The organism is Vibrio sp. GJ43-1 (assembly GCF_055808835.1).
On record NZ_CM147885.1, the window covers coordinates 1,671,419 to 1,729,089 of the forward strand.

At 43.7% G+C, this 57,671-nt stretch carries 45 protein-coding genes and 2 pseudogenes (2 of these 47 running past the window's edge); 9 read left to right on the plus strand and 38 right to left on the minus strand.

Annotation, left to right across the window (positions count from 1 at the left end):
* The 10 genes and pseudogenes from AC0L66_RS24905 to AC0L66_RS24950 form a co-directional block, all read right to left on the minus strand.
* A protein-coding gene (locus tag AC0L66_RS24905) for an efflux RND transporter permease subunit (protein ID WP_473569886.1) crosses the window boundary here: on the minus strand, window positions 1-704 show its 5' portion. It extends 2,347 nt beyond the left edge of the window; the window shows 704 of its 3,051 coding nt (coding positions 1-704); it begins with the start codon at window positions 702-704; its stop codon lies off the left edge, out of view.
* Window positions 705-707: 3 nt separating this feature from the next.
* Complete coding sequence (locus AC0L66_RS24910; RefSeq protein ID WP_473569888.1) at window positions 708-1,061, minus strand: hypothetical protein; 354 nt, start codon at window positions 1,059-1,061, stop codon at window positions 708-710.
* Window positions 1,024-1,674: an efflux RND transporter periplasmic adaptor subunit gene (locus AC0L66_RS24915; protein ID WP_473569890.1), complete on the minus strand. Its 651-nt coding sequence runs from the start codon at window positions 1,672-1,674 to the stop codon at window positions 1,024-1,026. The genes AC0L66_RS24910 and AC0L66_RS24915 overlap by 38 nt, the downstream gene beginning before the upstream one ends.
* Before the next feature lie 231 nt (window positions 1,675-1,905).
* Complete coding sequence (locus AC0L66_RS24920) at window positions 1,906-2,058, minus strand: hypothetical protein (protein ID WP_265674912.1); 153 nt, start codon at window positions 2,056-2,058, stop codon at window positions 1,906-1,908.
* 268 nt (window positions 2,059-2,326) lie between these two features.
* A complete protein-coding gene (locus AC0L66_RS24925; RefSeq protein ID WP_265674913.1) occupies window positions 2,327-3,379 on the minus strand; it encodes a TRAP transporter substrate-binding protein in 1,053 nt (350 codons plus the stop codon).
* A 178-nt stretch (window positions 3,380-3,557) separates the two neighbouring features.
* Complete coding sequence (locus tag AC0L66_RS24930; protein WP_265674914.1) at window positions 3,558-4,832, minus strand: TRAP transporter large permease; 1,275 nt, start codon at window positions 4,830-4,832, stop codon at window positions 3,558-3,560.
* Window positions 4,829-5,362, minus strand: a complete 534-nt coding sequence (locus AC0L66_RS24935; RefSeq protein ID WP_473569893.1) for a TRAP transporter small permease — start codon at window positions 5,360-5,362, stop codon at window positions 4,829-4,831. Before AC0L66_RS24935 ends, AC0L66_RS24930 begins: the two co-directional genes overlap by 4 nt.
* Window positions 5,363-5,946: 584 nt before the next feature.
* A pseudogene (locus AC0L66_RS24940) lies at window positions 5,947-7,217 on the minus strand (mechanosensitive ion channel family protein).
* A 162-nt stretch (window positions 7,218-7,379) separates the two neighbouring features.
* Entirely contained in the window at window positions 7,380-9,629 is a 2,250-nt protein-coding gene (locus AC0L66_RS24945; RefSeq protein ID WP_473570888.1) for a multiheme c-type cytochrome, read from the minus strand.
* 261 nt (window positions 9,630-9,890) lie between these two features.
* Entirely contained in the window at window positions 9,891-11,435 is a 1,545-nt protein-coding gene (locus tag AC0L66_RS24950) for an arylsulfatase (RefSeq protein WP_265674917.1), read from the minus strand.
* 241 nt (window positions 11,436-11,676) lie between these two features.
* Here AC0L66_RS24950 and AC0L66_RS24955 point away from each other — a divergent pair, with 241 nt between their 5' ends.
* From AC0L66_RS24955 to AC0L66_RS24965, 3 genes are read left to right on the plus strand one after another with little or no spacing between them, the layout of a single operon-like run.
* Window positions 11,677-12,513 carry an efflux RND transporter periplasmic adaptor subunit gene (locus tag AC0L66_RS24955; RefSeq protein WP_473569894.1) on the plus strand — a complete coding sequence of 279 codons (837 nt, stop codon included), beginning with the start codon at window positions 11,677-11,679 and terminating at the stop codon, window positions 12,511-12,513.
* Window positions 12,479-12,838, plus strand: coding sequence for an efflux RND transporter periplasmic adaptor subunit (locus AC0L66_RS24960; RefSeq protein WP_473570890.1), 360 nt, complete (start codon window positions 12,479-12,481; stop codon window positions 12,836-12,838). Before AC0L66_RS24955 ends, AC0L66_RS24960 begins: the two co-directional genes overlap by 35 nt.
* A gap of 12 nt (window positions 12,839-12,850) precedes the next feature.
* Window positions 12,851-15,976, plus strand: coding sequence for an efflux RND transporter permease subunit (locus tag AC0L66_RS24965; RefSeq protein WP_265674919.1), 3,126 nt, complete (start codon window positions 12,851-12,853; stop codon window positions 15,974-15,976).
* A gap of 68 nt (window positions 15,977-16,044) precedes the next feature.
* Here AC0L66_RS24965 and AC0L66_RS24970 read toward each other — a convergent pair whose 3' ends face one another.
* The 9 genes from AC0L66_RS24970 to AC0L66_RS25010 all read right to left on the minus strand — a co-directional run bounded on the left by AC0L66_RS24970 (window position 16,045) and on the right by AC0L66_RS25010 (window position 24,368).
* Window positions 16,045-16,665, minus strand: coding sequence for a sugar O-acetyltransferase (locus AC0L66_RS24970; RefSeq protein WP_473569896.1), 621 nt, complete (start codon window positions 16,663-16,665; stop codon window positions 16,045-16,047).
* Between the two features lie 155 nt (window positions 16,666-16,820).
* Window positions 16,821-18,476 (minus strand): hypothetical protein, encoded by a 1,656-nt coding sequence (locus AC0L66_RS24975; protein WP_473569897.1) that lies wholly within the window; start codon window positions 18,474-18,476, stop codon window positions 16,821-16,823.
* Window positions 18,421-18,924 (minus strand): hypothetical protein, encoded by a 504-nt coding sequence (locus tag AC0L66_RS24980; protein WP_473569899.1) that lies wholly within the window; start codon window positions 18,922-18,924, stop codon window positions 18,421-18,423. The genes AC0L66_RS24975 and AC0L66_RS24980 overlap by 56 nt, the downstream gene beginning before the upstream one ends.
* Window positions 18,925-19,027: 103 nt before the next feature.
* A complete protein-coding gene (locus tag AC0L66_RS24985) occupies window positions 19,028-19,984 on the minus strand; it encodes a hypothetical protein (protein ID WP_473569901.1) in 957 nt (318 codons plus the stop codon).
* Window positions 19,981-20,169 (minus strand): hypothetical protein, encoded by a 189-nt coding sequence (locus AC0L66_RS24990; protein WP_473569903.1) that lies wholly within the window; start codon window positions 20,167-20,169, stop codon window positions 19,981-19,983. Before AC0L66_RS24990 ends, AC0L66_RS24985 begins: the two co-directional genes overlap by 4 nt.
* Before the next feature lie 104 nt (window positions 20,170-20,273).
* Window positions 20,274-21,923, minus strand: coding sequence for a sulfatase family protein (locus AC0L66_RS24995; protein WP_473569905.1), 1,650 nt, complete (start codon window positions 21,921-21,923; stop codon window positions 20,274-20,276).
* A 58-nt stretch (window positions 21,924-21,981) separates the two neighbouring features.
* Entirely contained in the window at window positions 21,982-22,122 is a 141-nt protein-coding gene (locus AC0L66_RS25000; RefSeq protein WP_473569907.1) for a fibronectin type III-like domain-contianing protein, read from the minus strand.
* A 10-nt stretch (window positions 22,123-22,132) separates the two neighbouring features.
* The gene (locus AC0L66_RS25005) at window positions 22,133-22,273 is read right to left on the minus strand and encodes a fibronectin type III-like domain-contianing protein (RefSeq protein WP_473569909.1); all 141 of its coding nucleotides are present in this window, start codon (window positions 22,271-22,273) and stop codon (window positions 22,133-22,135) included.
* Between the two features lie 163 nt (window positions 22,274-22,436).
* Entirely contained in the window at window positions 22,437-24,368 is a 1,932-nt protein-coding gene (locus tag AC0L66_RS25010; protein ID WP_473569911.1) for a glycoside hydrolase family 3 N-terminal domain-containing protein, read from the minus strand.
* A gap of 380 nt (window positions 24,369-24,748) precedes the next feature.
* Between AC0L66_RS25010 and AC0L66_RS25015 the strand changes: the two genes are divergently transcribed.
* On the plus strand, window positions 24,749-26,182 hold the full coding sequence (locus AC0L66_RS25015) for a hypothetical protein (protein WP_473569913.1): 1,434 nt from the start codon (window positions 24,749-24,751) through the stop codon (window positions 26,180-26,182).
* A 182-nt stretch (window positions 26,183-26,364) separates the two neighbouring features.
* On the opposite strand, the gene AC0L66_RS25020 is transcribed toward AC0L66_RS25015, so the two are convergent.
* From AC0L66_RS25020 to AC0L66_RS25055, 8 genes are all read right to left on the minus strand, one after another.
* Window positions 26,365-27,594, minus strand: coding sequence for a hypothetical protein (locus AC0L66_RS25020; RefSeq protein ID WP_473569915.1), 1,230 nt, complete (start codon window positions 27,592-27,594; stop codon window positions 26,365-26,367).
* A gap of 5 nt (window positions 27,595-27,599) precedes the next feature.
* Window positions 27,600-29,441 carry a VWA domain-containing protein gene (locus AC0L66_RS25025; protein WP_473569917.1) on the minus strand — a complete coding sequence of 614 codons (1,842 nt, stop codon included), beginning with the start codon at window positions 29,439-29,441 and terminating at the stop codon, window positions 27,600-27,602.
* Window positions 29,434-30,177, minus strand: coding sequence for a VWA domain-containing protein (locus tag AC0L66_RS25030; RefSeq protein WP_473569919.1), 744 nt, complete (start codon window positions 30,175-30,177; stop codon window positions 29,434-29,436). The genes AC0L66_RS25025 and AC0L66_RS25030 overlap by 8 nt, the downstream gene beginning before the upstream one ends.
* 219 nt (window positions 30,178-30,396) lie before the next feature.
* A complete protein-coding gene (locus AC0L66_RS25035; protein WP_473569921.1) occupies window positions 30,397-30,792 on the minus strand; it encodes a DUF4381 domain-containing protein in 396 nt (131 codons plus the stop codon).
* A gap of 51 nt (window positions 30,793-30,843) precedes the next feature.
* A complete protein-coding gene (locus AC0L66_RS25040) occupies window positions 30,844-31,773 on the minus strand; it encodes a DUF58 domain-containing protein (protein ID WP_473569923.1) in 930 nt (309 codons plus the stop codon).
* Complete coding sequence (locus tag AC0L66_RS25045) at window positions 31,770-32,738, minus strand: AAA family ATPase (RefSeq protein WP_473569925.1); 969 nt, start codon at window positions 32,736-32,738, stop codon at window positions 31,770-31,772. The genes AC0L66_RS25040 and AC0L66_RS25045 overlap by 4 nt, the downstream gene beginning before the upstream one ends.
* 300 nt (window positions 32,739-33,038) lie before the next feature.
* Window positions 33,039-34,481 (minus strand): CehA/McbA family metallohydrolase domain-containing protein, encoded by a 1,443-nt coding sequence (locus AC0L66_RS25050; protein WP_473569927.1) that lies wholly within the window; start codon window positions 34,479-34,481, stop codon window positions 33,039-33,041.
* A gap of 149 nt (window positions 34,482-34,630) precedes the next feature.
* Window positions 34,631-36,301 (minus strand): sulfatase family protein, encoded by a 1,671-nt coding sequence (locus tag AC0L66_RS25055; protein WP_473569929.1) that lies wholly within the window; start codon window positions 36,299-36,301, stop codon window positions 34,631-34,633.
* Between the two features lie 598 nt (window positions 36,302-36,899).
* Between AC0L66_RS25055 and AC0L66_RS25060 the strand changes: the two genes are divergently transcribed.
* Window positions 36,900-38,288, plus strand: coding sequence for a hypothetical protein (locus tag AC0L66_RS25060; RefSeq protein ID WP_473569930.1), 1,389 nt, complete (start codon window positions 36,900-36,902; stop codon window positions 38,286-38,288).
* A 378-nt stretch (window positions 38,289-38,666) separates the two neighbouring features.
* Here AC0L66_RS25060 and AC0L66_RS25065 read toward each other — a convergent pair whose 3' ends face one another.
* Entirely contained in the window at window positions 38,667-39,674 is a 1,008-nt protein-coding gene (locus tag AC0L66_RS25065; RefSeq protein ID WP_473569932.1) for a hypothetical protein, read from the minus strand.
* Between the two features lie 590 nt (window positions 39,675-40,264).
* On the opposite strand from AC0L66_RS25065, the gene AC0L66_RS25070 reads away from it, so the two are divergent.
* The 4 genes from AC0L66_RS25070 to AC0L66_RS25085 all read left to right on the plus strand — a co-directional run bounded on the left by AC0L66_RS25070 (window position 40,265) and on the right by AC0L66_RS25085 (window position 45,178).
* Window positions 40,265-40,606 carry a hypothetical protein gene (locus tag AC0L66_RS25070; protein WP_473569933.1) on the plus strand — a complete coding sequence of 114 codons (342 nt, stop codon included), beginning with the start codon at window positions 40,265-40,267 and terminating at the stop codon, window positions 40,604-40,606.
* Window positions 40,607-40,616: 10 nt separating this feature from the next.
* Window positions 40,617-42,035 (plus strand): putative glycoside hydrolase, encoded by a 1,419-nt coding sequence (locus AC0L66_RS25075; protein WP_473569935.1) that lies wholly within the window; start codon window positions 40,617-40,619, stop codon window positions 42,033-42,035.
* A gap of 74 nt (window positions 42,036-42,109) precedes the next feature.
* Entirely contained in the window at window positions 42,110-43,546 is a 1,437-nt protein-coding gene (locus AC0L66_RS25080; protein ID WP_473569937.1) for a sulfatase-like hydrolase/transferase, read from the plus strand.
* 177 nt (window positions 43,547-43,723) lie between these two features.
* Window positions 43,724-45,178, plus strand: coding sequence for a sulfatase family protein (locus AC0L66_RS25085; protein WP_473569939.1), 1,455 nt, complete (start codon window positions 43,724-43,726; stop codon window positions 45,176-45,178).
* 75 nt (window positions 45,179-45,253) lie between these two features.
* On the opposite strand, the gene AC0L66_RS25090 is transcribed toward AC0L66_RS25085, so the two are convergent.
* The 10 genes and pseudogenes from AC0L66_RS25090 to AC0L66_RS25135 form a co-directional block, all read right to left on the minus strand.
* Entirely contained in the window at window positions 45,254-46,879 is a 1,626-nt protein-coding gene (locus AC0L66_RS25090) for a sulfatase family protein (RefSeq protein WP_473569941.1), read from the minus strand.
* Window positions 46,880-46,952: 73 nt separating this feature from the next.
* The gene (locus AC0L66_RS25095) at window positions 46,953-48,170 is read right to left on the minus strand and encodes a glycoside hydrolase family 3 C-terminal domain-containing protein (RefSeq protein ID WP_473570891.1); all 1,218 of its coding nucleotides are present in this window, start codon (window positions 48,168-48,170) and stop codon (window positions 46,953-46,955) included.
* A 21-nt stretch (window positions 48,171-48,191) separates the two neighbouring features.
* A pseudogene (locus tag AC0L66_RS25100) lies at window positions 48,192-49,225 on the minus strand (glycoside hydrolase family 3 protein); the annotation flags it as partial.
* Window positions 49,226-49,705, minus strand: coding sequence for a hypothetical protein (locus AC0L66_RS25105; protein ID WP_473569943.1), 480 nt, complete (start codon window positions 49,703-49,705; stop codon window positions 49,226-49,228).
* Entirely contained in the window at window positions 49,705-50,526 is an 822-nt protein-coding gene (locus AC0L66_RS25110) for a carbohydrate ABC transporter permease (RefSeq protein WP_473569944.1), read from the minus strand. The genes AC0L66_RS25105 and AC0L66_RS25110 overlap by 1 nt, the downstream gene beginning before the upstream one ends.
* The gene (locus AC0L66_RS25115) at window positions 50,523-51,404 is read right to left on the minus strand and encodes a carbohydrate ABC transporter permease (protein ID WP_473569946.1); all 882 of its coding nucleotides are present in this window, start codon (window positions 51,402-51,404) and stop codon (window positions 50,523-50,525) included. Before AC0L66_RS25115 ends, AC0L66_RS25110 begins: the two co-directional genes overlap by 4 nt.
* Before the next feature lie 43 nt (window positions 51,405-51,447).
* On the minus strand, window positions 51,448-52,668 hold the full coding sequence (locus AC0L66_RS25120) for an extracellular solute-binding protein (RefSeq protein WP_473569948.1): 1,221 nt from the start codon (window positions 52,666-52,668) through the stop codon (window positions 51,448-51,450).
* Between the two features lie 131 nt (window positions 52,669-52,799).
* On the minus strand, window positions 52,800-53,786 hold the full coding sequence (locus AC0L66_RS25125; protein WP_473569949.1) for a LacI family DNA-binding transcriptional regulator: 987 nt from the start codon (window positions 53,784-53,786) through the stop codon (window positions 52,800-52,802).
* 186 nt (window positions 53,787-53,972) lie between these two features.
* The gene (locus AC0L66_RS25130) at window positions 53,973-57,356 is read right to left on the minus strand and encodes a GH36-type glycosyl hydrolase domain-containing protein (protein ID WP_473569951.1); all 3,384 of its coding nucleotides are present in this window, start codon (window positions 57,354-57,356) and stop codon (window positions 53,973-53,975) included.
* Between the two features lie 43 nt (window positions 57,357-57,399).
* A protein-coding gene (locus AC0L66_RS25135; RefSeq protein ID WP_473569952.1) for an ABC transporter ATP-binding protein crosses the window boundary here: on the minus strand, window positions 57,400-57,671 show its 3' portion. 838 nt of this gene lie beyond the right edge of the window; only the last 272 of its 1,110 coding nucleotides appear in the window; its start codon lies beyond the right edge, outside the window; its stop codon occupies window positions 57,400-57,402.

Consider the following 57,671-nt stretch of genomic DNA (forward strand, 5'->3'; position numbering starts at 1 on the left):
AATTCACCCGTTGTATGAATCCGAATTGACTGCCCATCAACAAGCAGCTCACCACCATTTGATACCATATTTTGATTGTGAACTAGGCGTGAGAGCCATGCAGGCTCTAGCCCTAAGGTGTTCAAATCTTGCTGAGAAATCTCGATGACAACCTGCTCTGAAACCAGCCCAGCCAGACTGACTTTCTTCACACCTTTAATCACTAGTAATTCACGTTGAAGGTATTCAGCGTAACTTTGCAACTCACGGTAGTCGTATTCATCACTTGTGACGTTATACAAAATACCAAAGACATCGCTAAAATCGTCCACGACTCTTGACGGGACTACGCCCGGAGGTAAACGTTGTTGTACGTCACCAACCTTACGGCGCAATTCATCCCATACCTGAGGCTGCTGTTGTGCTTGCACCGTTTCCTTTAACACTACCGTAATTTGTGACAACCCCGCACTGGTAAAAGACTCAACGTCTTTTACATATTCTAATTCCGATATGGCGCGCTCTATAGGAAGTGTCACCTCTTCTTCAACTTGCAAAGCAGATGCACCGGGGTAGCTGGTATTCACTAGCGCTTGCGGAATTGGAAACGCGGGAAATTCTAACTGGCCTAAGCTGCGAAATGAAAATACGCCTCCCACCAACAAAATCAACACGACAAGCCAGCTTATGACTCTATTTTTGAGCGCGTAATTGGTTAAATTCATAAATTACAGGCCCCTTTCGCGAGTGATCGACACAACAGACATGCCGTCATAGAGCTTGTTTAAACCAGCGCTCACAATACGTGAATCTGGTTTCAATTTCGCAGAGATGACCACGCCACGCGAGGTGATTTTTTCGGTGGTCACGTCCACTGCAGAAACCTGACCAGAGTCGTATACCCAAACTTGTGTTTGTCCAGTCATGTCATTATTTAATATAGCGGTCGCGGGCACGACGTAGCGTACCGTGGAGTTTGGTTGGGCAACGATTTTACCTAAGTTAAGATGAAGGGTCGCTCCCATCCCAGGGTAGACCGTATACTCAGCATTGGGCGCTAAGCATAGTGAATGTGACTTCATAGCTTTGAGTACCTTGTGTGGCCAATGTCTTGTGCTGCTTGTATGACGCAGAATAAGCATGCTCAGAGCTGTTAAATGTCACAACTGGCGAATACGTTTTGTCCATCCCAATACGATTAATTCGGCTTAAAATATGCTCAGGTAGTTGAATAGTAATATCGATATTGCGGTCATCTTGAAGTAGAGCTATCGGTTGCTGCGCTTGAACCACCTGGTGGTTTTCGATTTGTGTCGACGCTACTCTTCCAGAAAAAGGCGCGCGAATAATGGTGTCCTTTAGACGATCTTTAGCAAGGGTAAGCGCACCACTTGCGACATTAAGACGTGCTTGAGCACTATCAAAGTCGGATTGTGCGAGCAGTTGTTTCTCTCGCATTGATTTAGCTCGTTCAAATTCTCGATTTGCCAAATCAAAATCTGCCACCTTTAATTCAACGTCTGTTTTAAAATCTCGGTCATCTACGCGAGCGATTACCTGCCCCTTGCTAACTATCTGCGAAGGCTTGATATTAAATTCCACCACCTCGCCAGCCACTCTAAAGGACAATTCAACCTCCTTGGAAGCCAGTACTTGTGCAGGGAAACGACGGATCTCTTGTGAATCAAGTAACACGACTTCCGTTAAACGTACTTAGGTCGAGGCGTCTTCACTGTCGACGAGCTCTCTTCACTCGAACATCCGGCAAGGATTACCGAAAGACTCAATAAAATGAATGAGCGACATAGCGTTGTAACAGACATGGAAATCTCCAAAATTATAAATGGTGACAATTTTGGAGTAATACGCGTTATTAGACGATGAATTAGAGAAATTCAATTCCATCACAGTATTAATTAGACGGTGCTAACCTTCGCCACCGCCAAAAAGGTCGCTCAGTTTTGTCGACGCCAAGTGGTCGTTAACCTTTGAACGGGTACTGAAGGCATGGTGCCAATACACTGGCGACTCCAACTCCGTGCGCACCAATCGAGTTGGTTTTTGACCACTGCCTTTCACTGCCTTCTCCATTTGCGCTGAAAACAGAGATTCATATTTAAGCGAGGAATAAAGGCATCATATTAAGGACTTAATAGTACTAAGTCTTACTAGGTACTAATGGAAAATAAATGAATGCAAGGATTATTTTTGAGGTGGGAGGGTTGGCGCGCCATCACGAATGAATCAACCACAGCCGTTCTATAGTACCGACATTTTAATAACATAAAAACAAGCCTTAACATAAATTAAGGCTTGTTCAATATCATGTCGGGCTAATGCTAATTATTTATTGTAGGTACGTTGAGTTGTTTGCTTTATCGACTTCACTCAGGAATAGATCGAGCAACTCAGCGCCTTTTTCACCGTGAGTTTCACGGACGTACTTCTTCACACCTGGTTGAGTGGCTTGACGCATCGCCTCACGCTGCTCATTCGTTAATGAATTAATCTTCATTTTTTTCTTAAGGCCAGCTAAGCCGCGATCATCAGATGCTTCGATCAAACGCGATAGACCACGGTTTGCACTTAATGCAATCTCTACAGCGTCTGCAACAATTTTTTGTTCATCCGCCGTTAGACCATCATAGAAGTCTTTATTCACCATAAAGGTATATGGGGCAAAAAGGTGATTCGTTAACGTTAAGTATTGTTGTACTTCGTTAAACTTAGCGAATGAGACTGTTGGTACTGGGTTCATCTGACCGTCGATAACACCTGTCTGCAAAGATGAATATACTTCTCCCCATGATAATGGGTACGCTTCCGCCCCCAGTGACTGAATGATTTTTTGGTGCGTCGGTAAAGTCATTGTACGAATGCGCAAACCTTTAAAATCTTCCAGCGTTTCAATTGGGCGCTTTGAGTTAGTCACAGAGAAGAAACCGCCTGTATCAGGGAAGCCTAGTATTTTCACATCTTTCATTTCAGCTTCAATATCACGAGCTAGGGTTTGCCCAAACGGACCGTCGAGCACTTGATAGGTAGACGCGTTATTATCGAACGCAAAAGGCACATCCAGCACACCGATCCTTGGGTAGTAGCCCGCTAACGGTCCTACTGGTGATAACGTACCTTGTAACTGTCCATCACGAACCATTTGAATATGTTCTTTAGCATTACCCAATTGGTTGCTCGGGAAAACTTGAACCTTAATCTCCCCGTTTGTTGCCGTTTCGACGATATTTTTAAATACGCCAGTAAACGCGTGAGCTGGGTTTTCCATAATGTCAGCTTTGTTGTCATGGCCGATACGCAATACTTTCTCTGCCATGGCAAAAGGGGCAGTAACAAAACTTGCAGCAAGAGCAGCAGCGACGAGCGTTTTGGTTAGTGTTTTCATAATGACTCCATTTCTATGAACTGGTTTTGTGTAGGGGGTGTGTTGTATTAACTCTAATTTCTTTTTTATCGACGTTTGCCTACCATTGCTGTTTGGGCGTCAGCGTCTATGTTTGTTGTTCATATAGCGGAGGGGTAACAAGCTCGCAACTCCCCCGCTAGATAAATAATCCAAGGCGTTAGTAACCAAGTAATCTTGGAATAAATAAGACAATGTCAGGGAAGAACGCTATGGCAAATAACAGGACCAATTGACCAATTAAGAACGGCATTAGTTCCTTAGAGATACCTTCAATTTTTGCGCCTGTCACGGATGAGAGTACGAATAAACAAGCGCCTATTGGCGGTGTCATCAGCGAGATATTCAAAGCCAAGATGAATACGATACCAGCATGTAAAGGGTCCATGCCGATTTCTGCCGTTAGCGGCACCAAAATAGGGGCTAAAATCACCAGCATGACATTGATATCCATAATCATGCCAACCGTCAAAAGCAATGCAATGATCAGCGCCAAGATGACATTTGGGTTATCTGATAGCGCGATGAACATATCTGCGATCATTTGAGGGATTTGGTTAAAGCTCAACCACCAGCCAAGAATCGACGCCGAGCCAATTATCAGGTAGATAACCGCTGATATTTGCGACGTACGTACAATCATTTGAAATAAGGCATTAATGGTCAGGTTTCTATAAATAAACGTACCAATAACGAGTGCATATGCCACCGCGATAGACGCCGCTTCCGTTGGGGTAACAATGCCAAACACAATGCCACCCAGAATGATAAGTGGCATCAACAAGGCTAAAGCAGAATTTTTAAAGTGGTCGAGTACTTCTTTAAGCGTGGCTCGCTCGCTCATTTTTGGTAAATTTTTTCGCTTACCCATGGATGCAATGATTGCCATACACACCAAGCAGACTAATATTCCCGGTAGGATCCCTGTAGCAAATAGGCCACCTATCGACACTCCCATGAGTGAACCGTAGACCACCATTAAGCCAGATGGTGGAATGGTAGGCCCAATAATGGAACCTGCTGCGGTAACAGCACAGGCGTAGTCTTTGGTATAGCCTTGCTTGACCATCGCGGGCACCAATGTGCGCCCAAAGGCTGCAGCATCTGCTGTGGCGGAGCCCGTAATACCTGAAAAGAAAACCGATGCAACCATATTTGAATGTGCTAACCCGCCCCGAAAGTGCCCGACTAAAGCCTCAGCTAAATACACTAAACGATTTGTGATGCCTGTATGATTCATTATTTCACCCGCGAGGATGAAAAATGGCATCGCTAGAAATGGGAATATATTCAAACCATTAAATATTTTACTTGGTGCCAAAGAAGTAAAGTGTGCACCACCAACATCATACATTCCGGCTAACCCAGCAATACCGAGCGCGATTGCTATTGGAGCACCAATTAACATAAGACCTGCAAATATGAATCCAATCATGACTGCTCTCCTTCAATGGCAACGATGTTTTGAGATAAACTCAATTTGAATGCGTACAAATCCTCTAACCAAACAAGAAAAGCTTGGAACCCTGATAGTGCAAATGTCACCGGGACCGCAGCGTAGGCATAGGACATTGGCATTGAAAATACAGTGGATAACTGACTGGCCCCTTTTTCTGCAAATGCGTAACCCAAATAGGCGACATAGCAAAAGAAAGCACACGTAATCGCACCGACAATTATTTTGATAATACGTTGCACTAAATCAGGAAAGCGTTTTGTCACAAACTCCAATCCCATATGCTCTCGACCTGCGGTACAGCATGGAACGGCCATCAAAATTGCCCATATCATGATGTAACGAGCCATTTCTTCCACCCAGACAAGCTGAAGCTTTAAAATATAACGATCAAGAACGCCCAACCAAACATCAAGAATAAGTAATGTCGTCAATATCCCGACGCACAGTTGATTGGCTTTATTCAACCGAAGCTTTGTTGTGGTAATTATATTATTGGGTAATGTCATAAGCCCTATTCCTTTCCGTTGAATACAAACCTATAGAAAGATAAATCATCGAAATAATGCGTTTCCTCATCAGGTCATTGCACTCTACCTATTAAATTTGTCAGTAAAAATGACAGCGGTCACAAAAGAATAAAAGCATGATACTTTCAAACATAAATCAAGAGCTATTAAGGTAAGCGCTTGAATTTGAAGTATTTAATCGCAACAAGCCAAATTCATGCAGTCACCAGAGAGTTAGAAAGTAACAAGTCACAATCAAAATAAAAATCAAAGAGTTACAAAACCACAACAACACCAATGATAAAAAGTAACATGTTTTTATTTGTAAAATTCAATAACAAAAATTTGATGTGAAGCATGTTTTAACGCTTCAATAACAGGAGGGGGTCAGAGAAGTACTGATGAAATACCCATACCATGTCTATTACCGACATTAATCAGACGTGAGAACTAATATTAATGTTCAATGGTAGAGGCATGGCGTTAGAAACCATGCCTCATACGTTCATTCAGTAGAGATAGTGATTCAATAGAGGTCGTGAATCAATAAAGACTGTTATTCAGCAATCGTCCATCGCCTGCATTTACTTGAATTGACCAGGCCCTATTTGAGCAGCGTCATGACTAGTAAAAGCTTGATATGGGCGTAGTCCAAAGTGAGGCATCATTGAATAAATATGGTCAAATAAATCAGCCTGAACGCCTTCATAAATAGCCCAATCAGTATTATTACAAAACGCGTAAACTTGAAGCGGAATACCTTGTGGCGTAGGCTGCAACTGGCGAACCATAATCAACATATATTGATGAATATCTTTGTTTACTCGTAAATAGGCATTAATGTAAGCACGAAATAGACCCAGGTTCGTCATCCTACGTATATTTCCTATTCCATCGGCGCCATCCAACCCATCATTGTAATCGTTAATATCACGTGACTTTTCATAAATATACTGGCGCAAAATACGAATATTTTTCATTTCTTCGATCTCATTATCCGACATAAAACGAATCGAAGTGACATCAACATTCAGCGAGCGTTCTATACGTCGCCCACCGAGTATCTGACATTCCTTGCCAGTTAATAAACGCATTTTGCACTAACGCGTACGCAGGAAGCATCGTCACTGTATTATCAAAGTTGCGAACCTTAACGGTAGTCAACGAAATTTCTTCCACCGTGCCATTGGCACCATAGGCGTTCATTTGAATCCAGTCATTCAAGCTGATCATGCGATTTGCCGATAGCTGAATACCAAGCAACAAACCCTAAGATCGTATCTTTGAAAACCAGCATGACGAAACCTGTTGCTACCCCCAATCCAGACAAGAATATCACTGGGGATTCGTTCGCTAGCATCGACATTGAAACCACAATGCCGACAAAGAACGTAAACAATTTAGTCAGCTGAACAAAACTCTTTATTGGCATTCGACGAGTAATACCTCTAAACGTCGCAATGTCATTGAGGACATCTAGAATAGAAAAAACAATCCAGACAATCATAAATAAAACCAAGATACCCAAAATGCGGTCAAACACACTCGCCAGCATATCGTAGTGACCCACAGCGATGGGAATCAACACGTCCAATACCATAATGGGTATCAGCAACGTTATTTTTCCCAGTAAGTCGTATTTGGTTAAACTGTCATTCAATGAGGGGTTGGTTTTTTGCAATACGTTTTTTACCGACCGTACTATTAAATGATGTATTACCAAATAAAAGATGGCCGATACGGCAAGGCTCGCCAATATAAACACTGAGGTCAACTCGATACCATATGGATCGCTATGAATACCCACCGCCGATAACTTTTGTGAAATATAATTCCGAATATGATTATCTAACACGAACCCACCCTTAGTAATGCGCACAACGTTCAACATTTAATTCTAAAAACCAGCCAATCATAACAGATACCAATAATTTACCCGATACCATTAGACCCTAGAATGTAAGCCTTTATGCTTCGTTCATCTTTCGTAGGCCAATCCCAACACAGACAACATCCATTACTTACGCTGTGACTTTGCCTTCAACTGCTCAACAATACTAGAAGGAACAACAGTACTTAGTGTATTAAAACATTGCTCAGTAGCCGCTGCTATAGCGCCTTTCTGGTCATTTCTCGCTAAGACGTCGCACTGCGCATACAAGTGCTGGGGATTACCACTTAATCGATACGCTTTATTGAGAGCCTCTCCTGCAGCCAGTACATCCACTGATTCAAGAGATAATCCGTAGACATACCAATACTGCGAATCATTACTGGCTTGCTCGGCAGCCCGTCGTAGGTATTTTCTTGCTTCGACATACTCTTTTTGTCTCAACAAAGTCAAACCCATGCTGTACGGCAAAACACTCGATTTAGGTTGCGCGACTATCCCCCGTTTTAGAGTGGCTACCGCTAGGCGTTCATCACCTTGTCCTCGATACAAATCTGCCAAGTTGACATAACTATTTTCAAAGTAAGGCTCTATGTCTATCGCCCCCAAATAGTAGTTGATCGCCTTTTCTGTCTCACCAATATCACGATATACATTGCCGAGATTGGTTCGACCAAACCCTCTATCAGAATTGAATTCTTGAATAGCAATATAGTCATTCAATGGTTTATTTAGCGTCTGTTTTTGCGCAGGGTTGAATTCACGCCAGTAACGCACAAGTGCTCCTGCGGCTTCAGCGCGTACCGATAGCACAGGATCCGCTAACAAAGGATTAAGAATTTGCCATCGGTCTACACCGTTATACCCAGATGAGCCCGCAATCGCGCCAAGTCGGATCATTTCATTTTCATGTTTGACGGCGCGACCTAGTGCGATAAGTGTGTTCTTACCGCTATTACCGCTCATTCGTTCCAAAGAAGAGGCCCGAATAATGTTACTTAACGTCGCATCTTGAGCAACGTATGCCAATGCATCCGGTGCGGCTTGATGCCCTATCGTATCGGCATAAAAAGCAACAGAAAAATGCTGTTGATTCCGGTAACGTGAGGCTGGGAACCACTCCCCTATCTGCTCATCAGCCCATTGGTCCGTTTTATCATCATGGCATTGCGTGCATACATTGGGCGTCTTAGTATGCTGACTTAAATCGGCTCTTGGAACATGCCAACTATGATCTCGACGCGGGTCAACCTGCATGTAAGTGGTTTCCGGCATATGACAAGTCGTACATTGTGATGCTTCACTGTTTACTAAGTGGAAGGTGTGTTTTTCTGGCGTGTACTCTGCGGCACTGTGACACTGGCCACATACGGCTTCTTCTGGGATGGAGAGTTTGGCGCTATGGGGGTCATGGCAGTTGGTACATGTAACGCCTTTTTCTGCCATTGCAGATTGTAAGAAAGACCCATAAACATAGTCTTCGTCATAAATCTGTCCGTCTGAATAATAAAGTTCAGCAGAAATTAAACTAAGACGGTACCGGTCAAAAAACGAGCCATTTACATGATCGCCACTTTCATTCAATTGTGTCCGACGACTGTGGCACTGCGCGCACGTTTGAAGCTGATTTGTCGCCACTATCTCTTTCGGCTGTAACGTTTTACTGCCTTGCTGGTAGACCCATTCTTTTACCGGTTTGGACAGATCACGATCAAACCCAAAATGCTTCGGAATTAACGTTTCTGGTGTCTTTCCTACGAGGTTCACCAACGTTATATGTTCACTCGCCGCGCCATGGCAGGCTTCGCATCCTACATTAACCTCCGACCAACTCGTGTTGTAGGTATTCGTCGCAGGTTCATAGTTCTTTTGTAGATTGGTGGAATGACAATCGGCACACATAAAGTTCCAATTCTGTCCGGCGTTCATCCAATAGAATTCGTCTGTTGGTGTCATATCTGGGTATAAGTGGAACCAGCGTTGCCCCCCTTGCGCTTTCGCTCTTGAATCCCAAGCAAAGGGGATAAGCTGTACACGTCCATCAGCAAATTGCACCATATATTGCTGTAACGGCTCAAAGGCAAACGTATAGTGAATTTGATAGTCATGGAACTGGCCGTCGGGACCTTCAATGTTAACCCAAAACTCATCGCCCTTACGAAAAAAGCGGTTGCGCTTTCCTTGATGCTCGACTGTCTGGTCGTTAAAGTCTCCAAGTACACTCTCGTTATCGGCATGCTTCATTGCCCTATCATGATGAGAGCCCTGCCATGCCTGCGTCGCTTGTTGGTGGCACTCGGCACACGACTCACTTCCTACAAACGTTGCTTGAAGCCCTGAAGGAGCAGGCTGCTGCGCCAAAATATTGGTCGACATCAATAACAATATAAGCCCAAACGTACTGACCATAAAACGGCTATCCAACACTTTACCACCACACTTCTTCATAACCTTCCTTGTTATCTATCGCGACGCATCACAGAAGGAACAAACGTAAATTTCTTTCACTCCTACGCTGAAAGATAGGACACTTTTTCTTTACTAGACAAGTCATTAACAGATTTTTAGCTGAAATGAATAGCTGAATCAAAAAAGAGCTCTATTGAGCTCTTTCTATTCATAACACCCATCTACCCGTTATTTATTGGGCGATTCTTGTAGCTTGTCCATGACCTGATCCAAACTAAAGCTTGCCGCTTTTTGTCTAGGAGGGAATTCCTTAAAGGTTTGCAAAAACTCTCCTACGTACGCCTGAGCAGGAACAAACATATAAGCGTGGTCAAGAAGCCAATCATAATAAGTATTTGAGGTTATATCCGCCGTCTCATAAGGATCCATGCGTAAATTAAACAACTTAGGTAAACGCAGTGTCACAAACGGTTCTGCCCATATTTTCATGGTGCCTGTAGCTCGCTGCTCCATAAACACGGCTTTCCAATGGTTATAACGCAGCGCCGCGAGATCGCCATCATCAGTGAAATAGAAAATTTCAGAACGGCGACCTTTCTCTTCTTCTCCGGTTAAATATGGTAAAAAGTTATAACCATCCAAATGGACTTTAAAGGTTTTATTGCCCGCTTGGTGTCCTTTCAGTAATTTCTCTTTGATTTGGTCATCACCTGCTGCCGCTAGGAAAGTCGGCATCCAGTCCATATGATGCATAATTTCGTTGGAAACAGTACCAGCTTCAATTTTGCCCGGCCAGCGAACCATTGCAGGCACACGATACGCCCCTTCCCAGTTGGTATTTTTTTCACCACGGAACGGCGTTGCGCCAGCATCTGGCCAAGAATTCATATGAGGGCCATTATCGGTTGAGTAAAAGACGATGGTGTTGTCTTTAATGCCTAAGTCATCCACTTGCTTAAGTAACTCGCCCACTTGGCTATCGTGCTCAACCATTGCATCGGCGTAATAACTGATGCCAGTTTTACCCAAGTTGTCTTCTTTTACATGGGTTCTAAAGTGCATTCGCGTCGCATTCCACCACACAAAGAATGGTTTATCGGCTTTTACCGCACGAGCCATAAAGTCTAAAGCAACCTCTAGTGTTTCTTCATCAACCGTTTCCATACGTTTGCGGGTCAAAGGTCCCGTATCTTCAATTTTTCCATCGGCGGATGATTTAATGACCCCACGAGGACCAAACTTCTTACGAAACTCAGGATCTTTCGGGTAATCAATATTTTCTGGCTCTTCCTCAGCATTCAAATGATAAAGATTGCCGAAAAATTCATCAAATCCATGGGCCGTGGGCAAGAATTCATCTTTGTCGCCCAGATGGTTTTTCCCAAATTGCCCCGTCATGTACCCCATAGGTTTTAGTAGTTCGGCGATGGTGGCATCTTCTGCCTGAAGACCAATGTCTGCACCGGGCAGGCCAACTTTACTCAACCCTGTTCTTAACACACTTTGACCAGTAATAAACGTTGAGCGACCTGCTGTACATGACTGTTCGGCGTAGTAATCGGTAAACATCATGCCTTCTTTAGCAATGCTATCAATATTCGGCGTTTTGTAGCCCATCAAACCAAATGTATAGGCACTGACGTTCGACTGCCCAATATCATCACCCCATATTACTAGAATGTTTGGTTTGTCAGCGGCTATCGCGCTCGTCGCTCCCATCAGCGCCATGGTAAGGACAGCCAAACGACGTTTTACACCATACTTCTGTATCATAGAAACCTCTATCCGTTATTGTTATGCATCCTGCAATACAACCTATAGCTCATTTCTTATACAACCGCGAGTTATGGCATGATATACCAGCACAAATAACCATATAGCATGAGGTAACGTTTCTTATTACGTAACTTATTAACAAATATGGGTTATTACGCGCAAAATGAACCTGTTTTTTTCCATCTTGATATAGACTTAATTGATAATTATCTAACTAATTACAAACAAAGGATTGTTTATGTCTTACATTCCAAGCGCCAAGCGTTTCGTTACTCGAGTCTCGGCCCTTTTTATACCTATTGTTATTCTTGTTGGGTGTGACACCGCCCCTCCCGCTCCAGAGGCGGTTAAACCAAGCGTAAAAGTACTCAAAGTCATTGTGAAAGAAATTACGCCAACCGAAGAGTTTGTTGGGCGTACAGAAGCCACGCAAGATATCCAAATTAAGGCAAAAATTCGTGGTAATTTACTTAAAACCAACTTTGAAGAAGGCAGTAACGTAGAAAAAGACCAACTGTTATTTGAAATTGACCCTGAGCAATACCAAGCGGCATTGAAAGCGGCGAAAGCCTTGGTTGCGCAATCTCGCGCCGCTTATGACACAGCGGTTAGAAACTTCAAGCGTGGTGAAGGGTTAATACAAGATAAGTACATTAGCCAATCCGATTACGACAATCTTTTATCGAAGAAGCTACAGACCGCCGCAGCGCTGCAAAGTGCTAACGCCGAATTAGACAACGCAAAATTAGAACTTGGCTACACCAAAATCTACGCGCCGTTTAGTGGACGAATTGGTCGTGCCGAAGTCTTTCTTGGTGACTTAATCATCCCCGATCAAACCGAGTTAGTGAATCTTGTACAGATGGAGCCAATTTGGGTCAACTTTCAGCTTCCTGAAAAAGTGCTAATTAACGCGCAACGCGCGCACAAGTCATCGACTTCAAATTATAAAATCGAAGATCTCCCCATAAAACTGCGCTTTCCAGATGGCAGCATGTTTGATGAAGTCGGCATGATTGACTTTATTGATAACCGTGTTGATGCAAGCACCGACGACGTTGGCTGTACGCGCTGAGCTTGCTAACAAAGAACATATCATCGTTCCCGGGCTTTATGTGACCGCGATTATCGAAGCACCTGCCGTTGAAGAAGTTATGCTGGTCCCTCAAAAAGCGGTGCAAGAAGATCAGCAAGGGCGATATATTCTTACCGTCGATAAAGACAGTATCGTTAAGCGCAAAAATGTTGAACTCGGAAAACGCTATGGTATTGATTGGGAAGTAGAAAAAGGTCTAGAAAAAGGTGAACTCATCATTACTGAAGGCTTACAAAAAGCCAGAATAGGCGCCGAAGTCGAGCACGAAATGGACACCGTGCAACCGTTCTCTGAAGACAAGTAGGAAGGCACCACTATGATCAGTAAGTTCTTCATACATCGCCCCAAATTTGCGTTTGTCATTTCAATCGTTTTGACTTTATCGGGTTTGCTCTCTATTCCGGTATTACCGGTCGCAGAGTTTCCTAACATTTCGCCTCCGATGGTATCAGTCACCACCTCCTACCCTGGAGCAAGCGCCGAAGTCGTCGCCGATACGGTCGCAAAAGTGATTGAAGCGGAAGTGAATGGCGTGGAAAACATGATTTACATGGAGTCCAAAGGCGCTAACGATGGCAGCTACAACTTGAGTGTGACCTTTGAAGTCGGCAGTAATGTCGATATGGCTCAGGTCAACGTACAAAACCGGGTGCAGCAAGCCATGCCCCGACTGCCGTCCGAGGTTCAACGCAACGGTGTCAAAGTTGAGAAACAAGACCCGAACATCCTAATGATGCTAAACCTAGTGTCTCCCAACGAATCACTCGACAATCTATTTCTCAATAACTATATGGGCATCAATATTAAGGACAACCTTGCCCGTGTTAATGGCGTTTCAAAAGTCAGTATTATCGGTGGTATGGATTATTCGATGCGTATTTGGCTCAACCCTACTCGTATGGCAAGTCTAAATATCACGGTAGAAGAAGCCATTGCTGCCATTCAAGAGCAAAATATACAAGTGGCTGCTGGGCGAATTGGGGCAGCTCCAGTACCAAGGGATCAGCAGTTCCAATACACCCTTTCAACCAAAGGACGCCTGAGTCATCCAGAAGAATTTGAAGAAATCATTATTCGCTCCAATCCAGATGGTAGCGCCGTCTACCTAAAAGACGTATCAAGAATCGAGCTCGGTGCAGCAAGCTACGATGCCGAAGCCATGCTCGATAACAAAGCGTCAGCACTTTTGTTTATATACCAAGCCAGTGGTGCTAACGCGCTAGAAGTTGCCAAAGGCGTTCATGAAGAACTGTCACGATTACGAGAACAGTTTCCAGAAGATATGGACTACAAGGTTCTCTATGACACAACCCAGTTTGTCGAAACCTCCATTGATGAGATGATCGAGACTCTGCTCATCGCGGTATCGTTAGTTATCTTTGTTGTCTATATATTCTTGCAAGATATTCGGCAAACCTTGGTTCCTGCGATTGCGATTCCCGTGTCGCTCATTGGTACCTTCGCCTTCCTACTTGCAACGGGTATGAGCATAAACACAGTGTCCCTCTTCGCACTTATCCTCGCCATCGGTATTGTGGTAGATGATGCCATTGTTGTGGTCGAAAACACCACTCGCCTCATGCAGGATGAAGGGTTAAATGCTGTCGATGCAACGACAAAATCGATGCAAGAAGTGACGGGTCCAGTTGTCGCTACAACACTAGTTTTGCTTGCGGTGTTCGCTCCGACAGCGGTCATGCCGGGCATTACCGGACAAATGTATGCGCAATTTTCCATCACTATTTGTATTGCGGTTCTAATTTCCTCGGTCAACGCCCTCACGCTCAGCCCCGCATTGTGTGCCTCTTTATTACGCCCACCTAAAACTCATGAAACGGGTTTTCATGCGAAATTTAACAAGGTGTTTGATAAAGCAACCGATAAGTATACCGGCTTCGTTTCCGGCATGGTTCGTAAACTCATGTTAGTTGGGGTGGTATACGCTCTACTCATTGGAGCGACTGGGCTACTTGCCACTTCGTTACCATCGGGTTTTGTACCCACCGAAGACAAAAAAGCATTTTTCGTTGACGTACAACTACCAAACGGGGCGTCGATAAACCGAACCAAAGAAGTCATGACCAAAATGGTGGATGACCTTAACCAGATTGAAGGCGTAACGAACGTTATTTCTGCAAGTGGTTACTCCATCATTTCGGGTGCTGTCTCTTCGAATGCAGGTTTGATGGTGGTGATCCTCTCTCACTGGGATGAGCGACAAGACCCATCACTGGTTGAGTCACAGATCGTTCAGCGTGCTAATGGCGTCCTTGCTCGTTATAGTGAAGCACAAGCGGTTGGTTTCTCATTACCAGCCTTACCTGGTGTTGGTACGGTGTCAGGTGTTGAATTTTACATTCAAGATACATTGGGTCGCTCACCTGCAAGCTTAGCAAGCGTCATGCGAGCAACGTCTATTGAAGCCACAACAGAGCCAGAACTTGCCGCGGCGTTTAGTACCTACCAAGCGGATGTACCTCAGCTATTTGTTGACGTAGATCGACAAAAAGCCAAAGTTCAAGGCGTTCAACTAAGCAGTATCTTTACCACATTACAAACCATGCTTGGCTCTATGTATGTCAATGACTTTAACCGTTTCGGTAAAGTGTTTAGGGTCAACATGCAAGCTGAAACGGAATTTAGGGATTCTGAGCTTGATATCGCTCAGTTCTATATTCGCAATAAAGATGGGAATATGGTGCCACTCAATACTCTGGTGACGGTTGAACCAAAACTTGGACCCGAGTATATAAACCAATTTAACCTTTACGGCGCGGTAAAAGTAAATGCGTTCCCTGCCCCTGGTTATAGCTCTGGGCAAGCGATTGAAGCGGTAAAACGTATTGCTGATACAACCTTCCCTAACGGTTATACCTATGAATGGTCAGGACAAACTTACCAAGAACTCAAAGCGGGCAACCTCGCCCCGTTTATCTTTAGTTTGGCACTCATATTCACCTACCTATTCTTAGTGGCGCAATATGAGAGCTGGACCGTACCCGTTTCCGTTATGTTAGCTGTCCCGGTTGCCATATTAGGCGCCTTTGTGTACATCTGGATTATGGGCTCAGATATCAACCTTTACACTCAAATTGGTCTAGTACTGCTGATTGGACTTGCTTGTAAAAACGCCATTTTGATTGTGGAGTTCGCCAAGCAATTACGCGAAGGAGGCATGAGTATTACGGACGCTGCAGTGAAAGCCGCTCGATTGCGTTTTAGAGCAGTACTCATGACGGCGTTCTCGTTCATTCTTGGGGTTATCCCACTGGTTATTGCGACAGGCGCTGGCGCTGCAAGCCGTGTTTCCTTAGGTTACGCAGTAATGGGTGGCATGATTGCCGCCACTATCGTCGGTACATGTTTGGTGCCCGTTTTTTACGTCATGCTTCAATCGATGCGTGAAAAAGTAAAAGGAACCAAGCCAGACGCGCAGGCGTAACAGATTATCCCTCGCTAGCTATAACCTGATTCATAACAGGACAACGTAACGAAATAAAGCCTGACTCATCAGGCTTTATTTTTGTCGCTCGTCCTATTCGCAGTCGTATTAAGATTCGAACGTTTCACCATCGCAGGTGTACCAACACAAACTGTATTGGATGGCAGGTCTCTTACAACCACACTTCCCGCCCCTACGACAACGTTGTCACCAATACTCACACCGGGACATACCGTGACATTTGCGCCTAACCAAACGTTATTGCCAATAGTAATCGTTCGAGCATATTCATCACCTCTCGCCCTCTCCTCTGGATCTAAGGGGTGACCTGGCGTTGCAATGACAACGTTAGGGCCAAATAGACAATTATCTCCAATGGTGACCTTCGCACCATCTAAAATCATGCAGCCATGATTACAATAAAAATTTTCACCCAGCTCTATGTTATAGCCATAATCACAGTAAAAAGGCGGTTCTATCCAGGCATCAGTTTGGTATCCAATTATTTTTTCAAAAAACGCACCGATACCCTCCCTATCTGTCGGACACGTTTTCGACAACTCAAAGCACAGCTTCTTTGCTAACGTTCTGTCCTTGGTGAGCTCCTCATCAAAAGCAATATACGTTAAGCCCAACCGCATCTTTTGTTTCTCGGTTAATTGTGACATGTCCAAGTGTTCTTTTACCATTTTACTTACCTACGAAAACCCATCACTTATCTAGTAGAGAAGGATTGATAACGACTGTTTCAAATTAAAAACCTTCTGAGTTTTACCTCAGAAGGTTTTTCTATAACGTGATGATTAGTAAGCTTCGTCATGCACAACGAAGCTTCGACGTATAACTAACAACCAGTGACTGAACCCGTGCATTGTTCGATTTCAAAGAGCTGCTCCTTAGCAACAGAGAGATTTTCAACAGTTATCCAACTATTTTGCTCATTCGCTCTCATTTTGAATTGCAGCTCGAAATTGATTTCACCAGGACGCTTTCGCAAAATGAAGCTCAGGTTATCCGATGATTCGTCATTCACTGACATCACTTCTTCCCACTTCACTTCAGCACCTGAATCGGTCTTTATCACCGCGCTGATAACAAACTCACCATCATGGATCTGTCTCTCGTTAGCGTCGAACGAAAACACATAACGCGTTCCATCATCATCTGCGCTAATGTCGTATTCTGTTGTTGCAGAAATCCAACCGTTACTCCCCTGTGAAGCAGAGAATAGTAAACGACCATCACTTTGCGTTACCCCAGACAAACTCCAAGGCGTATCCTCAATAGTAAAACCGTCATCTTGCGCACCAAACGACTGTAACGCAGTGTTATCAAAAGCAAACTCTCCACTTTCAGTGACAAACTCAATATGCAAATACGCATGCCCTGCAGGTTGACTAGTCATCACCGTAACAAGCTTTGGCTGCTCACCTGACAACACTTTCTCGCTTCGCGCTGCCACAATGTCACCCTTTGTATTTGGACTCGAAGACCAGGTTAGCTGAACGTAGCCCGCCCCAGATGAACCAGAAAGCGGCGCGACATAAGCAGACACTTGATATTCACTCCCTGCTAAGCCAAGTGGCAAGTATGCACCTTGTGACAAACTAGATGAGCCAGAAAGTTTGGCGGACGGCCCGAGTTCTCCATCAATAATCGCCACATCCCCTGAAGGCTGCCAGCCTTGAAATGTCCCTGTATCAAAGTAAGGGTTTTCAAATCGGACAGGCTTATCAGTTAAAATACTCACTATATCATTCAGCTCTACCCAATCACCTAGTGGATCAATCACATTGAAACTTGAAAACGCGTCATTATTTGGAACAACAAACGGCGATGTTTGATAACCGAATGACCTTACTTCCCCACTGTTTTTTACCCCTTCAATTAGACGCGGCGTCAATTTAGAAAAATGTAAAATTCGCCCATCCGACGTCAACTCTTCACGATGATCAGGGTAAAAGAACTCGTTACGAAATTGAGCCATTACGCCCGGTTGAATTGTTTCAACCAATCCTATCGACCCAAACCAAAAATCCGCAACCCCAATACCACTCATCTCATAGCCAGTGTTATCTTTTGACCATCGCGTTAACAAAGAAATCTGATCATCTCCAGCGCTTTTCATGGTTTGGCGCCTGTTGTCCCTATACGCTTTATAGCCACCAAGCACAGCCGCTGTATGCCCCATCTGCCCAAAACCGAGTACAGCAGGGAAATGAATAAAGTTACCCGGATGATCGGAAGGACCGTCATTATAATAGCCCCCCTTGTCAGGATTGTTTCCTGCTGAAAACGCAGCAAAGTATTTAGCACCTAAATCATCCGATTCCGCTTGCGTGATGGCGTAGTAATTGTCGTTTTGCTGTTTCCAATTCTTATCACTATAGTGATGCTCCAAAATCAATGGCGCGCCCATAACAATAAAGGCCGCATGAGATGCACTAATAATACAGCTCCCCGTTAAGCCATTCATCGTATTTAAAGTTCTCTCGCCCATACACATAATCGTTGTAGAGATCCGATACTCTTGGGTCTTGGGCAGCAGCCAACTCACCGAATAACCAGGTCTCGTTACTCATTCTATGGTTCATGCGTTTTGGACCAAAATCATCAGACTCCCACGTAATGCGCTGATGAGAGCGAATTACGTCACCAGAGCGAAGTAACGTTTGGTCTAAAAAGGTTTTGTACAATGCGAGATTGGCATTATTGGGGTACATTTCTACAGCCTTATGTACCGCAGGTAAGAACTTCATACTGATATAGACTTGCATCTGAGGGTTGTTTGGCTCTGTCTCTCCATTGGCAATATAATTACGAACAAAATGACCATCTACACTCTTAATTCCACCTTGCTCATCTTGATGTAACCCAGCATGACGTTTAATCAGCAATTCAATTAGTGATTCAATTTCTGGATCAGGCTGTACTTTATCAGCGGCCATCAGCAGATATAACGCCCAACCAACGTTGTCCGCAATCGGTAATGTATTTACACGCTGACTCTCTAACTTCCTATGTAAAAAACCTTCAGGAGAGGCATTGTTACTAGGTTAAGCTAGAAGCGGTTAGCCCTTTAATTGCTCGCACATATTGGCTTAGTTCATCGCGCAACCAATCATCAAACATTAACCGTTGATCCCTGTCATCCCTTAACTTGGAGGCTTGTCCATCAGCAAACAGTAACTGACCATCTGCAGTTAATGAAAAACTGCTCCATTGTGTCGGTGACGAGTAATAAGGACGAAATGTCATCGCATCGAGTTCGCTCTTAGGGACATAAGATAGGTTGGTATCATCCTCATCTTTAGTTGCTAAATACAAGCCTTCACTACCCTTTGCGCCAAACACACTGCTAAATGATAACCCTACAAAATCTGTTCCTTGATGCACGACTGTGGGTTTAGAGGTGGTATGCCAAACCTTGGCAATTTGATCTTGAGACATCAAATAAATTTGCTGGTTTTCCGCATCAACCGCGATGTCTTGCACTGCACTTCCCAAGGTGATGTTTGAGATGACCGGTTGATGGTGATTATGGGTCGTTCTGTATACTGTATTTCGTGCGGCCTCTATCCGATAAGCACCTTGATGGTTACCTACATAGAGCTTAGATTTAAAATAGTTCATCCCATATGGTTGACTTTGCTCACCATCGGAGGATTGCAGCATCAAACGCGTGAATTCTGAAAGCTGTTTGGTGTTGGTGTTATAAGCGAGGATCGCATCATCTTTTACACCTGCGTCAGCATCACATACCGCCATATACAAAAATCGACCCGACGGCGTCAATGTTAAACCGCACAGACTGTTAGCATGGGAAAGATCCATATCAGGTACGGCATTAATGATGTCTTGAGATTGAATAGTATGTAGCAGGTTTTCACGAACATCTCGGATCTCAATATGCAGTGACTGCTGGCTGGCAATCGCATAATAACCCGCATTTTTGGCGGCAACCGCGATATCGGCACTGCCCCCAGAAAAGTGCCAATCGCTAATCACAATATCGTTATCTGAAGGAGGGGATTGCCACCCTGTCCCCCTTCATCAGTGCCACTTCCGCCATTGCAGCCCACTATTAGTAGACTCACTGTGCCAATAGTAATTGCTTGGCTCAACATTTTCGCCAAATCACTTTTTCGCCAAATAGCTTTTTCGCTTAACGTTAAACTTGTATTGCCATTCATAACCATTCAACCTTCACAAATGCCGAATGAGCATTGCGCTCAATCATCCTATTTATTGTTCTCGTGGCTCTGTCTATAGAGCTACGTTGTATAAAAATGTGTTATTACTTAAAACTCTCGGGAAACAATGATTCGAGTGAAGGGTTAGGCTGCCTCATTAAGTCAGCATCTTTCCACTCCTCGATTGGTGGCACATCGTATTGTTTTTGCAAATTCGCCAACTGCTCTCTGAGGCGCTTTATTTCCGCTTGATACTCAGGAGAATCAATTGCGTTATTCATTTCAGAAGGGTCAGCGGATAAGTCATAGAACTCCCACTCATCATTTGGGTTATAAAAATGAATGAGCTTATAACGTCCATCTGATACGCCATAATGTCTAGCGACATCATGGAATCCTGGGAATTCATAATAGTGGTAATACAACGCCTCTCGCCACTCTGTTGCGTCTTCACCAGTAAGCAACGGTTTAAGAGATTGACCGTGCAATTTTTCGTTAATTTTGACGTCCGCAATATCAAGGAAGGTTGGCGCATAATCGATATTTTGTACCAGTTCATCAATCACAATGCCCTTTTCAATCACACCCGGTAGTTGCATCACTAACGGTGTCGAAAAAGACTCTTCATACATAAATCGCTTATCATAAAATCCGTGTTCACCGAGGAAAAAGCCTTGGTCTGAAGTGTAAACAACCAGCGTATTGTCACTAAGGCCGACCTCTTCTAAGTAATCGAGTACTTGACCAACGCTTTCATCAACAGCAATGATTGTCGCGAGATAATCTTGCATATAACGTTGGTATTTCCATTCAGCCATTTCCTGTTCGGTCCATTTGGCTTCGTTACGGTTCATCTCATCATTACGTGCCTGATAGGCGGCATCCCATTTTGCTCTTTGTTCTGGTGTAAGGCGGGCTAAAAGGTGAGGCCAAATATCTTCACGCCATTCTCCACTGTCTTCAGCAACGGTCATCTTTAAGTCGTGACCATCTTGAGTATGATGAGCAATGGTCATCGTTTGGTTACTCGCCGCTTGTCGATTATCGTAATTGTCGAAAAAATTCTCTGGCAGCGGAAATTCTGTATTTTCAAACGTTTGAGTGTGTCTTGGTGCTGGCATCCAATTTCGGTGCGGGGCCTTGTGGTGCATCAGTAACGCAAATGGCTTAGTTTTGTCACGGCTATTGGCAAGCCAGTTTAACGACTTGGTGGTAATAATGTCGGTGGTGTATCCCATCTCCATGGTGACACCGTCACGTGTGATAAAATCGGGGTTATAGTATTCTCCTTGGTCATTCAAGATATCCCAATGATCAAACTTAAACCCATTAGGAATACGGTTAATATGCCACTTACCAATCATTGCCGTTGTATAACCCGCATCCTGCAGCGTGTTAGCCCAATTAAATTGCGTGCCATCAAATACTTGTCCGTTGTAGGTAAATCCATTCTCATGGCCAAACTTACCTGTCAGCATCGCAGCACGGCTTGGACCACAGAGTGAGTTCGTCACGTAAGACCGCTCAAACCTTGCGCCGTTTTCAGCAATTCGGTCAATATTAGGCGTAGGCGCAAGCTTAGATATAGGATGCCCATAAGCGCTAAGAGCTTGTACTGCGTGGTCATCAGACATAATGAAAAGAATATTTGGACGTTCGCTTTCAACTGAGCTTGGCGTATCAGCCGCAACCGCAAACAATGAAGCTGAGCATAATGCCCCCACAACCAAACCTGACAGTACCGATTTTTTCATCGTGTGTTCCTTCAAAAAGAGCCTGCCAAGACAGGCTCACTCGTGCATAAGAGATGGGTTAGTGAGTAATAGAAAAACTGGCTTGCTGAACGTTATCTGAAGCCGTTCCGACGAAGACGTCAAACGTACCTGACTCATAACCCCAGCTCATATCTGCGCGATAAAACGCGAGGTCATCGGTTGAGAGAGTAAACGACACCGTTTTACTTTCACCTAGCTTCGAAATGAACTTTTTGAAAGCCCTTCAGTTCTTTTACTGGGCGAGTAATCGAACCCACATGCTGCCTGGTATAGAGCTGAATAACCTCTTCACCAGCAAAGTCACCAGAGTTAGTCACCTTGATGCTCACTTGTAAGTCTTTCTCTGAACTTAAGAAATCCGAACTTAGATCTATTTCCGAGTAATCAAACTGACCATAACTTAGACCGTGACCAAATGCGTATAAAGGGGTATTCGGTGAATCGTCATAACGCGATTTATAGTGCTCTTGGCGTTGATTTGGGTTATCAACTTTATAAGGGCGACCGAGTATTCTTCTCGTTATAATAAATCGGTATTTGACCGACTGAGCGTGGGAATGTCATTGGAAGTTTTCCAGACGGTGAATAGTCACCCGATAACACGTCGGCAATGGCATGACCACCCGCAGTTCCCGGATACCAAGCATGCAATATAGAGTCAACGTTATCATCCGCCCAACGTAAGTCATTCGGTCGTCCACTCATCACTACAAGCACCATCGGCTTACCAAGTTTTTTCAGAGCTCTCATTACTTCTTGTTGATTGCCCGGCAAGGTTAGCTCCACTCGGCTTGCTGCTTCGCCTGACATACGCTGATCTTCACCCATGACCATCACTATTACATCCGATTTTTCAGCTGCCGCAATGGCAGCATTAAGATCGGATTGTAGTTGGGGATCGTCTTTATGAATACGAGGTACCGTTAGGCCTTCTAAAGAATCCAGTTCATCCTGAGTGGACAAGTACTCATTGCTTGCCCCCTTTGCATAATGGATTTTTATGTCCTTCCCATAACGGCTTTTTAAGCCATCAAGCACAGAAACAGGGTCACTCTTGCGATCTCCCGCGGCCGCCCAATTACCAATCATGTCGGCTTTGCTGTCTGCAAGCGGCCCTATCAAAGCGATTGAATCTATCTTCTTGGTGTTGAGTGGTAAAACATCATTGTCATTCTTTAGCAACACAAACGACTTTCTAGCCACATCTCGTGCGGCTTCAAGATTTTCAATACTAAGAATTTCTCGAGCAGCTCTTTCTTTGTCGTTGTAACGATACGGGTCTTCAAAGAGTCCTAAGCGCCATTTCATTTCAAGAATAGAACGGACTGATTGATCAACGGCGTTTTCAGGCACCTTGCCTTCTGCGACCAACGACTCTAAATGTTCGATATAGAGCTGACCAACCATGTCCATGTCTGCACCCGCGTTGAACGCAATTTCCGCAGCATGTTTGTCATCGCGAGCATAACCATGTGGTACTAATTCATTAATAGCGGTGTAGTCGGTAACCACAAAGCCTTCAAAACCCCATTGGTTGCGTAAAACTTCGGTTAACAATCGCTTACTACCTGAAGCAGGAACACCATTCAGATCATTGAACGCCGTCATGAATGTGCCTACGCCCGCATCTACCATCGCTTTGAAAGGAGGCATCTGGGTCGTCCAAAGCTCATGCTCAGATACATCTGTTGAGTGATAATCTCGCCCAGCTTGCGACAGCCCGTAGCCAACGAAATGTTTCGCGGTTGCCATAACCGTGTCAGGTTTACTCAGGTCATCCCCTTGAAAACCCTGAACACGTGCTACTGCCATTGCGGTAGACAAGAACACATCTTCACCCGACGCTTCAGAGACTCTCCCCCAACGAGGGTCTCTGACTAGGTCCGCCATTGGGGCAAATGTCCACATGATCCCATCAGCTGCCGCTTCTTTTGCGGCAAACTGCGCACTGGTTCTAGCTGCATCCAGATCCCAAGTTGCGGCTTCACCTATAGACTGTGGGAAAATGGTTTTGTGACCATGGATAATGTCATGTCCAACAATAAGAGGAATACCCATGCGCGTTTCTTCTACCGCGATTTTTTGTAGATGGCGGCCAAATTCAGCACCATAAGCATTAAAAATGGCGCCTACTTGTCCATCTCTAATCTGCTGCTCATACGATTCATTGATAAAAGGTCCCGTTGTATTTCGGAAACCACTTTGTAAATCAAGCTGACCAATTTTTTCCTTTAGTGTCATCTCATTAAGTAAGTCATCGATGAACTTATTCATCTCCTGTGAATCATCTTTCCAATGCACTTTTGACGCCGGGCTTTGCTGTTCGACTTGGATTACATCTTTAAACATCGTTGTACTTGCCACTGCATAGCCTCCTAACGATAAACTTAACGCCAAAAATGTCGGTTTAAATGCTGATCTCATAACTTTTCCAATCCGTTTGATTTCATTGAAAGTGCACTTCCCCCACGCTTTGAAGGAGGGTGCATTTCTAAAAAACCGGGACAAATACGCCTAATATGCCGATGAAAACCAATTGGTTTTCGTGCCTGACTCAGAAATTCAGCGCCGCCCCAATCAAATAATATCGTCACTTTAATGCAACTCGAAACATTTCGACAACGATGTTATTTAAAAGTGAGATTTAGCGCATGTTAGTCATGATATAACGCTAACAAACACGATCAAGCCCACAAAAATCAAACTAGAAACGTTTCTATTGCGAGTGATAGGCATAATGGAAACAGTTGTGTTACTACATCACTCTAATTCGACATTATTTCTTATCTACAATTAGGTTTACTATGACAATCCATTACAGGACTTTTGGTATATCCATTCTCACTGGGACGCTACTCGCATGTAGTACCGATTCGGTTGACTCATCATACCCAACACGGCCCGACCCGATCGATCATATATACGTTTCTCAAAGCTTGTACCCTGCTGGCTTTGAACAGCAACTCACGAGTAACTTGCAGTTTTTCCAAGACGGGGTGGGAGTTAGTGCCGCAGCCAAAGTTCCATTTAACAGCATTGACTTTAATGAGAATGGGGACTTAATAGAAAAGCAAACTGGACGTCTAAATGTGACGGCATTGGGTCTCTATCTCAATGTACTCACCGAAATGGAACAAGCGGGCTCAGTTCAAGCTCGGCAACGACTGTTTGACCTCATTGAAATAATGGAATCTATGCCGAAGTGGAAAGGCAATTTCTATTGGATGTATAGAATTGAATCTGATGGCCAAATTAACAAACTTCCCAAGGCCGTTGCCTCTGCTGTTGATTCAGCAAACCTTATCACCTCTATGGCAGCGGTTGCAGGCACCTATTGGACAAGTACTGATCCAAACCTCAGAAGCCTGGCACAACGTTTTGATGCTCTAATAAGACATTCTTCAACAGCATGGCTTGCACTCTATGATGAGGAAAAAGGGTTACTAAGTGGGGGCTATAGGGATGAGCTGCCTGATAGCGGCGAGCCTGGTATCACCAGCTATTATATCGATAGAAAATCAAATGAAAGTCGACTCGCCCCCATTTGGGCTCACTTATTAACGCAACAAACCGTCAAGCCCATCCCGGAAACCGTATTCAACGCAATGCGTTTATATCAAGCGGACTATGCCACAAATGACGGACGAATATTACAACCGATGCTCACTTGGAAAGGCGCATATTTTCAGGCCTTGCTGCCATCCATTTGGTTTAACGAGCACTATTTGGTTGGGCAACCACTACTGTTTGATCATGCCACTCAGACACAGATAGACTATACCAAACAGCATAATATTCCTTTTCTATCTTCATCCGCGACGATCGAAGGTGGTTACTCAGAATATGGCATCGATGCGATGAGCGAGCATTTTCATCGAAATGAAATAAACACCGCTCAAGAAGACGTGGGAACCCCTCACGCCAGTGCTTTATACTCGATTTTAAACCAGCAGCATGCTATTGAACTCATGCTCAATATCGAACGTCACCATCCCCAAATAGCTGGTGAGTATGGTTGGTACGATGCTATTAATATCAATGGCGAAGTAAGACGTCGATTAATTAGCCTTGATCAAGGAATGTTTGTGGGTGCTTTCATGGCACCACACTTACAAGAAGGCGTCAAAAACTACATAAAGAAATCATTAGGAAACGAAGCTTGGGCCGGGGTAACTTCCATGTACAGCACGTTCATCGCGGATGGAATTTGCGACGATGTGGGTTGTCGTGACTTATAATATGTCTTCTTAATACTCCCCCATTGTTGCGCTTCTAATAGCATAAATTACGATATTGGAAAGAGTAACAATGGGGATATGTCATATGAGATAGCTCTTGATATCTATCCGCTGTCTATCAATTACCCTCCAACACACAACTTATGGCACTAGCGTAGAGAGTGCGTTGTCATTAACGATACTCATTGGTTTGGCTTTTTTCTTAATGCCTTCAATAACAACGACCTCGCTTCCTTGCGCTCAGACACATCAGTTGAATAATACGCAGCAATGTATTGGTTAAATTCAGAATCATAGAGACGCTTTATCTCCGTCTTTTCATGAGTCCAGAAATACGCGGCTCTCTGAGGCTCATCATTTAAAACGGATTGATAAAGGCTATTCTGTGTCGCTGTCCGTGATTCGCTTTTTATTGAACTACATTGTTTTATTTTTATATGGAGTCGATAAGCAACCATTAATGTCATCAACCACAACAGCGTCACAGCACCAGCAACCGTTCGCCAATCTTTAACAAAAGAGTCAGAAGTCGTTGGTATTATGAATTCATCGCTGTCAGAACTCACCATAGAAGACGTCACATTCAATTCAACGCCCCCTGCTGTTGTAGTTTGTATGGTGTTATTCGTCAGGTTAAACCATGGAATTGAAAGTGTGGGCAACACTAGCACGCCACTTTGCCTTGGAACCAGCGTTTGTTCTATCGTCATGCTAGTCCCCCCATCACGCTCCTTAAAGCTAACAGGCTGGCTGTAAACATTGACGGTGCTGGGGTTAGGAATCTCCAATGTAGGGAACTGATCTATCCCTATCCCCTGAATAAAAAGTGTCACGGTTCTAGTGACTGCATCACCGACTTCGATCTCTAATCGATGATCCGACCATGTCTGCTCAATCGTAACTTGATCAGACGGCAACCATAAACCACGATATTTTGATGGGATGTCATGCCCAGTAATGACTAACGGCTCCGCTTCGAGTGCGACCTGCTGTACCGCCCCCATATCATCAACTTTACGATGAATAACCGATGCACCACGCAACTCAAATTCACCAACAAGATCCGTTGATAAGGCAAATTGATAACTAGAAATTCTATATTGCTGGCTACCAACAAAATAGTAGTCATGATCTTGATTTACCCTTCTCACAGTGACGCCTTCAGCCTGTGGGGGAAGCACACTCGACAAATGAATATCTGCTGATGACTCAACAAAAAAGGTATAGATGACTTCACTATTCGGATACAAAAGACGATTTGAGAGAGTGTAGTGAACTAAAATACTATCTTGGCCACTTTCCTCTTGTTCCAATAAAGTTGCTGTATAACGCTGACCCGCTATCCCACCATCGGCAAAAACAGGGGCAACAGCCAATAAACAAGTAATTAAATAAAGCGCATATTTTTTCATGGGAGTTACCATTCAATCGGATGTGGTGATGACGGTGGATTATCTTGAGCTTGTAGAATAAGTTGATTTCTTAATAGCAGACTGGGGTCGACTTTTATCTGTGACAGTCTATTAATTACGGGATCAATCTCCCCTAGTTCGGCGAGTTGATGTTCAATGGCTTGCAAATCAGCTTCTGTTGGCGTCCCAAAGTCATCATCAATACTGCCCATACCAAAAATGTCAGCCGCATAATCTCCAACGTCATTTTGCGTTTGTTGAGGACCAGACGACTGACTATTAAGCTCATCACTTACATCATTTTGTTCTGGCTGTTCATTGGGCTGAGCTGAATTTGAGGATGCTGATGAAGCCCCTTCATGTGAATCATCATTTTCCCCTTGTTCTTGTGAGCTGTCATCGCCCTGATCCTCACCATCTTCCCCACCATCGTCTTCTCGCTCTTCGCTACCTTCACTGTCTCCAGATTCTTGTTGGTCTGAATTCCCTTCAGCGTTGTCTTGCTCTTGTTCCTCTATTGACTGCTCTAATTGCTTGTCGATAGCCGCTTCCACAACGTTCAAATTGGCGGTCGCGTTTGCGTGCTTAGAATCTCTCACCAGCACCGCCCTGTACAACTCGGCAGCCCTCTCATACTGACCTAGTTTTGCTAGTGCATTCGCTAAGTTGTAGTCATTTTCTGGCTCATCAACTTTTAAAAATGCCTTTACCGCCCCTTCAAAGTCACCCTTTTCATACAATACAACGCCTTGCCAGCGATTATCTGAAAAAGACATAAACGCCTCTTCATAATCTTTGATTAGAAATGCTTCATAGCCTTGACGATCGTCGTTACGCCAGAACGTGGCATGAGCATTCTCAATCGGTAATGCACCAAGTATCACGACAGAAAAAAAGACACCTCGACGGAACCCTGCAAGAAGTAGTAGCGCTAAAGGCCAAATAAACCAATAGCCATCATTCAACAACGGTGCAGACACAGGACTATGGCTCTCCATTGAATCCTGCCCTTCATGGTCCGCTATGAATTGATGTAGCTGTATAATATCTCTATCTGTCGCCTGGTAATCGACATAAATGCCTCCTACGCGTTTGACTAATTGATTCAGTCGTATTGGATCCAGAATGGATCTGGACGCTATGCCGTTACTATCACGAACGAGTGCACCATCATTATCAATAAACGTAGCGCCTTTTGGAGTGGCAACAGCCAAAACAGACAACCGAAAATGACTATTTTTGAATAGGCTTTGAATTGCTTGTTGCTCACGCTCACTAATACCTGAAGTCACTAACACAATATCACCGAAAACAATATTGGCCTGCGTCATAAGCTGAATCGCTTCTTTTACGCCTGCCGCTGCATTTTTACCCTGCGAAGGCATAATTTCAGGCGATAAATACTGCAACTGAGTCAAAACGGTATTTTTATCATGCGTTAGTGGACTGATAGTAAACCCTTGGTCGGTATAAGCGACGACGCCAGTATAACCGTGTGTGAATGAGGACACTAAGTCTGTCGTTTTGTAAAATGCTTGTTGAAAACGACTAGGTAAAATATCCGTCGCATTCATCGCATAAGACATATCAACCACCATCACTCTTGCCTGATTATCGATACTTGGCGACTGGGGGTCTTCACGCCAGCTGGGGCCAGACAAAGCGACCATCGAAATTAGCCAACCAACCAGAACCAATGGTTTCAAGATATCTTTACTTTTTGATAATTGATGCCTAACAAGATGCGGTGCTATCAATCCCGTCGCGTACGTTTTATGTTTTAAGAAATAACAAAGGGGAAGCACTAGCAAACCCACTAACCAAAGCGGTTCATTGAAACTAACCATGCCGCCTCCTATAGATGAATAGCAAAGACATAACAAGCAAAAAGCCGCAAATCGGGTATGGATACAGCTCAACTCTTGGTTGCCATACCGACTCAGCTTCTGCTATCGGCTCTAGTTCATCAATCAGATGATAAACATTACTGAGCTCTTGCTGGTTTCGAGCCCTAAAATACTGCCCTCCCGTGATATCGGCAATGTCAGTGAGTAGCGCCTCGTCTAAGTCATGTGAGGGGTTAGTTTCTTCCATGCCACCATAGGCGGTTTCAACCAGCATTGATTCCGCGCCCAAGCCAATGGTGTAGATCACGACACCACTCTCATCTGCCAGGCGAGTTGCCTCTTTGGGATCGATAATTCCAGCCGTATTACTTCCATCGCTCAGCAGTATCAACACGCGTTGCGAAGCATCACTATCTAAGAACGTCTTGGTGGCAACCGCTAAGCCTTCACCGATCGCAGTCATGTACCCCACTAAGCCAATACTAAGTTGCGAAATCTGCTGCTCCAAATTAGTGACATCGAGCGTCAATGGCGTGTGTAAATAACCATGGTCAGCAAATAGCACCAGTCCAAGTCGGTCTCCTTGTCGCTGACTTACAAATTGTGCCAATACACTTTTCATGGCCGATAAACGGCTAATTGATTCATCTTGGCTTCCGTTCATATCTTCAATGTACATTGACCCTGAAAGATCTACCGCTAGCATCACATCTCTATGCTCTGTAAAGGTGAACACGGGTTCTCCTAGCCATGTAGGCCGAGCCAAAGCCAAAACAATAAACAACCATGCAAAAGACAACAGTAATGCTTAGTACTCTTTGCTTATGACTCCTTGTAATAAGCTCAGTTGGTAGCTTGCCAAGCCTTAACTCAATCGATGGCGAACAAGGTGCTAACCAACGCCTTACGAGCCAAGCCAAGGGTAATAGTGCTCCCAAATACCAGTATTCTAGGACTAACATTGGCGACTCCAATCGAGCTGTTCAATCCAAGTTCGCGTTCGCTCAATAGAACCGTTCCAATGCTCATCACTAAGAGAGGTCGAGGCAAATAGAGCATGGTGCCACTCCGTTTCAATAGATATAAACCAACGCTGATCAAGCTGATTATCTAGCCAAATTAACCACGCTTTTCCAACTAACCCAGCCACTTCCTCACGCCCTGCGATTGTCAGGGAAATTTTCCGCAGTAATTGATTCAATTCAGATATATTCTTCGTTTTCTCAATAACGAATAGTTCACACATCGCCTCGACTTGTGCTCGAGGACGTCGCGCGCGTTTTCTCCAAAAAACAGGGGAGCCGCAACCGCTAGCAGCAGCAAAAACCAAACCGCGGTAGGTAGCGGCCAAAAACTCGGCTCAAGAGGTATTTCAATGGGGGCTAACTCTAATAAAAGGACGTCACTTGTCATGAAGCCCCCCTAATTGGTCCACTAACGAATCTCCCGACGACAGCCGATAGAATGAAGCCTGCAACCGCCTAGAAACGTGCGCTAAATGTGTAAGTCGTTGCTCAAAGTCTTGCTTTAACGACGCTCGATGGGAGGGCTTAGAAAAATTAATTCGGCAATATCCCGCGCTATCCGCAACCCAAGCTTGTTGTCTAAAACACGTGTCACCTTGCTCAATGGGATCAGAAATATGCACAAGTCGTATCGAGTTGTGCTTCGCTAACCGTAACATGACATGCTCAGCGCGAGGCGATAGGCCCAAGAAATCACTGATAAAGATAACATCACTCCCTTTTGGGCATAAGCGTGTTAACTGCTCCAATACTCGTTCAAAAATAAGGGCTGAATTTTGTGAAGACGGGTGGGATTCTGTGGACATCGAGTTTAACGTTATCAACCCATTTAAAAGATGTAATGCCCCGTCTTGACGAGCAACGGGAACACAATCTTTTACCTCATGTTGATTAAATATAATCCCCCCAATTCGGTCCTTTTGCGCGACAGAAAGCCAACATAACAAACTCGCCAGGTGGCCAGCCTGCACAGACTTATAAAGCAGCTTTGTCCCCATTTGCATCGAATGAGAGACATCGACAACCAGCATAGTGGGACGTTCAGATTCTTCGGTATAGAGTTTGGTGTAAGGTTTTCCTGTTCGTGCAGTGATTCTCCAGTCGATACTTCGAACGTCGTCACCAAGTTGATAGGGTCTCACCTCGGCAAAATCCATCCCTCGCCCTTTTTTCGGACTAGAGTGATGACCACTTAAATGCGACCAAATGCTCCGTGCTGGTGGCATCCAACGCACGCTCGCCTGTCGGTAGTGAAGTAATTCCTTTAGGCACAAATCATAGCCGTTACTATGGGCAGGTAACATCATACTGCCGCGACCAGTGCTAGTAGCGTTTGAATAATTTTATCCGCGGAGATACCTTCCGCTTGCGCTTCATAGCTACGGATAATGCGGTGTCTCAAGACTGGATAAGCCACAACCATCACATCTTCCGGCGTTACAAAATCACGCCCTGATAACCAAGCATTGGCTCTCGCACATCGGTCGAGCGCCAACGTTGCGCGAGGGCTTACCCCCATTTGTAACCACGCACTTAACTGGTCGTCATAACGCTGAGGTTCACGCGTCGCCATCACTAACCGAATCAGATACTCTTCCACATCTTCCGCCATATGCAAAGAAAGGATCTGTTGTCGTGCCGCGAAGACCTCTTCTTGAGAAAGCAAGACCGAAGGTTCTGCAACTCTGCCTAACGCTTCACCACGATTTAGGCGCAAAATAGCCCGTTCACTCTCGTGATTTGGGTACTCTACGTTTAGCTGCAACAAAAATCGGTCGAGTTGCGCCTCAGGAAGTGGGTAAGTCCCCTCCTGCTCAATTGGGTTTTGTGTCGCCATGACTAAGAAAAGCTCGGGTAACGAGTAAGTATGCTTACCGACGGTAATTTGTTTCTCCGCCATTGCCTCTAGCATGGCAGATTGCACTTTCGCTGGTGCGCGATTAATCTCATCCGCGAGCACTAATGAATTAAAGATCGGGCCCGATTGGAATTGGAACTCCCCGGTTTCGGGGCGATAAATATCGGTGCCTGTCAAATCAGATGGCAGGAGATCAGGAGTAAATTGTAATCGATGGAAATCACCTTCAATACATTCAGCTAACGCTTTAACAGCACGTGTTTTTGCCAGCCCTGGTGGTCCCTCAACAAGGATATGCCCATCCGCCAACAAAGCGACAACCAACTGCCTGACAAGTTCATGCTGACCGATCACCTGAGTTTCAAGGTAACGGGTCAGCACGGAGAACGTAGCAAATATCTTTTCACTCGACATAATAGTTTTACCAACAACAATAGAAACGTTTATATTGATTATACCTTCAGCAAGACTTTGTGATTATAACTTTCTCATTTAAGGTTAAATAGTGTGAAAAGAATCCCATTTACCCAATAACAAACTAAAAACCATATGATTTTCGAAAGTAAATATGCATAAACGTTTTTGTAAAAATAAAGGCACCTATTACAGACAGGTGCCTCTACAAGATCTCGCCCCTGCTAATTACCTAGCTGATCAGGCATTATCGAAAAGGCGACAGTATATCAAGTTGAAGAGTGCTGCTAACAAGATAGGTTAGCGCGTGGAGTGCCAAAATATTGGGTTCGTGTAAAACCATAGGTCTTGCCAAGGATCTTGCTCATGGTTCCAGCTATCTATGCTAGGCTCCAGTGTGTCAGTATTCGTTCCTCGTAGACGGACATAGCCATTTTCAAAGTCTTTAGGAAGAGCCAGCTCAAACACAACCTTATCATCAACAACCTGCCATTCTTCCGAATTTATACGGCGATACACATTCGTACTCTCATTGCCATTTTCAGACAAAACCGAGTCATCGACTGCCCCTACGATGACATCAATACGATTCAGTTTAGGCCGTTCATTATTAAAGTTAACCGTTGTTGGAATATCGACTTCTACCTTCATCGTGATAGGTTGTTCACTTTTTGCGACCGTTAACGTTTCCCCTAACGATACCGTTTTGTCGCCGCTAGATTGCAAAGTCACATCAATCCCACTGATAAGGTCGCCAAACACCATGAAGGAGCGTCCATGCCTTAAACCGTCCATAATATCCTTCGAGTTTTTTTGCGCATACACATAAGTCTTAGTATATTGTCCGGGCCAAAAGTCACGACCACCCGCTTCAGAGGCGACATGGCTGTCCGATCCCGCGGTAATCCAAAATCGCATACCATTTCCCAAAAAGTAATCCCAAACACCACCCACATTTGCTGTCATTTGATCAAAACCATTCAGTGTAGGGTACTTATAATAACTGCCTCGGTTTCGTCCAGCTTGATGCCCTGGTGCAGCGACCATTCCAACAAACACATCTGGGTCCGTTTCATGCCACGTTTTCATTTTTTCAGGCGTAACTCTTGCCCATTTATTAGGGCCTGTTGCTTGCCGACTAGGATGATTTTTTATGATGAGAGGTTTTTCAGTTAACTCGGCAAACGAACGAATACCCGCTTGAAGATGTTCAACAGTATTGCGTTGACGTGTTTTATTTCGGTATTCACGGATACTATAATCACGTTGAAAGTTAACCAGTAATTCACGCTCTGATGCATTAATTGGCATCATAACCGTCGCGTGTTCGCCTGCAGGCACATCGAGTTCAATACCAAAAAATTGCATAACATCCGGCACGCTCTTCCTTGCTTCCAGTAATTCAGGGTAGGCTTTGTCATTGAGCAGTTTAGAATGCTCCGGCCCACCATGATCGGTATTAACCAACCAGCTTAACCCGTATTTTTGGGCTGCGTTTGCATTTTCTAAATAGGTATGTCCACTATCTCCACCTTTTATAGGTGACCATGGAGACGTACTTTTATCCCACTTTACGCTCCAATGTGTATGCGCGTGGTGATCACCCGCTAGCCATTCTCTATCCTGCTTTGCTAGCACTTGAGGCGTCAATGATATGCCGATGACACATGCCAACAGGGAGAGTGCCTTGCTACGGCGACGAGTACGGTGCTTGGATTGATTTAAGACGCTTTGTAAGTGCATGATAATGTTTTCCTACCTTTATTATTCAATAACACATTCAGATAATAAAAAGGCTTAGCGTCCTCGCTAAGCCTTTATGGATTGCCATTATTGATATGACGCTCTGTATTGCAGGTGCAAAGGCTATCTAACCAAAAGGCGGCCCTACGTTATAAACCAAGTGCTCGACGCTCGGAGCGCTTCATGTATGGGTAAGGGGGTTCAAAATAGTCTGCTGGCACCTCATATCGTTTACGGGCGTTCTCCAGCTCAGACATCATTTCCTTTTGCACTTCCGTGTATTTATCAGAGCCATAGACATTGTTAACTTCCTTAGGGTCCAACTTCAGGTCGTACAATTCAAATAGGCCTTCACCACCATTTTGAGAGTAAAAATCAATCAGCTTGTAACGATCGCTACGTACCCCATCATGACGAGGGACATTGTGGCCACCTTCCATATAGTAGTGATAGTAAACAACTGGGCGCTCGGCTTGCCATTCTGCATCGGATGTTTTACCTAACAATACAGGAAGGAAAGATTTACCTTGCATTTCTGCTGGTGCATTCAGCCCAACCGCTTCTAAGAATGTCGGCCCAAAATCCATGTTCTGGATCATAGCTTGTGGACGTTGTTCAGGTTTGATCATTGCTGGCCATCTAATCATAAATGGCATTTTGAATCCTTCTTCATACATGTAACGCTTTTCCGCCCAACCATGTTCACCAATGAAGAAGCTTTGGTCAGAGCTGTAAACTACAATCGTATTCTCAGCCAATCCTGATTCGTCTAAATAATCTAAGATACGACCAACATTTTCATCGATGGTCATGACCGTTGCCATGTAATCACGCATGAAGCGTTGATACATATATTCGGTACGTGCGACTTTTTGATCTCGGCTCACATCACCAAACCGGCGTTTGTAAACTGGATCTTGCATTTTCTTGAAGTAATCAACGTTAACGTCATCGTAAGCGTCATGGAATGCAGCTAACTGCTCTTCATTAAGCTCATTAAGGAATTTGTTGTATTGACGACGTTCGCGGTCTGGCATCGACTTAATCCATTCCTCACGAATTCGTGCTTTCTCTGGTGTAGTCGGCGCAGGTGGAAATGCGTTGATACCAACGGGGCCCATACCATATAACTGCATCCATGCTTTTGAGGCGTGCTCTCCACGTGTACTATGGTCATCAAACAACGTTTCTGGTGTTGGAAAGTTATGATCGATAAACGTTTTCATGTGACGAGCTGGCGGACGCCTTGGTGTATGGGGGGCTTTATATTGCACCTTAAGCAAGAACGGTTTATCCGCATCTCGTTTTTCTTCCAGCCAATCAAGAGATAAATCCGTGATCAAGTCGGTTGAGTAACCTTCTATTACTTGTTTTTTCCCTTTATTATCAATGAACTCAGGATTGTAGTACGTCCCCTGTCCACCCGCTCCATTTAATACCAGCGAATAGCCAAATTCATTAACTGGCGTTGGGTGCATGTGCCACTTCCCAAACAAGGCTGTTTGGTAACCGCTCTGTTCCATAATCTTAGGGAAAATAACCTGATTTGGATTCCAGCGAGAACTGTTATCGAGCACACCATTCTTATGAGAATGCTTACCCGTCATTACTGACGCGCGGCTTGGTTGGCAGATTGAGTTGGTCACAAAGGTGCGTTCAAAAATCGCCCCCTCTTCCGCAATACGGTCGATTTGAGGGGTATGACCCAATGTTGGGTTATACGCACTTATCGCTTGATTAGCGTGGTCATCTGAAAAAATGAATAGAATATTTGGTCTCTCTTGGGCTGCCGCTGCTGTCATAGCAGTAGTCGCCAACATGAGACCCATTCCTTTTGCAAGGATCGAGCGTTTAAAATTCATAGTGTTTGCCTAATACAATAATCAGGTTCTTTCACGAACCAACGAACAAAATACTTATCGAAAGTAAGTCCATTTTCGTATGAGGTTCCCTCTCCATACCAATAAAAGCGTTACTCGATAAAATCGTGAATCATTAAATTAGAAACAAATTTGACACAGTAGAAACCTTTCGACAAGTCAATTTGAATTTACATCGTCTAAAGTGTGACAAGCACACGATGAAGTACTGATAGCTATCAAAAAAAGGCTGTAATTTGTTAATAATGATAAAAACAAATGGATACACTCCCCCTCAACACAACAATAGAATCTGTCACTTAACCAGAGCAAGAACAACCGTTAACACAATGATTTACAATCATAAAATTTAAAACACACCGCCACCAACCACAAAAGAGAAACGTTTCTGCATTTTTCATGTTTTTTATTAAAATAGTGCGCTACAGAGACCGCTTACCCGACGACTCGTCATTATCTCTGACGCCAATGCTCCTCATTAAACATAAACTCGATTACACTAGCATCCCTTGCTTTGCGTAATATGGCGGTCGCAACTATGAAAAATAAAACGGGCTCTTCAGCATCGACGTCAACATCATCTTCAACAATGTTGTCACCCAAGAAGCACCGTCGAGAACTCGACACGTCTCCCATTGATTTTATTTACGTAAGAAAAGCGTCTTACCCTAGAGATTTTGAGGAAGACTATCAGCTAAATCTGCAATATTTTTCTGACGGAGTGGGCGTCGATCCCAAAGCCAAAGTGCCATACGACCTAATCGATATTGTGAATGGTTCCGCTATTAATCCACGACGCCAAATGAATGCGACCGCTCTAGGCTTATATTTGAATGTGTTGGTTGAAATGGAACGCGCTAATTCGCCCAGCGCTCGTCAACGTCTCATTGATGTAATTACACTCATAGAAAAGATGCCTAAATGGAACGGATTGGCCTATTGGATGTACCACATTGACAAGTCTGGAGAGCTGAGTCTCAGCTCGACAGCCATCGCGTCTGCCGTCGATGCTGCTAATCTGGTTACGTCTTTAGCTGCGGTTGCTGGCGCTTACTGGGATGATACTGACCCGAATATGCAACATCTCGCCAAACAGGCCGACCATTTAATTAGAAGCACAGCAGCTGGATGGTGCTCTCTCTACGACAAAAAGAAAGGCTTGTTGAAAGCGGCTTGGAGTTTAGAAAATAACGATTACGCTCAATACCACATAGACCGAAAGTCTAATGAAAGTCGCTTGGCGCCACTATGGGCTCACCTGGTAACCCAGAAGACCGCCAACGAACTTCCTATTGAAGCTTTTACCACAATGCAGGCCTTTACTGCCCAATATTTATCCCCCAATGGCGACACATTGACTCCCCTACTTACCTGGAAAGGCGCGTACTTTCAAGCCATGCTCCCATCCATTTGGTTTAATGAATATTGTTTAGTGCCCACCCCTCGTATGTTCGACGATTTAACTCAAGTTCAAATCGATTTTTCCGCACCTCTCAATATCCCCTTTCTGTCCTCGGCATCAACGATTGATGCGCATTATTCCGAATTTGGTGTTGATGCGATGAGTGAACATTACTTTTTGGATAAAAATGAATCTGCACAAACGGACGTTGGATCTCCGCACGCCACCGCACTATCCGCTATTTTAGATCCAACCTCCGCCGTAGTTCGCTTAAAGGCAGTAAAAGCGAGGCACCCTCAAATTGCTGGCCCATATGGTTGGTATGATGCAATAAACAGTCGTGGTGAAGTGGTCAATCGATTAATTGGATTGGATCAGGGGATGTTTGTGAACGCATTCTTATCCGTTCAAAACCAACAAGATGTAAAACACTATATAGTAAGCTCATTTGGTCAATCCGCTTGGGACTCGGTAGAAACAATGTACCGTTCGTTTATCTCCAATGGCAATATGACGCTAAGCTAAACCCATATGATGTCGAGCGCTATTCAATGCTTATAGTGGCAGCCGCATAAACGGGTTATCGCTTTATAGCCACTAAGCATTGCAATGCCGGATATGGAACACGACAAGGACAATCCGGCCTTTATTTCAACAGCTTATAGAACTTCATCGCCCCCCTATTCCCAGAACAACACCGATTATCAATCCCCAAAATAACCCAATGCGCAGAATTCTGAGATTATTTAAATGAAACTCTTTTCTTGTTATATGCATACTAAAGATCCTTTTTAGTCATGATGAAATAAGTACTCTCCACAAATAATGTCATACCCGATTGACCTACGCTTGCAGGTCAACTCGGGTTATCAACAATTTAAGACGAGGCTATCTAGGGCCAGCTTAGAAAGAGAAGTTAAGCCCTAGCTTGGTTTTGAAACCTTCGCTGTCCCCCCACCCAACACCAGTGTGTCTTTCTGAGGTGACATAACCGAAGTTAGCAACTAAACGAACATTACGAGTTAATTGTTTGTTGCTGTTAATGTTGTAATCCAAATTGTTCGAGCCTTCCCAGTTCTTCCCTGACTCTGAATGCCCATATCGAACGTTAAACTCTGTCGTGATGCCAGCTAGGTGACGGATACGAACAAACGGTCTCACATTATAAGAATTGCTGCGTGTAAAAATAGCCGGAGCGGTATCAGCATTGTCTAACGTCGTACCGCCATTTAAGTTAATACCCCAGTTCAATTTGTTGGATTGACGGTATGTATAGTTAATCTCACCATTTACACGTTCCCAATCGAGATCCTCTTTAATCTCTGGACTCCAACCATTATTGTCTCTTGCGTACCGTTTTCTATTAAGGTTTTTATATTCACCCGTGACAAAGAATATATGTTTCCCCACCGCATATTGTGCACCCGGTTTGATTTGCCACTCGGTATTTTCCGATCCATCACTGGTTGAACGACGATAGAAAGAAGGTTCAATAAAGAAACTGAAATTGGGGTTAACCCACTTTTCATATCGTGGTGCGATACGGTAGTTAATACTTACGCCTTTATCATCGGTCGACCCTTTTGTTTCTCCATGGCTTTCACTTAATACATAGCGCAACCTAAAGTTTTCATTAAAACGGGTAGAACCATCGGCAATAACAAAGTTGGTATTGCTCAACTTGGCACTTTCAGTAAAAACCGTCTCGTTATACTCAATACCACTAAAGAAGTGCGTTCTCATTGGGCCTTTGCTGCTGCTCGAGGAACTCATTGGTGGCGGAGCAATAATGGTATCTTGGTCTCCTTCCATGATAAGTACGTCATCTGGCATGCCATCGTCCACGTTTGCAAATACTGCTCCCGATAAGACCAGAGCGCTAACCCCTAAAGCTATCTGCTTTTTGTCCATCTATATTAACCCTTTAACGTTATTTTTATTAATACTCATCACAACACAACCAACAATACCGATTGCATTGTATTTAACTGGCCCAATCAATACAGCCACTCAATCAATAAACACAAAGATAAACGTTTCGACAGGCAAGTCAAACAATGCAAAAAAATAGAAATTCCACTAAGGGTATGATTAATAAGTAAAAAAAATAAATATCGTGATATTGCGCAAACTTTAAAATTATTGGAATGTGAGCCAACTCTCGTACAAATTGACATATTTTGTTTTCTTATCACTTAATACCCCTATATAAAACGGAGAAAATGTTGGCTAAAAATAGATAATGACGACACACATATAGAATCGTTACAGCTCAAAAAACTAACAAATTAGCACCCCAACATTGTGAACACACCCTTCCCACCACACCCAACTTGAGATCAAAATCACAATAAAACCGCAAAAAACACTCCAAAAATGCGCACCACTCACGCAATTCATTTTTCCGTTTGATTATCAAACTAAAATCCCATAAAAATACAACGACATTAATGAAACGTTTCTATAAAGAATAACTCTTAAGCTAAATTGGGAATTTATCGATGAAAAAATCACTACTAGCTTCGACGATGATTGCACTACTTTCTTTCTCTACTAGCTCACTTGCACTCGGTGACTTACCAGAAAGGGATGCCAATCGTATCAAAGCAGAAGTCTTTGAAATGACTAAAGTACTAAATCTAAATGAACAAAAATCCTCTGAGATCCTTGACCTCAAAGTGGAATTAAATAGAGCCACGAACAAACTATTGGATAAACACGGTTCACGGAATGCGGAATGGCGCTCAGAAAGAGAGCCTCACTGGCAAGCTTATAGAAAAGGATTGCTCTCCGTCATTACCGAAAAACAGTTAAAAGAATACAATCAGAAGAAGTCAATTTAGGGGATCTAACATGAAATTTAAAAAACTCTCATTAGCCGTCATGGTTAGCTCTACATTTGCACTGACAGGTTGCTTAGATGACACTTATGATTATGGCAATGGTTCCGGTGGTCAAGGCGGTGGCGGCGGAGCTGACAATAAGCTCTCTTGGGGGGTACACCTTTACAAATCCGATAAACCCGATCACTACAAAGAAACGCCTTACGTGATAGAAGTGGAAGACAGTACAGGGGACTCTCAAGCTTTCGATGGTAACTTAATCGATCTAGCAAATATCTCGATTGAAAGTGCCGATTTTGCGAATTTTGCCCCTATGGCAGTGAAAATTTCACAGGAACAAGCGAAACTTAAGTTTGTCGCGGATAAAGGTTATGATCTTGGCACTACTTACAACGGAAACGGTTCAGACGAACACCTGAAGCGCGGTGTAGTACGATTCATGCTCACACCAGAAACCCCGGTAGGCGTTAGCCCTAACACCCCAATTTCAGCATTATTGACGATGTCAGATGGAAGTAATACTGCTTCCGTCGATATTAGCAGCTCCGTTGCGGCGTTAAAAGGCTCTGAAGCGCAGCGCATCACCGTACCTTTACATTGCTTTGAAGATGCTGGGATAGATTTGAGTAGTGTTGAAACAGCAATGTCATTCGATTTAGATGGTGCCATCAACTATGAAATCAGTGATGTATTCATGACGGCTAATGCCCTCCCACTAGGATGGGCAGTTCAAGATATTCAAGCTTGTACCAATAATTCACAGATAGAAACGGCTGAACGCTCAATATTACGTTCAACTCTAAAAGGCGAAGATCCTAAAGGTTGGGCAACTAAGCTTATGGGTAATAATGGTAACGTTAGCTTTGGACAACCCGGTGGCTGGGATAACAGCTTCCCACAATTCGCTGAAATTATTGCTACTGGAGACAATTACAAACCAGCAAACAAAACCTTTTTCCCACATCTTGTCTCGCTTGAAAATATCCCGACTGTAGATCTCGCTCAATACATCGAGACAGGGGCATTAGAGTTCTTGTTATTTATGAGTGGAGCAGGAACGGAACCCGGTCATGACAACTACGAAATTCAGTTTAAATTCGATGCAACAACCCCTGAAGGTAGTGAAGGTGGAATTGAATCTGCGTCGGTGGGCATAGATATGTCTGATGAAAGTAAAGGCGCTACCGTATGGAAAATCAGCATCCCAATGCGTGACCTATTTGCAAAAACAGACAGCAATGGTGTTGATATCGGTGTTCGCCTAAATTCAGTTCAAAACATCAATAAACTGACAAGCTGGGCCGTTTCAATGAATCCCGATGATGGTCACAACTTTGCAGGCTTTAGATACGGGTTAGCCGATATTGCTATTGTAAAAGAACCGACTCAAAACGAACTGAAAACCGTCTATACACCACCAGCACCCTAGTCTTTCGTCAAGGGTTATGACTACATCAACGGCCACTACGGTGGCCGTTTTTTCTATCATTTCTGGTTAATACTATGAAAACAAAACTCGCAAAACGTACATTAGGGTTAGCTGTGCTCGCGGCACTTAGTGGTGGTGCCACCGCCACCGCCACCGAAACGAATGACACTAGAACTCAACCTAATGTCCTCCTTATCTATGTTGACGACATCGGTTATGCCGATATGGGATTTCAGAACATCAGTCAAGATGTCGTCACCCCAAATATGGATAGCGTCGCCGCCGATGGTGCGGTTTTTTCTGCTGGTTATGTCACGGGATCGGTATGTGGGCCTTCACGAGCAGGTTTAGTGACAGGCCGTTATCAACAACGCTATGGATACGTCGACAATATCGGTCCATTTGTCCTTGAAAAAGGGGTGGAGCAAGGCCTTGACCTTTCCGCCAAGACCTTTGGCAATTTCTTCCAAGATGCGGGCTATGCGACGGGCTTTATTGGTAAGTCTCATGATGGTGAAGACCAAAAGTTTTGGCCTCACAATCGTGGCTTTGACTACTATTTTGGATTTAACAATGGCGCAGCAGACTACTTTGTTACTGGCAACAATAAAGAAAATGCTAAAAAGCATGCTTATTCATCTATTTATCGTAATGACCAACTTATCGAGAACTTTAACGGCTATTTGACGGATGTTTTTGCCGACGAAGCCGTTAACTTTATTGATCGCCACAAAGACGAGCCTTTCTTTTTGTATGTACCGTTTAATGCGTCCCATGGACCCATGCATGCCAAACAAGAAGACATTGCAAAATTTGCCCATATCGAAGACGAGACACGCCGTAAATTTGTTGCGATGACTTACAACATGGACGTAAACATCGGCAAGATGATCAATACACTTGAAAAACATGAATTAATGGAAGATACCATGATCATATTCATGTCTGATAATGGTGGCGACCCAAAAGATAATGGCTCACTTAATACACCACACCGCGGCACTAAACGTGAAGTTTGGGACGGTGGTATACGTGTGCCATTTAGCATTACATGGAAAGGAAAAATCCCCGCTAAGCAAATAATTGAAGAGCCCACCGTTGCGTTAGATATTACGCCGACGATGCTAGCCGCTGCCAATATCACGCTTTCTGAACAAGATAAGTCTCAGTTAGAAGGAGTGAACCTGTTACCTCGTCTTACGGGTCAGCAGAAAAAACTTCACGAGCGATACCTCTATTGGCAAACCCCAGCACAAGCCGCGATTCGAGATGACAATTGGAAACTTGTCATGCCAAACTTGTTTGATGGAAAAGACGGCATGGAACTTTACCATATTCGTTCCGATGTCAGCGAATCCAACGATGTGTCTGCCGCTTACCCAGAACAAGTTAAAAGGTTACGCCTCGCCTACGATGAATGGAATGCCGATAATCAGCCTTCTCTATGGGGTTGGAACCGAGATGCCTATCCATTTGATAACAACTGGCGTGGCATCAATCACGACAAATAATCGCACCTAGCCATTACTGCAGCGTTTAGGCCGACAAAGCCTATTCGCAGCAGCTTTCATAGAGAGCTATCCGCCGTTATATTCATGCAAAAACTTGCTTTACCCTAAAATAGAAACCTTTATATTTCACACTCACTAGCCCCTCTATCCATCAGAGCACTCATAGGAAGAGATCGTATGCAGTTATTTAAATTCGCCCCGCTCGTCGCTGCTCTTGCCACAATCGGCGCTCAAGCATCAGAAGCACCAATTAGAAACAATCTGGACACCCAACCCAACGTGATCGTTATATTTACCGACGACCAAGGCTGGGGAGATGTGGGTTACCACGGTTTCGATGATATCCACACGCCTAACATAGATAAACTGGCCGCTGGTGGTGTACATTTTCCACAAGCCTATGTTACCGCATCGGTTTGCGGTCCTTCTCGTTCTGGGTTAATGACTGGCGTCAATCAACAACGCTTCGGCGTCTATGGCAATTTTGAAAATAATCATGTTCCTCGCAGCCAACCGTTAGTGATGGAAATGATGAAAGACATCGGCTACACAACAGGTGTGGTGGGTAAATGGCATATGGGAGAGCCTACAGGCAGACCAAATGAGCGCGGCGCGGATTTCTTTTATGGTTTTCACGGTGGCTCTCACGACTACATGAAATCTGATGCCAAAGAAGGCGGAAAACCATGGCTCTCGCCCTTGTATCGTAACACCACAACCGAACCACCAATTCAAGAAGGTAATGGCTACCTAACCGAACTGTTTACCGATGAGGCAGTCGGCTTTATTGAACGCAATGCAGACAACCCTTTCTTTTTACACGTCGCGCATTTCGCGGTCCATCACCCATGGCAAGTCCCTGATGGTTATATTGAGCGCTTAAGTGACTTAGAAGTCCACCACGAAGAACGTCGCTTTTTCGCGGCGCAAACGCTAGTGTTAGATGATGGTGTTGGCGCCATTATGGATACTCTCAAAGAAAAAGGGCTATACGATAATACGTTGGTGTTCTTTATGAGTGATAACGGCACGCCATCGGGACAAGGGTTTGAACAACCGAGGAAAAAGAAACGCGGAGAGACAACCATGTCAAGCCCAGGGCCATTTAATGGTTTTAAAGGAGACACCTATGAGGGTGGCATCCGCGTACCGTTTATTATCCACTACCCTGCACAAATTCCTGCTGGCGAAAGTTTTGAACCTATGGTCAGTGCACTGGATATCATGCCGACAATTGGTGCGCGTTTTGGCGTTACAGAGACTAACGCGATCCCATTTGATGGCGTGGATCTTTTCCCTTACCTATTAGGTGAAAAAGACTCCGCTCCTCATGACACGCTTTATTGGCGTCGTGATAATGACTACGCCATCAGAGATGGTGATTGGAAACTTGCTGTCAATGATGACAACGGGCCAAGAACCATTCGCTTATTCAACATGGTCGATGACCCATATGAATATAACGACTTAGCTTCCAAGGAGCCCGAAATCGCTCAGCAACTGCAAAATAAATTTGATGCATGGGAAGCCGAGCTACCCGTAAACAAACTGAGCGACAAGCCAGTGAACAGAAATCGTGAGTTTAAGTCCGGCCACCGCGTCGATGTTCAAGCGTTTAATCGCACGCAATAAAACATCTCACTACCTCTAGTGACAAACCGGCACTACCAAGAGTGCCGGTTATAATTCCTCGTATGATGGCGGCTTTTACTCTTCGCAATATCCACACTCATCAACATGCGTTTGCGCGGCAACCAGATAACTCTCTGGATACAGCTCTTGAAGCGTTGGCGCGGCGACAGCTTCTAACGGTGCATTACCCCACTGCGAACGCGGTGGTACGTCATATTGCTTCTCGAGTTCGGTGATCGTATGTTTAAGTCTTTGAATGACTGCCTGATATTGAGGGGCGTGGATAGCATTGTTCATTTCATGTGGATCCGCCTGTAAATCATAGAATTCCCATTCATCCATCTGGTAATAAAAATGCATCAATTTATATCGGCTATCCCGCGTGCCGTAGTGCCGTGTTACGTCATGCATTGCTGGGTACTCATAGAAATGATAATACAGTGCAGTGCGCCAATCATTAGCAGGCTCACCTGTTAATAAAGGTACCATTGATTGACCTTGAATATCTTCTGGAATAGCGACACCAGCGAACGCCAAAAACGTCGGCGCATAATCGATGTTTTGAACCATTTTTTCGACCACTGTTCCCGGCTTGATTTTATCCGGATACTGCATCAATAAAGGTGCTCGAAACGACTCTTCATACATAAAACGTTTATCAAACCAACCATGCTCGCCCATATAGAAGCCTTGATCAGATGTATAAACCACAATCGTATTATCAGCTAAACCATGTTGCTCCAAGAAGTCTAGAACGGCCCCTACCGACTCATCAACGGAAATAATAGTAGCAAGATAGTCTTGGACATAACGTTGATATTTCCATATTGCGATCGCTTCCTCCGTCATCTGCGCTTCGTTGGTGTTAAACCAATCATTACGCGCTTGGTAGGCTTCATCCCACTGCTTGCGTTGCTGTGGTGTTAGGCGTTCAAGCAAAAACGGCCATATATCTTCTCTCCAGGCCGCCTCCCCGACGCCACGTGTCATTTTCAAGTCATGACCTTCTTGGGCATCACGATAAATATTCATGGTTTGCATGGCAGCAGCAGAACGGCCTTCATAGGTATCAAAATAGTTATCTGGCACCGGAAATTCCGTATTTTCAAACGCTTTCGTATGCTGAGGCGCAGGCATCCAGTTACGGTGCGGAGCTTTATGATGAAGAAGAAGCGCAAATGGCTGATCGTTATCATTTTGTTTTGATAGCCACTCGAGTGACTTTTCAGTGATCAGCTCTGTTGTATAGCCATGCTCTCGCCTGACGCCGTCTTTTGTGATGAAGTCTGGGTTATAATACTCTCCCTGATCGTTTAGCAGTTCCCAGTGGTCAAAATCGAGTCCATCTGGCGTTAAATTAATGTGCCATTTACCAATGCATGCTGTGGTATAGCCATGTTGCTTAAGTATTCTTGGCCAAGTTGGCTGGTGTCCATCAAATAGCTGACCATTATGGTTAAAACCATTTTTGTGACCAAATTTTCCCGTCAACATTGCTGCTCGTGAAGGTCCACAAAGTGAGTTAGTCACAAAAGATTGGTCAAAACGTGCACCATTGCGAGCAATACGGTCGATATTCGGCGTAGGAGCAAGGTGAGCAATATCACTTTGGTAAGCACTAACCGCTCGCAATGCATGGTCATCGGACATAATGTAGATAATGTTTGGCTGTTTCTTACTTGGTAGAACTTGATTTTTCATAGATTAACCTTAAAAAAACCTGCTCGTTGCAAGCAACAGCAGGTCCAAATTCATTTAAAAATCACGAGATGTTTTAACCGTTAATAAAGCGAGGTGCTTGCAGTAAGAACGACGCCTCTAACGACGCGTTACTGTCAGAACCGACATAGAGCTCGATACGTGACTCGGTGGCTTCTAAACGCTGTGTTTCTCCGTAATATTCAAGTGAGCGAGATGGGATCTCTAAACGCACGGTTTTCGCTTCACCAGGGCGCAAATCCACGCGAGAAAACGCCTTCAATTCCTTTTCTGGTCGACTCGTCGTGGCATTGATCTGCCGTGTGTAACACTGAACAACCTCTGTCGCCACATGCTCTCCAATATTGCGAACGTTGACTTGAACCTTTAACGTATCATCCAAAGACAGTTCACTATGACTGAGTTCTAAATTACTGTATTCAAATTCACCATAGGTTAAACCGAAACCAAACGGATACAACGGCGTATCCTTCTGATCTTTATATGGTTGATACTCTTGGAATGCTCGCATTTTGCCCAGCTTTTTGCGCGCGTAGTAAATAGGGATTTGCCCAGTCGAGCGAGGCACTGACATGGGTAAACACCCACTTGGCGACACTGCGCCAAACAATAAGCGAGCAACCGCATGCCCTGTTTCCGTGCCACTTTGCCAAGCGTACAGCAAGGCGTCAGAAAATTGTTCCGTTGCCATTGACGGTACAGGGCGCCCTGTACATTGAATGACTACTAACGGCGTATTGGTTTCACCAATCGCTTGGATAAGCTGCTCCTGCCCCGCTGGCAACGTTAACTCGGCAATATTTCTCGCTTCTCCGGTTCTACGATGGCTCTCCCCGGTGCAGAGAATAGTGAGATCGGCCCGATGAGCACATTCAACCATCTCATCAGTAAAAGAAGCGTCTTCAGTGATGAGATCGACATTTAGATTATTTTGCTCAATGTACGCCTGGATACCCTCATAAATTGAAGTCACATCTTGCGACCGCCCGTCCAAACACCAAGAGCCTAAGTGCTGCCTTTGGCTATGAGCGTGTGGGCCGATAACCGCAATCGTCAACTTACTTTGTAAAGAAGAAGGGCTGACGAGTGGTAAGATCCCAGAGTTTTTTAGTAACACCATACTTTGCTCAGCGAGTTGCTGCGCTTTAGCGACATGCTCAGGGTGACGTAGTATGGTTTTGTGGCGATTTTCATCGACATACGGTTTCTCAAATAACCCAGCCTTAAACTTGATCGTTAACACCCGACGAGTCGCTTCATCGATGATGTTCATGTTGATCTGACCGGAAGAAACTAAATCGGGTAAGAAGTCTTGATAAGCCTCATTGGTCATTGCCATATCAACACCGGCTTCTAGCGCCTTTTTAGCCGACTCTTTAGCATCTTTGGTCACACCAAAATACTCTAAATCTGAGATTGAACCCCAATCACTGACCACAAAACCATCAAAGCCTTGCTGCTGCTTTAACCATCCTTTAATCAAGGTGTTACTTGCAGACACTGGTGTTCCTCCTAGATCATTAAACCCCGACATCACCGTCGCAACACCAGCTTCTACTGCCGCATTGAAAGGCGGTAAATACACATTATGAAGCGTATTGTCGGTAATCTCAGTCGTATCGTAATCACGCCCCCCTCAGCGGCACCGTAGCCAATAAAGTGCTTAGCGCAAGCTACCATTGAGTTCTCATCGGCCATATCATCGCCTTGGAAACCCTTAACGACCGCTTTCGCCATTTTGCTCGTCAAAAAAGGGTCTTCTCCTGCACTTTCAATTACCCGCCCCCACCTTGGGTCGCGAACAATGTCCAACATGGGTGCAAACGTCCAGTGAATACCTAGTGAAGACGCTTCTTTGGCGATACAACGATAAGCTGATTCGATCATGTCAGGATTAAAAGAGGATGCCTGCGCTAAAGGAATAGGTAATACGGTTTGCTGACCATAAATGACATCTCGAGCAATAATTAAAGGGATGCCTAATCGACTTTCTTCGACCGCAACTTTTTGAAATTCATTTAATTGCTTGGGATCAACACTTTCACCCGGTGCATTACCCGCCCAGGCAGTATCCGCCAAGATTCTTGATCCCCACGCTCCCCTTTTCACTCCATCTAAATACTGATCACGATTTTCATCGTAATCTAGCATTGGGGTTTGACATAGTTGACCGATTTTTTCTTCTATTGTCATTCGCGAGAGTAGATCATCTACTCGCTGCTTAATAGATAGAGCTGTGTCTTGATACGGCTGTGCCATATGTACTCCAAGAATAGTTTGAGATTGGAAAAAGAAAGACACAATCACGAGAGTGACCGTGCCTATCATTTAGATTTGAGAATGGACGTAATCGGGGAATGCTTGAATCAAAAATTCTTTCATTTCAGCTTCTAGCTCGTCATCATTTGATGCCTTGGCGCGTTCTAGCAGTATTTCTGCAACCTCTGGGACGTATTTACTATCCAACTGCACATACAAGTCGATGAATTGATACAGTTCATCGTCAGACAGCTGAGGCATGAGTCGCACAGGCGCTAACAAGGCTTCGTCATAAAAAGAGGGCGTAATACCTAAAGTAACATTGTCCCAAGCCTCTATTACTTGCTGATAGCCCCCCAGATAATGCTCATCATTACGAATTTCCAATTTATTCGTTCCCTTTAGCGCAATGACATAATTACCTTGTTCTTCCTGTTGTTGAGCAAACTCAAAATAGCTTTTTGATAAAAAGTAGACTTTGCCCCATGCGAAGAAATAAGCAATCAGTATAAAGCCAAGGAGCATGCTCATTCGTTTTAACTGCACCATTATTTAACTCCTACACCCGTGAATGCCTTGATAAAGTTTTTCTGCATAAAGAAGAAGACGAATACAACTGGTACAGCGATCATCGTCGTCATCGCCCAGACCTGTTCAAGGTTGCCTGCAGGTATATCTTGCTGGAACTTGAATAGTGCCATTTGCAGCGTCAGCATAGAATCATCACGAATATAAAGTAGTGGCCCCATAAAATCGTTCCACGCCCCCATAAAGGTCAAAATTCCGACCGTTGCCATTGCAGGGCGCATCATTGGTAATACGACTTTAAAGAAAATACGAAACTCACTTGCACCATCGATTCTCGCCGCTTCCAAATACGCTTCATCAACTTGCGTCATAAACTGATATAGAAGAAAAATATTATACGCACTAATGGCACCCGGAATGATCAGTACGCGATAAGTGTTAATCCAATCCCACTCATACATCATCATATACACAGGGATCGTAAATAAAATCGCAGGAACCATCATAGACGACAGAATTAATCGCAGCCACACCTGACGTCCAGGCATATTAGTTTTAGCAATAGCAAACGCAACCATTGCTGACAACAAACAGTTCAACACCGTTACCGATACCGAAACAAAGATGGTATTAAAAAAGATACGCCCTAGATTAACGCTGTTAAAAATTTCAATATAACCGTTCAACGACCATGTTGATGGCAGTGAATTCGGAGAATGCATAATTTCCGAACCCGGTTTAAACGAGTTGATAATCATAAAGAAAAATGGATAGAGCACGACAATACTAGCAATTGTAAGTGATACATATATCATCACCTTGCCTTTATTCAGTTCTTTCATTCTTTATTACTCCCGTTTGTTATTTTTAACTGAATCATCGTCAATATAAAGATCACGATTGCAAGCAATAACCCAACTGTGGATGCTTCGCCCATTTTCATTTGTTCAAAACCAATTTGGTACAAGTGAAGTACAGGCGTTAACGCCGAATTATGAGGGCCACCTTGCAGGTCAAAGTTCATAAAGACTTCAGTAAACATCTGCAAGCCATTGATAACATTAATCGTAAGGACAAAGATAATCTGTGGCTTAATGAGTGGCAAAATAATCTTGGTGATCTTTCTCGACCATGTGGCACCGTCAATATCAGCAGCCTCTAGCAACGATTTATTGATACTTGCGATACCACCGAGGAATATGATCATTTGCACACCAAACCACTTCCATGCACTAAACACTGCAATTACTGGCATTGGAAGCCACTTTTCAAACTTCCAGAACACGGGTGAGTCAAGTAATTGAATCTCGAGCATGGTCGACTGGATTGGTCCATTTGGCCCTGCAATGAAATCAAAAATCAGCATGGCAACAGTAACCGATGTGACTACTGGTATAAACAAGACCGTTCGAAACAACCCGGATAACACTGTCACTTCATTTAGCATCAATGCTGCACCAAGTGCAATTACAAAGCTTAGTGAAATAAATATTGCCTGGTTAAAGAAGACATTAAATATCGACTTCCAAAACTTATAATCTGTAATGGCATTAACCCAGTTCCCCATACCAACAAATTCAGTATTCTCAGGGTTTAGTATATTAATATCCAAGAAACTATTTTCTAATGATAGGAAAAATGGATACAACATGAAAACCAGAAAGTATGCGACCCAAGGTAACATAAATAGGTAAGACACCCAGTAACGCTTAATATTCATAACTATTCCAATATAATAATTGTCAGAGATGTTTTATTACACACTATCTTTTTAGTATTTTTTTAACGTCTTCTGCCGCCGCTTCGACCGCCGCTTCTGGCGTCATTTTTTCCATAACAACAGATTGAGAATAGTACTTAAGTACAATACTAGACACTTCAGACACGGCTGCGGATGATTCATTCATCACGACATTATTCAGCTGTTCGACAAATGGCTTTATGTCTTCTTGCTGGAAATAAGGATGAGACTGCAATGAACCCAGTGTAGGAAGGTTTTGTAACTCCATGTTCGCTTGCAAATGATTATCTTCTTCCATTAGCAGCTCTATGAGCTGCCAGCTGCGCTGTTCAATTTTCCGTGTGTTCTTGAATACCATCAGCGCTCGACCATCCAAATTTGAATAATGCGTTCCGCCTTCGACTAACGTAGGAATAGGTGCGATGCCAACATCTTGACCAATCTGCATAGGGTAACCCGCCGCGTCTTGTAAGTTAGCTTTCCAGGCAATACCGTATTGTGGCCACATCCCTATTGTTCGAGAGAAAAAATTCTGTTCCATTGTCAACGGGGCGAATTGTTGTACTTGCTTCATGGTTTCTAAAAACGCGACCATTGAGGCTTCATCTTTATCAAAGACAGGGTGTGTACCATAACGATTCAATAGCTGGTACTTACCTTCATTAAAGTTGTAGTAAAGCGGCGACAGCATATTCCAATACCAGCCTCCCCAAGATAAAGCATCATTCCATAACGCAGCGCCATGAACATTCGCGCCATTCTCTCTTGCTGGAAGATTATTTATTTTTTCAGCAGCAGATAAGAACGCATCCCATGTCTTTGGTGGTGAATCTGGATCTAACCCTGCTTCTCTAAACAAATCCTTATTGTAAATCATCATTTGAGTCGTAGCGTGCCAAGGAATATAGTAATTACGATTAAAATGCTTGGCCATAAATTGAGGTTCAATTCTTTCTTTTAGTTTATTAAAGCCATCAAATTCATTTAAATACATTAACCTTCCAAGTTTTGCGTACCTTGGAACCATATAACCAAATACGCCCGCATAAACATTAGGATAATCACCTGCTGCCATGCGTGTCTCTAAATTTGAATCATTCGTTAATATTAAAGTTACATCAGGATAACGTCGCTCATATTCGGGTTTTATAAACTCGTTTACAAACGTCATTTGCTCCCCTGACGACACCATAAACTCAATTCGTTCCTTTGCCACTACTGATGAAGTTACAGTCAGTAGCATAATTGTAAGCCAACGGTTTATCATGTGTTATCCTCGTAAGGCTATGTAAATCACATCTGAACAATTACGGCCTATTATTGCCATGATTTCTCATGGCAACGATAAAGAACTAAAAAATGTTTGTTTAAATACTAAATCGAGTCTCGAGCAACATACTTAGTTGGTAATATTGTTACTGGCTCAATATACTCTTCATTATTCATTGCATTAAATAGTACTTCGACAGATTTAACTCCCATGTCAAACTTATCGTGAGTGACCGTACTTAACGCAGGTAAACACCTTTCAGATTCTCGAATGTCATCAAAGCCAACCAGCTTTAATTGTTCAGGAATTTTAATCTCTTTCTCATTAGCGGCTTTAATTACACCGAGGGCCATTTCATCATTACCCGCAAAGATTGAACCTGGTATCGATTTCTTAGAGAAAAGCTCAAGCGCTTTTTCATAGGCGTCTTTTTCAGTAAAATCTGAACGAATGATCAGTTCATTGTTGAACTTGAGATTATAAAACCCCAGCGCTGCTATATAGCCGTCTAACCGTTTTTGGTTGTCGTACGAGTCGGTAGGACCACTCATATAATAAACTTCTTCACTACCACTATCGATCAATTGCTTAGTCGCACTAAATGCACCACCAAAGTTATCGATTAAAATATTGTAGATATTAGGTGCGGTGATTTCTCTATCGAGCACAACAATCGGAAGGTTGTTTGCTGCCACAGACTCTAAGAATTCATCATCAAATGCATTACTCAAGATAATGGCGCCATCAATCATCTGATCTTTCAGATAACGATGAGCTGTAGACTCTGCGCCACCAAAAAGGCTACAAGCGATTAAGTCATACCCCATCTCATGCACTTTTTGCTCAATTCCTTGCACAAGTTCACTATAAATTGGACCAAACCAAGAGTTAAAGAATACCCCTATCGCGCCAACATTTTTTTGTCTTAGACGTTTCGCATTACTGTTTGCCGAGTAGTTAAGTCTTTTTGCAACTTCAAGAACATGGTTCCGCGTTTTTTCGCTGATGCGGTCACTGTTGTTCATTGCGTAAGAGACGGTCGAAATTGACACATTCGCTTCTCTGGCAACATCTTTGATTGTATGTCTCATTTCAGTATTGACCCTTCACTTTAATAGTATCCTTATCTAGCTGAATCACTTGCGTTTTCTAATCGCTTTATTGAAGTATACTGCATTAGATAAAACGTTTCTACTAATCAGCAATAGGCTAAATTATTGATAGAGTTACATTCAAATCATGTCATATCCCCCCACTAAAGTGGGGGGGATATGACGTTACAGCCAAACTGTCAGTTGATTAGACCCTTCAGTTAACATACTGTTTATAATGGATTTATCCACCTTAGCACCACCCGTTCGGTAAGCGTTAGTTGTTAAGAACACGGCGACATTGTTACCGTTAAGTTCGATACGTTTAGGGGTGAATTCACCTTGCTCAGGTAGGATATTTAGCTTGCACGACTTTCCATAAAGCGTGAAGTCTAAACTGACCTTACCCATGGTTTTAGCGATAACTGGATCCAAAACTAAAGAATCGTTTTCATAGCGGACACCAAGCACGTTACTCATTACTTGGTTGATATAAATACCAGGGCCACTAGAGTAGATACGCCAGCCACCTTTAACAGCAACGTCGCCTGACTTTAGTTTGTCGAAATCACGGTATGCCTCATAACGGTCATTGAACTTGCCATCTGAACTAGAAAAATACGCATTCGATTGACGAATTTCAGCATTTGGTACTGCTTGTTGAATTCCAACAGGCACAATTTTATATAGATTTTCTAAAACTTTATCCGCCTTACCCATCTTACAAAGTGCTTCGATAAAACGAATATGAGCGTGGCAGTATTGCAGACCGACTTCACGGCCAAGGTTTGCGGCTAATTCAGCACGTTTGAAGTAGCTTTGTTTACCGCCGTTATATTCGGCCATTTTTTCCATCAAGCGAACACCATCAGGGTGGACTAAATTCTCCTCGATGATATTCATATGGCTTTCCGCCATCTCTTTACTGAATGTCTCAGAGATAATCGAACGCGATGCTGGAAGTAGGCGGTATTTAATACCTGTTTTTTCATCTGACGGATGCAGAAGATATTCGACTTTATTCACGTCTTTATTTGGCAAATGGATGAAGCCTGCAATCACACCGTCTTTAACGAGAAGCTTGTTGTAGTCAGCTTCCATTTTGGTCGTCAAATCATTGATTACATTAACAAAATCGCCATATCCTTTATGCGGGTTCAGTGCTTTTGTCAGTGTTTTCAGCGACTGAAGTGTTAAAGGAATAGTCCAACCACTCACCATATTTTCACGCAATGATTGGTTCGCTGGTTGCAACGTATCATCCCAATCGCCGTCGCCATAACAAGATAAGTGTGTCCCTGGTACTAAATTGTCAAAGATATGCTTAATTTGACGCTCTACGTGCGCAAAAATTGTGTATTTTTCATCCGTGAAAGCAAATCCATTGTCAATGCTTGTATAAGGCACTTCGCGATTAAGAACATCGATATCACCTGTGGTCGTGATGTAATCTGCAATGGCTTTTAATGGCCAAACCACGATATCGCCATGACAATCTTCTTGTTGAATTTTTGAATATTTGTCAAACATGAACCATTGTGGCCACGTGCAGGTTTCAATGTGTTGGTGGCTGTAAATAGTATCCAGTAAATCAATAACTCGATCGTAACGTTGCATAGACATGAACAGTTCAAACGGACCTTGAGATACGTCGCGCGTTCCCCAAGCGGCGCCAGAATACTGCTCTAAGCCATGTGGCGTCGCATAGTGAACCAACGCGTTGTGAGTAAACCATTGCATGGTGTCATTCAATTTTTGTGCATTGTAGGCGTCATTTTCAAACTCGACATGAAACTGATTTAACAGGCCATTTTGCGCTGCTTGATAAGCCTTTACTTCAGTGTCAAAATCTAATGCGGTTGTATCTATATCCGTTTGACCATCCAATGTACCTGAAATCGTTAGACTCGCCTTGCCTGCGACTGACCCTTTGAGTAACAAGTATCGAGTCGACTCTTTACATACAATCGTTGATACATCGGTTAGAAAGTCACTGGCAGACATGACATACGACATTTCTGGATAGGTTGCGCCAACCAGTTCATTGTTACCGTCAATACGGAACGTATTCCCTTCACATGTCACTGTCACATCGTTTTCGTTCTCATTATTCCCCATCAGCAACTGGTTGGTAATCAGGATGTCTAACGCACCTGACAAGCCTTGCGTTTCAACATCAAGTTGAACAGCAATTTGCTCCTGTGAGCTAAAGCTAGTGATAATGATGTAGCCACCTTGGTACTTATAGATCCAACGAGAAAAGTTAAGACCAATTTCGTAGGCGGATGGCATGGTTAAAATGCGGTACTCTTCGCCCTCTTTGACCCAAACTCTTTGGCCACTAAACTTAAACATATTTAGTGATGTGCGCTCAACACCTAACAGTTTATTAAAAGACGTATTGCCTAAAACAATATGAGAGTTGAATACCCCATACATACAATGAGTCGAACTCATCACGGCATTTTCGAAATTCTGATTATTGCCCGTTGACACCATGTGGCCAGTCGAACGCTCAAGAAGACGCTCTTTACCCGCTAATGTAACGTATCGGCTTTCACCTTGCGTATCACCGTAGAAAAACGACAGCAAGTGACCCTGATTCTCTTCTGAGAAGCGCCTTTCTTTTGAAAAAAACGTTTCGACTTCAGCTAAAGAAAAATCGTCGCCAACCACGCTATTAGATGTGTCTAAATAGAAGTCAATTAATGACTGTTCTGATACGCAGATTCGATTTGGTTGAAGGTACTCTTTGCGCAATTGGTTAAGCGCTTTAGCTTCACTTACGTTAGAAAGAGGAAGATCGGTTCCGAAATCGATATAGAATACCGATTCTTTAACTTCGGATGCCGACAAGCTCACTTTTTCAGTCTGTAACGCAATGTAGCCCATTTCGAACTGAAGTTTAAAATTCTCTAATTGCTCTTGGAACAAGGCTTCTGGTTGCGCTTCAAAGCGGTAGTTTTTGCCAAAGAACTGATAGCCATCGGTAGAATAACCTACAATCTTGTCGGTCAAAGAACCTATTTGAGTACATGGGTTACCCGTACTTTGTGGTAGATTCTGACGTGAACAAACGACATAACCTTCTTCTTTAGTTTCAAATACTTGATGATCTAAGTATTGGCTAACATAGCATTCATTGCTTTTAACTGCGCCTTCATCGGCTAGTGCTACATCTTGACCAAACACAAGATCATACGCCATTGTTGATGCGGATACGTTTTCAACGCTGGTAGTGAAGTACAACTTTCCGCTATCTACAGCAAAAGAAATAATGACCGAAGCACAAAAGGCATCCGTTTTTGTTTCCCAAACGACTAAACCAGCTTCATTACGATAAGTACGCATGGCTTTGTTAAAATGCATTAATGGCGTGAACTCAATCGTATCTTCATTGTGGGTACGAAGATAAATATTGGATAGTGCGCTCTCGAATTCGCTTGGGCTATAAAGGTTAAGCATCACAGTGCCATGCTTAATCGTATGCAGAACGTTTTGCTCTGAGAAATCTAACGTTAGATGCCCGTTAGAGATTGAATGAAATGAATCAGAAATAGCGTGAATCATGTAAAAGTACCTACTTACAAAAAGTTAAAATGGGGCATTCTGGTTAGAGAAAAATATTGAGTTCTGTTTCTTTATCGAAAACATGAACTTTATTCATATTCAGTGACACGCTATGGACACTCTGTTTACAAAGAGAAAGCTCAGGGTTCGTTTCCTTACAAATAAGCTGCTCTCCATTAAAGTTTAGATATAGGAAAGACTCTGAGCCCATTTCCTCTACCTCTGTAACGTATGCATCAAAGTTATTGTCACCTGGTGTCATCGATAATTGCTCTGGACGCACACCTAGATAGACTTCTCGTCCAATATAATCAG

Coding starts and splice junctions, on each gene's coding strand:
- AC0L66_RS24910 (WP_473569888.1), bottom strand. CDS start 1,061: ATGAAGTCACATTCACTATGCTTAGCGCCCAATGCTGAGTATACGGTC.
- AC0L66_RS24925 (WP_265674913.1), bottom strand. CDS start 3,379: ATGAAAACACTAACCAAAACGCTCGTCGCTGCTGCTCTTGCTGCAAGT.
- AC0L66_RS24930 (WP_265674914.1), bottom strand. CDS start 4,832: ATGATTGGATTCATATTTGCAGGTCTTATGTTAATTGGTGCTCCAATA.
- AC0L66_RS24935 (WP_473569893.1), bottom strand. CDS start 5,362: ATGACATTACCCAATAATATAATTACCACAACAAAGCTTCGGTTGAAT.
- AC0L66_RS24945 (WP_473570888.1), bottom strand. CDS start 9,629: ATGTCGACCAATATTTTGGCGCAGCAGCCTGCTCCTTCAGGGCTTCAA.
- AC0L66_RS24950 (WP_265674917.1), bottom strand. CDS start 11,435: ATGATACAGAAGTATGGTGTAAAACGTCGTTTGGCTGTCCTTACCATG.
- AC0L66_RS24955 (WP_473569894.1), top strand. CDS start 11,677: ATGTCTTACATTCCAAGCGCCAAGCGTTTCGTTACTCGAGTCTCGGCC.
- AC0L66_RS24960 (WP_473570890.1), top strand. CDS start 12,479: ATGCAAGCACCGACGACGTTGGCTGTACGCGCTGAGCTTGCTAACAAA.
- AC0L66_RS24965 (WP_265674919.1), top strand. CDS start 12,851: ATGATCAGTAAGTTCTTCATACATCGCCCCAAATTTGCGTTTGTCATT.
- AC0L66_RS24970 (WP_473569896.1), bottom strand. CDS start 16,665: ATGGTAAAAGAACACTTGGACATGTCACAATTAACCGAGAAACAAAAG.
- AC0L66_RS24975 (WP_473569897.1), bottom strand. CDS start 18,476: ATGGGCGAGAGAACTTTAAATACGATGAATGGCTTAACGGGGAGCTGT.
- AC0L66_RS24980 (WP_473569899.1), bottom strand. CDS start 18,924: ATGGCCGCTGATAAAGTACAGCCTGATCCAGAAATTGAATCACTAATT.
- AC0L66_RS24990 (WP_473569903.1), bottom strand. CDS start 20,169: ATGAATGGCAATACAAGTTTAACGTTAAGCGAAAAAGCTATTTGGCGA.
- AC0L66_RS24995 (WP_473569905.1), bottom strand. CDS start 21,923: ATGAAAAAATCGGTACTGTCAGGTTTGGTTGTGGGGGCATTATGCTCA.
- AC0L66_RS25010 (WP_473569911.1), bottom strand. CDS start 24,368: ATGAGATCAGCATTTAAACCGACATTTTTGGCGTTAAGTTTATCGTTA.
- AC0L66_RS25015 (WP_473569913.1), top strand. CDS start 24,749: ATGACAATCCATTACAGGACTTTTGGTATATCCATTCTCACTGGGACG.
- AC0L66_RS25020 (WP_473569915.1), bottom strand. CDS start 27,594: ATGAAAAAATATGCGCTTTATTTAATTACTTGTTTATTGGCTGTTGCC.
- AC0L66_RS25025 (WP_473569917.1), bottom strand. CDS start 29,441: ATGGTTAGTTTCAATGAACCGCTTTGGTTAGTGGGTTTGCTAGTGCTT.
- AC0L66_RS25040 (WP_473569923.1), bottom strand. CDS start 31,773: ATGATGTTACCTGCCCATAGTAACGGCTATGATTTGTGCCTAAAGGAA.
- AC0L66_RS25045 (WP_473569925.1), bottom strand. CDS start 32,738: ATGTCGAGTGAAAAGATATTTGCTACGTTCTCCGTGCTGACCCGTTAC.
- AC0L66_RS25050 (WP_473569927.1), bottom strand. CDS start 34,481: ATGCACTTACAAAGCGTCTTAAATCAATCCAAGCACCGTACTCGTCGC.
- AC0L66_RS25055 (WP_473569929.1), bottom strand. CDS start 36,301: ATGTTGGCGACTACTGCTATGACAGCAGCGGCAGCCCAAGAGAGACCA.
- AC0L66_RS25060 (WP_473569930.1), top strand. CDS start 36,900: ATGAAAAATAAAACGGGCTCTTCAGCATCGACGTCAACATCATCTTCA.
- AC0L66_RS25065 (WP_473569932.1), bottom strand. CDS start 39,674: ATGGACAAAAAGCAGATAGCTTTAGGGGTTAGCGCTCTGGTCTTATCG.
- AC0L66_RS25070 (WP_473569933.1), top strand. CDS start 40,265: ATGAAAAAATCACTACTAGCTTCGACGATGATTGCACTACTTTCTTTC.
- AC0L66_RS25075 (WP_473569935.1), top strand. CDS start 40,617: ATGAAATTTAAAAAACTCTCATTAGCCGTCATGGTTAGCTCTACATTT.
- AC0L66_RS25080 (WP_473569937.1), top strand. CDS start 42,110: ATGAAAACAAAACTCGCAAAACGTACATTAGGGTTAGCTGTGCTCGCG.
- AC0L66_RS25085 (WP_473569939.1), top strand. CDS start 43,724: ATGCAGTTATTTAAATTCGCCCCGCTCGTCGCTGCTCTTGCCACAATC.
- AC0L66_RS25090 (WP_473569941.1), bottom strand. CDS start 46,879: ATGAAAAATCAAGTTCTACCAAGTAAGAAACAGCCAAACATTATCTAC.
- AC0L66_RS25095 (WP_473570891.1), bottom strand. CDS start 48,170: ATGAACATCATCGATGAAGCGACTCGTCGGGTGTTAACGATCAAGTTT.
- AC0L66_RS25105 (WP_473569943.1), bottom strand. CDS start 49,705: ATGGTGCAGTTAAAACGAATGAGCATGCTCCTTGGCTTTATACTGATT.
- AC0L66_RS25110 (WP_473569944.1), bottom strand. CDS start 50,526: ATGAAAGAACTGAATAAAGGCAAGGTGATGATATATGTATCACTTACA.
- AC0L66_RS25115 (WP_473569946.1), bottom strand. CDS start 51,404: ATGAATATTAAGCGTTACTGGGTGTCTTACCTATTTATGTTACCTTGG.
- AC0L66_RS25120 (WP_473569948.1), bottom strand. CDS start 52,668: ATGCTACTGACTGTAACTTCATCAGTAGTGGCAAAGGAACGAATTGAG.
- AC0L66_RS25125 (WP_473569949.1), bottom strand. CDS start 53,786: ATGAGACATACAATCAAAGATGTTGCCAGAGAAGCGAATGTGTCAATT.
- AC0L66_RS25130 (WP_473569951.1), bottom strand. CDS start 57,356: ATGATTCACGCTATTTCTGATTCATTTCATTCAATCTCTAACGGGCAT.